This window comes from Patescibacteria group bacterium (genome assembly GCA_018897295.1).
Taxonomy (GTDB): Bacteria; Patescibacteriota; Minisyncoccia; order RBG-13-40-8-A; family RBG-13-40-8-A; genus JAHILA01.
In genome coordinates this window covers 1-57,671 of sequence record JAHILA010000009.1, presented here as the reverse complement: position 1 = coordinate 57,671, position 57,671 = coordinate 1, and the positions used below count along the sequence as shown (strand labels likewise).

The 57,671-nt window shown below is 34.8% G+C and carries 55 protein-coding genes and 9 tRNA genes (1 of these 64 running past the window's edge); 47 read left to right on the top strand and 17 right to left on the bottom strand.

What is annotated here, in order from left to right:
* The 4 genes in view from KKI21_01455 to KKI21_01440 are tightly spaced (at most 43 nt apart) and all read right to left on the bottom strand, a layout consistent with a single transcriptional unit that may run on beyond the window.
* Nucleotides 1-251, bottom strand: partial view of a hypothetical protein gene (locus tag KKI21_01455; GenBank protein MBU4284870.1) — the beginning only. 2,797 nt of this gene lie to the left of the window's left edge; 251 of the gene's 3,048 nt are visible here — the first part of the coding sequence; the start codon lies at nt 249-251; its stop codon lies beyond the left edge, outside the window.
* Nucleotides 248-1,261, bottom strand: a complete 1,014-nt coding sequence (locus KKI21_01450; protein ID MBU4284869.1) for a thrombospondin type 3 repeat-containing protein — start codon at nt 1,259-1,261, stop codon at nt 248-250. The genes KKI21_01455 and KKI21_01450 overlap by 4 nt, the downstream gene beginning before the upstream one ends.
* Before the next feature lie 43 nt (nt 1,262-1,304).
* Nucleotides 1,305-2,099, bottom strand: a complete 795-nt coding sequence (gene rsmA, locus KKI21_01445) for a ribosomal RNA small subunit methyltransferase A (protein ID MBU4284868.1) — start codon at nt 2,097-2,099, stop codon at nt 1,305-1,307.
* 1 nt (nt 2,100) lies between these two features.
* Nucleotides 2,101-4,041: a UvrD-helicase domain-containing protein gene (locus KKI21_01440; GenBank protein MBU4284867.1), complete on the bottom strand. Its 1,941-nt coding sequence runs from the start codon at nt 4,039-4,041 to the stop codon at nt 2,101-2,103.
* Nucleotides 4,042-4,246: 205 nt separating this feature from the next.
* On the opposite strand from KKI21_01440, the gene KKI21_01435 reads away from it, so the two are divergent.
* Nucleotides 4,247-5,260, top strand: a complete 1,014-nt coding sequence (locus tag KKI21_01435) for a LysM peptidoglycan-binding domain-containing protein (protein MBU4284866.1) — start codon at nt 4,247-4,249, stop codon at nt 5,258-5,260.
* Nucleotides 5,261-5,330: 70 nt separating this feature from the next.
* Here KKI21_01435 and KKI21_01430 read toward each other — a convergent pair whose 3' ends face one another.
* On the bottom strand, nt 5,331-5,618 hold the full coding sequence (locus KKI21_01430; GenBank protein ID MBU4284865.1) for a hypothetical protein: 288 nt from the start codon (nt 5,616-5,618) through the stop codon (nt 5,331-5,333).
* A gap of 119 nt (nt 5,619-5,737) precedes the next feature.
* On the opposite strand from KKI21_01430, the gene KKI21_01425 reads away from it, so the two are divergent.
* Nucleotides 5,738-6,010, top strand: a complete 273-nt coding sequence (locus KKI21_01425) for a hypothetical protein (protein MBU4284864.1) — start codon at nt 5,738-5,740, stop codon at nt 6,008-6,010.
* A gap of 87 nt (nt 6,011-6,097) precedes the next feature.
* Here KKI21_01425 and KKI21_01420 read toward each other — a convergent pair whose 3' ends face one another.
* From KKI21_01420 to rpsO, 7 genes are all read right to left on the bottom strand, one after another.
* Complete coding sequence (locus KKI21_01420; protein MBU4284863.1) at nt 6,098-6,388, bottom strand: helix-turn-helix transcriptional regulator; 291 nt, start codon at nt 6,386-6,388, stop codon at nt 6,098-6,100.
* Nucleotides 6,381-6,758 carry a type II toxin-antitoxin system RelE/ParE family toxin gene (locus KKI21_01415; protein MBU4284862.1) on the bottom strand — a complete coding sequence of 126 codons (378 nt, stop codon included), beginning with the start codon at nt 6,756-6,758 and terminating at the stop codon, nt 6,381-6,383. The genes KKI21_01420 and KKI21_01415 overlap by 8 nt, the downstream gene beginning before the upstream one ends.
* A 37-nt stretch (nt 6,759-6,795) precedes the next feature.
* On the bottom strand, nt 6,796-8,331 hold the full coding sequence (locus KKI21_01410; GenBank protein MBU4284861.1) for a YifB family Mg chelatase-like AAA ATPase: 1,536 nt from the start codon (nt 8,329-8,331) through the stop codon (nt 6,796-6,798).
* Nucleotides 8,332-8,591: 260 nt separating this feature from the next.
* Nucleotides 8,592-9,578: a hypothetical protein gene (locus KKI21_01405; GenBank protein MBU4284860.1), complete on the bottom strand. Its 987-nt coding sequence runs from the start codon at nt 9,576-9,578 to the stop codon at nt 8,592-8,594.
* Nucleotide 9,579: 1 nt separating this feature from the next.
* Entirely contained in the window at nt 9,580-11,712 is a 2,133-nt protein-coding gene (locus KKI21_01400) for a polyribonucleotide nucleotidyltransferase (GenBank protein MBU4284859.1), read from the bottom strand.
* 5 nt (nt 11,713-11,717) lie between these two features.
* Nucleotides 11,718-12,230: an NYN domain-containing protein gene (locus KKI21_01395; protein MBU4284858.1), complete on the bottom strand. Its 513-nt coding sequence runs from the start codon at nt 12,228-12,230 to the stop codon at nt 11,718-11,720.
* Between the two features lies 1 nt (nt 12,231).
* Nucleotides 12,232-12,498, bottom strand: a complete 267-nt coding sequence (gene rpsO, locus KKI21_01390) for a 30S ribosomal protein S15 (protein MBU4284857.1) — start codon at nt 12,496-12,498, stop codon at nt 12,232-12,234.
* 95 nt (nt 12,499-12,593) lie between these two features.
* On the opposite strand from rpsO, the gene KKI21_01385 reads away from it, so the two are divergent.
* The gene (locus tag KKI21_01385; GenBank protein MBU4284856.1) at nt 12,594-13,565 is read left to right on the top strand and encodes a hypothetical protein; all 972 of its coding nucleotides are present in this window, start codon (nt 12,594-12,596) and stop codon (nt 13,563-13,565) included.
* On the opposite strand, the gene KKI21_01380 is transcribed toward KKI21_01385, so the two are convergent.
* Nucleotides 13,557-14,489, bottom strand: coding sequence for a site-specific DNA-methyltransferase (locus KKI21_01380; GenBank protein MBU4284855.1), 933 nt, complete (start codon nt 14,487-14,489; stop codon nt 13,557-13,559). The two genes, KKI21_01385 and KKI21_01380, sit on opposite strands and share 9 nt — an antisense overlap.
* A 625-nt stretch (nt 14,490-15,114) precedes the next feature.
* Here KKI21_01380 and KKI21_01375 point away from each other — a divergent pair.
* Nucleotides 15,115-16,269 (top strand): hypothetical protein, encoded by a 1,155-nt coding sequence (locus KKI21_01375; protein ID MBU4284854.1) that lies wholly within the window; start codon nt 15,115-15,117, stop codon nt 16,267-16,269.
* Between the two features lie 66 nt (nt 16,270-16,335).
* On the opposite strand, the gene KKI21_01370 is transcribed toward KKI21_01375, so the two are convergent.
* Nucleotides 16,336-16,560, bottom strand: a complete 225-nt coding sequence (locus KKI21_01370; GenBank protein MBU4284853.1) for a hypothetical protein — start codon at nt 16,558-16,560, stop codon at nt 16,336-16,338.
* A gap of 188 nt (nt 16,561-16,748) precedes the next feature.
* On the opposite strand from KKI21_01370, the gene KKI21_01365 reads away from it, so the two are divergent.
* From KKI21_01365 to clpP, 37 genes are all read left to right on the top strand, one after another.
* Complete coding sequence (locus KKI21_01365) at nt 16,749-17,027, top strand: GIY-YIG nuclease family protein (protein MBU4284852.1); 279 nt, start codon at nt 16,749-16,751, stop codon at nt 17,025-17,027.
* Nucleotides 17,006-17,077, top strand: a tRNA-Arg gene (locus KKI21_01360). The genes KKI21_01365 and KKI21_01360 overlap by 22 nt, the downstream gene beginning before the upstream one ends.
* A 70-nt stretch (nt 17,078-17,147) precedes the next feature.
* Nucleotides 17,148-17,220: transfer RNA gene (locus tag KKI21_01355), tRNA-Lys, on the top strand.
* A gap of 181 nt (nt 17,221-17,401) precedes the next feature.
* Nucleotides 17,402-17,475: transfer RNA gene (locus tag KKI21_01350), tRNA-Lys, on the top strand.
* Between the two features lie 206 nt (nt 17,476-17,681).
* On the top strand, nt 17,682-20,351 hold the full coding sequence (locus KKI21_01345) for an N-6 DNA methylase (protein MBU4284851.1): 2,670 nt from the start codon (nt 17,682-17,684) through the stop codon (nt 20,349-20,351).
* 128 nt (nt 20,352-20,479) lie between these two features.
* On the top strand, nt 20,480-21,385 hold the full coding sequence (locus KKI21_01340; GenBank protein MBU4284850.1) for a hypothetical protein: 906 nt from the start codon (nt 20,480-20,482) through the stop codon (nt 21,383-21,385).
* Nucleotides 21,386-21,421: 36 nt separating this feature from the next.
* Entirely contained in the window at nt 21,422-21,724 is a 303-nt protein-coding gene (locus tag KKI21_01335; protein MBU4284849.1) for a hypothetical protein, read from the top strand.
* Between the two features lie 12 nt (nt 21,725-21,736).
* Nucleotides 21,737-22,783 (top strand): hypothetical protein, encoded by a 1,047-nt coding sequence (locus KKI21_01330; GenBank protein MBU4284848.1) that lies wholly within the window; start codon nt 21,737-21,739, stop codon nt 22,781-22,783.
* A gap of 4 nt (nt 22,784-22,787) precedes the next feature.
* Nucleotides 22,788-23,609, top strand: coding sequence for a thermonuclease family protein (locus tag KKI21_01325; GenBank protein MBU4284847.1), 822 nt, complete (start codon nt 22,788-22,790; stop codon nt 23,607-23,609).
* Nucleotides 23,610-23,640: 31 nt separating this feature from the next.
* Nucleotides 23,641-24,102 (top strand): hypothetical protein, encoded by a 462-nt coding sequence (locus tag KKI21_01320; protein ID MBU4284846.1) that lies wholly within the window; start codon nt 23,641-23,643, stop codon nt 24,100-24,102.
* Between the two features lie 53 nt (nt 24,103-24,155).
* On the top strand, nt 24,156-24,335 hold the full coding sequence (locus tag KKI21_01315) for a hypothetical protein (GenBank protein MBU4284845.1): 180 nt from the start codon (nt 24,156-24,158) through the stop codon (nt 24,333-24,335).
* A 9-nt stretch (nt 24,336-24,344) separates the two neighbouring features.
* A complete protein-coding gene (locus KKI21_01310; protein MBU4284844.1) occupies nt 24,345-25,421 on the top strand; it encodes a hypothetical protein in 1,077 nt (358 codons plus the stop codon).
* 15 nt (nt 25,422-25,436) lie between these two features.
* Nucleotides 25,437-26,174, top strand: coding sequence for an HNH endonuclease (locus KKI21_01305; protein ID MBU4284843.1), 738 nt, complete (start codon nt 25,437-25,439; stop codon nt 26,172-26,174).
* Nucleotides 26,175-26,180: 6 nt separating this feature from the next.
* Complete coding sequence (locus KKI21_01300) at nt 26,181-27,065, top strand: hypothetical protein (protein ID MBU4284842.1); 885 nt, start codon at nt 26,181-26,183, stop codon at nt 27,063-27,065.
* Between the two features lie 213 nt (nt 27,066-27,278).
* Complete coding sequence (locus KKI21_01295; GenBank protein ID MBU4284841.1) at nt 27,279-27,929, top strand: 1-acyl-sn-glycerol-3-phosphate acyltransferase; 651 nt, start codon at nt 27,279-27,281, stop codon at nt 27,927-27,929.
* Nucleotides 27,930-28,002: 73 nt separating this feature from the next.
* On the top strand, nt 28,003-28,653 hold the full coding sequence (locus KKI21_01290) for an NYN domain-containing protein (protein ID MBU4284840.1): 651 nt from the start codon (nt 28,003-28,005) through the stop codon (nt 28,651-28,653).
* Nucleotides 28,654-28,785: 132 nt separating this feature from the next.
* The gene (locus KKI21_01285; GenBank protein MBU4284839.1) at nt 28,786-30,258 is read left to right on the top strand and encodes an HD domain-containing protein; all 1,473 of its coding nucleotides are present in this window, start codon (nt 28,786-28,788) and stop codon (nt 30,256-30,258) included.
* A 4-nt stretch (nt 30,259-30,262) separates the two neighbouring features.
* Nucleotides 30,263-31,945: a hypothetical protein gene (locus KKI21_01280; GenBank protein MBU4284838.1), complete on the top strand. Its 1,683-nt coding sequence runs from the start codon at nt 30,263-30,265 to the stop codon at nt 31,943-31,945.
* 4 nt (nt 31,946-31,949) lie between these two features.
* A tRNA-Pro gene (locus tag KKI21_01275) sits at nt 31,950-32,020 on the top strand.
* An 89-nt stretch (nt 32,021-32,109) separates the two neighbouring features.
* Nucleotides 32,110-33,939 (top strand): glutamine--fructose-6-phosphate transaminase (isomerizing), encoded by a 1,830-nt coding sequence (gene glmS / locus KKI21_01270; GenBank protein ID MBU4284837.1) that lies wholly within the window; start codon nt 32,110-32,112, stop codon nt 33,937-33,939.
* A 48-nt stretch (nt 33,940-33,987) separates the two neighbouring features.
* Nucleotides 33,988-35,670 (top strand): ribonuclease J, encoded by a 1,683-nt coding sequence (locus KKI21_01265; protein ID MBU4284836.1) that lies wholly within the window; start codon nt 33,988-33,990, stop codon nt 35,668-35,670.
* Between the two features lie 58 nt (nt 35,671-35,728).
* Complete coding sequence (locus KKI21_01260) at nt 35,729-36,610, top strand: histidine phosphatase family protein (protein MBU4284835.1); 882 nt, start codon at nt 35,729-35,731, stop codon at nt 36,608-36,610.
* Nucleotides 36,597-37,631, top strand: a complete 1,035-nt coding sequence (locus KKI21_01255) for a hypothetical protein (protein ID MBU4284834.1) — start codon at nt 36,597-36,599, stop codon at nt 37,629-37,631. Before KKI21_01260 ends, KKI21_01255 begins: the two co-directional genes overlap by 14 nt.
* Before the next feature lie 4 nt (nt 37,632-37,635).
* A complete protein-coding gene (locus KKI21_01250; GenBank protein ID MBU4284833.1) occupies nt 37,636-40,323 on the top strand; it encodes a hypothetical protein in 2,688 nt (895 codons plus the stop codon).
* 98 nt (nt 40,324-40,421) lie between these two features.
* Nucleotides 40,422-41,309: a three-Cys-motif partner protein TcmP gene (locus tag KKI21_01245; protein MBU4284832.1), complete on the top strand. Its 888-nt coding sequence runs from the start codon at nt 40,422-40,424 to the stop codon at nt 41,307-41,309.
* A gap of 15 nt (nt 41,310-41,324) precedes the next feature.
* The gene (locus KKI21_01240) at nt 41,325-42,149 is read left to right on the top strand and encodes a radical SAM protein (protein MBU4284831.1); all 825 of its coding nucleotides are present in this window, start codon (nt 41,325-41,327) and stop codon (nt 42,147-42,149) included.
* 112 nt (nt 42,150-42,261) lie between these two features.
* The gene (locus KKI21_01235; protein MBU4284830.1) at nt 42,262-42,516 is read left to right on the top strand and encodes a hypothetical protein; all 255 of its coding nucleotides are present in this window, start codon (nt 42,262-42,264) and stop codon (nt 42,514-42,516) included.
* 122 nt (nt 42,517-42,638) lie between these two features.
* Complete coding sequence (locus KKI21_01230) at nt 42,639-44,261, top strand: efflux RND transporter periplasmic adaptor subunit (GenBank protein ID MBU4284829.1); 1,623 nt, start codon at nt 42,639-42,641, stop codon at nt 44,259-44,261.
* A 5-nt stretch (nt 44,262-44,266) separates the two neighbouring features.
* Nucleotides 44,267-44,977 carry an ABC transporter ATP-binding protein gene (locus KKI21_01225; protein ID MBU4284828.1) on the top strand — a complete coding sequence of 237 codons (711 nt, stop codon included), beginning with the start codon at nt 44,267-44,269 and terminating at the stop codon, nt 44,975-44,977.
* 3 nt (nt 44,978-44,980) lie between these two features.
* Nucleotides 44,981-46,237: an ABC transporter permease gene (locus KKI21_01220; GenBank protein ID MBU4284827.1), complete on the top strand. Its 1,257-nt coding sequence runs from the start codon at nt 44,981-44,983 to the stop codon at nt 46,235-46,237.
* A tRNA-Ala gene (locus KKI21_01215) sits at nt 46,238-46,310 on the top strand.
* A gap of 275 nt (nt 46,311-46,585) precedes the next feature.
* A complete protein-coding gene (locus KKI21_01210) occupies nt 46,586-47,419 on the top strand; it encodes a nucleotidyltransferase family protein (GenBank protein ID MBU4284826.1) in 834 nt (277 codons plus the stop codon).
* A 2-nt stretch (nt 47,420-47,421) separates the two neighbouring features.
* Nucleotides 47,422-47,871, top strand: coding sequence for a YraN family protein (locus KKI21_01205; GenBank protein MBU4284825.1), 450 nt, complete (start codon nt 47,422-47,424; stop codon nt 47,869-47,871).
* 76 nt (nt 47,872-47,947) lie between these two features.
* A complete protein-coding gene (gene nusA, locus KKI21_01200) occupies nt 47,948-49,231 on the top strand; it encodes a transcription termination factor NusA (GenBank protein ID MBU4284824.1) in 1,284 nt (427 codons plus the stop codon).
* Nucleotides 49,218-49,619, top strand: coding sequence for an NUDIX domain-containing protein (locus tag KKI21_01195; protein MBU4284823.1), 402 nt, complete (start codon nt 49,218-49,220; stop codon nt 49,617-49,619). The genes nusA and KKI21_01195 overlap by 14 nt, the downstream gene beginning before the upstream one ends.
* Nucleotides 49,620-49,660: 41 nt before the next feature.
* A complete protein-coding gene (gene tig, locus KKI21_01190; GenBank protein MBU4284822.1) occupies nt 49,661-50,638 on the top strand; it encodes a trigger factor in 978 nt (325 codons plus the stop codon).
* Nucleotides 50,635-51,219, top strand: coding sequence for an ATP-dependent Clp endopeptidase proteolytic subunit ClpP (clpP, locus tag KKI21_01185; GenBank protein ID MBU4284821.1), 585 nt, complete (start codon nt 50,635-50,637; stop codon nt 51,217-51,219). Before tig ends, clpP begins: the two co-directional genes overlap by 4 nt.
* Here the strand turns inward: clpP and gpmI are convergent.
* On the bottom strand, nt 51,200-52,768 hold the full coding sequence (gene gpmI / locus KKI21_01180) for a 2,3-bisphosphoglycerate-independent phosphoglycerate mutase (GenBank protein MBU4284820.1): 1,569 nt from the start codon (nt 52,766-52,768) through the stop codon (nt 51,200-51,202). The two genes, clpP and gpmI, sit on opposite strands and share 20 nt — an antisense overlap.
* A gap of 84 nt (nt 52,769-52,852) precedes the next feature.
* Here gpmI and rny point away from each other — a divergent pair, with 84 nt between their 5' ends.
* Nucleotides 52,853-54,385 (top strand): ribonuclease Y, encoded by a 1,533-nt coding sequence (rny, locus tag KKI21_01175; protein MBU4284819.1) that lies wholly within the window; start codon nt 52,853-52,855, stop codon nt 54,383-54,385.
* A gap of 82 nt (nt 54,386-54,467) precedes the next feature.
* Here rny and KKI21_01170 read toward each other — a convergent pair.
* Nucleotides 54,468-54,538 (bottom strand) — tRNA-Gly (locus tag KKI21_01170).
* 1 nt (nt 54,539) lies between these two features.
* Nucleotides 54,540-54,612, bottom strand: a tRNA-Pro gene (locus KKI21_01165).
* 103 nt (nt 54,613-54,715) lie between these two features.
* On the opposite strand from KKI21_01165, the gene KKI21_01160 reads away from it, so the two are divergent.
* From KKI21_01160 to KKI21_01140, 5 genes are all read left to right on the top strand, one after another.
* The gene (locus KKI21_01160) at nt 54,716-55,786 is read left to right on the top strand and encodes a pilin (GenBank protein ID MBU4284818.1); all 1,071 of its coding nucleotides are present in this window, start codon (nt 54,716-54,718) and stop codon (nt 55,784-55,786) included.
* A gap of 71 nt (nt 55,787-55,857) precedes the next feature.
* Nucleotides 55,858-55,929, top strand: a tRNA-Arg gene (locus KKI21_01155).
* 7 nt (nt 55,930-55,936) lie between these two features.
* Nucleotides 55,937-57,055 carry a putative glycoside hydrolase gene (locus KKI21_01150; protein MBU4284817.1) on the top strand — a complete coding sequence of 373 codons (1,119 nt, stop codon included), beginning with the start codon at nt 55,937-55,939 and terminating at the stop codon, nt 57,053-57,055.
* Between the two features lie 127 nt (nt 57,056-57,182).
* Entirely contained in the window at nt 57,183-57,443 is a 261-nt protein-coding gene (locus KKI21_01145) for a GIY-YIG nuclease family protein (protein MBU4284816.1), read from the top strand.
* 6 nt (nt 57,444-57,449) lie between these two features.
* Nucleotides 57,450-57,524, top strand: a tRNA-His gene (locus KKI21_01140).
* The last annotated feature ends 147 nt before the right edge of the window (nt 57,525-57,671 follow it).

Genomic DNA, 57,671 nt, shown 5'->3' with positions numbered 1-57,671 from the left:
GGCTTATTTTGATCTGTAAATCCCCCTTGGGCCCAGCGCGCTATTTCTTGTTGCAAGCGGACCATCATGCTCCTGGCAACTGTTTTTGGCAATTGATCAAGCACCCAGTCCTTAATCTGATTTACTATATCTATACTTATATCTCCGATTCCGAAAACCGCATTTGCTTTTTTGGGATTAAACAAGAAAGCGCCTATTGTTGAACCGAGAATTGTTGCGATTAACAAGATTGTAAAAATCTGTTTTTTCATAATTCTAAATTTAGATTTTGCGATTCATTTAATTTTAGAAGATTTTGTTCAAAAGATTTCCAAAGACTTGAAACATTTTTTATCTCATTGTTCGCAATAATGGCTTTTATTGGGTCAGATTCAAATCCTCTCAGAGAAACAAAAATGTTTCGCAAAGTTATTGCGATTTTTAAAAAGTTTTTATGTAATTCTTTCCATGACGATGGAACAGGGGTATCAACTAATTTAGATATTTCATCATCATTGATTATTATTAAAATATCCACTTCGGCAAAATCATTATTGGGAAAAGAATCCTGCAACAAGATGAAATTTTCGTTTTGCAAAAGGAAATTATTTGACTTTGCGTAAGATGATAATTTTTCAAAATATGCTTTTATTGCTTCTGGAGTATTGTCATCGGAAATTTTTATATCAATATCTGAGATTTCAATCTGAAATATTTCCGGATTTTTTTCCAGAACCGCGTTCGCCTTATCTGACCAGTCCGCTTCATTGTAGAGCATAGCCCTTCTTAGCATTTCATCTAATGCGCCCTTAGATGCCTCGGCCATATATGTCGTTGGGTCAATGATTTCTGGATGATCTCTGACATATTGGTCTTTTTGCTCAATATACGATTTTGCTATTGCATCAAAATCAGAGAATATCTGATTGGTTATATTATACTTGTTGCCAATGGGCAGAGGATAGAATACCTGTTTATCATTCGGTCCCTTGACCAAAGGATTATGTCCGGAATTTATTTCTTCGCCATCTAAATATCCATCAGCATCTGTATCAGGATTCAAGGGGTCGGTTTTGTATAGATTTTCCTCCCAGTCCTTTAGTCCGTCATTGTCTGTGTCTTTGCTTTCGGACTCAATAATGGTTTCTTTGCCGCCCCATAAATTATATGTGGAAAAAGCGCTTCTTTTAGAGAAAGCGCCTACAAATAAAATTAACCCAACGGCAAAAATGCTTGTTAGTATAATTGTAGCCAATGGTATGTTCTTTATTTTTAATCTCATATTCTTAATTATATCACTTTTATTATAGCACAAAAATAGTCAGTCAAGAATAAAAATCGCGATAAATTTTCATCCAGTCATCAATTGACAAATTTTCCGCCCTGACTTTTGGATTTAATCCGATTTTTTCAAGGTCGATTTCGGGTAAATTATTTTTCAACATTTTTCTTTTTGAAGAAAAACCCGTTTTTACTAATTTAAAAAACTTCTTCATATTTATGTGGGACGTCGCACGTCCCACATAAGACTGCGGTATTATCTTGATAATTGCTGAATCGACTTTTGGCATTGGGAAAAAACTGCTTTTCGGGACATAATCAATGATTTCTGGTTCTGCATAAAATTGTACAGCAATGGATAATATGCTCATGTGCGGCGGTTTTGCTGTTATTCTTTGCGCTACCTCTTTTTGGACCATTAGAATCATCAGAGATGGTTTGTTTTCGACTTCGAGAAATTTTCTAATTAATGGCGAAGTTAAATAGTATGGTATATTTGCCACGATTTTGTAATTGGAATTTGGTATTTCGTCAGAAACTTTTAGAATATCCTTATTCACGATTTCTACATTGTTTATATTCTGCTCTTTTAAAATCTTCTTTAGTATCTCGCAGAGTGTTTTGTCTTTTTCTATAGCAATTACTTTTTTGGTTCTTTTTGCCAATTCAACAGTCAAAATTCCCAGCCCTGGGCCGATTTCCAGCACCGTATCTTTTAAGGACAGGTTTGCTGCGCCAATAATTTTATTTAAAACATTTTCATCAATCAAAAAATTCTGCCCCATATATTTTTTGGAATGAATATTATATTTTTGCAAAATTAGTTTAATATCAATCATTTTAAAAATCTATTAAATCTTTAATTTCTCCATTGTATTCTTCATAATTTATTAAATGCTCCGGGATTTCTGACAAAAATCTTGATGGCATATTTGCCTCTTTGCTTCCCCAACTTGTTCTTCTCTGGGATACAACCAAATGCAGATGAGTTTTGCTTCTGGTAATGCCGACATAGAATAATCTGCGCTCTTCCTCAATATCCAATGGATTCAGTAAGCTTCTGGAATGAGGAAGAATGCCTTCCTCGCAGCCAATGATGAATATAATTGGGAACTCCAGACCCTTGGCAGTATGTAGAGTCATTAGATGTACAACTTCTTTGTTGTTTTGGATTTCATCAGCATCGGACAGGAGCGCTGTTTTTTCCAGAAATTCTTTTAATCCGTCTTGGGCAGGCAATTTATCGTATTCAGCTCCGACATTTATCAATTCCTCAATGTTCTGCCATCTGGCTTCGTCTTCGGAAAGTCCTGCCTGTAGCTCATTATCGCCATAAGTTTTTCTAAGGTAATTTTGGTAATCAATTTCCTTTAAAATAAATTTTAAAAGCTTGGTTAATGGATTTTTAATGGCGATTTCCTTGGCTTTCTGGATAAATTTGTGGAAAATTCCCACTTCTGGTTTTTCCTCGGCAACCCTTTCTATTCCATTTTTAATAATTTTATCAAGCGTGATTTTGCCAATTCCTCTTGTCGGAGTATTGATTATTCTTTTTAAACTCATTGAGTCGTTAACAGCAATATATTTCAAATAACTAACAATGTCTTTAATTTCTTTTCTCTGATAGAATCTAATTGCCCCGATTAATTTGTAGGGAACGTTGTTTTTAATAAATGCTTCTTCAATTGCGCGCGATTGGGCATTAGTTCTGTAAAAAACAGCAAAATCGTGCAATTTATATCCTTGTTTTAAAAATTCTTTTATTTTCTGGACAATAAATTCCGCTTCGTTTTTTTCGTCCCATGTGCCGATGATTGATATTGGCGGGCCAGAAGGGTTTTTTGTCCAGAGATTTTTTGGCTTCTGATAAACATTTTTGGAAATTAATTTCGAAGCAGCATCCAAAATATTCTGTGTTGAGCGGTAATTCTGATCCAGTGTTATAACTTTTGCTTGAGGATAATCTTTTTCGAAATTCAGAATATTCCTAAAATCAGCATTTCTAAAAGAATAAATTGACTGGGCATCATCTCCAACAACACAGACATTTCTGTATTTTGAAGATAAGAGTTTTATTAGCTTGTATTGCGACGGGTCAGTATCCTGGTATTCATCGACCATAATATATTTGTATTTTTCCTGATAAAATTCCAGAATCTCCGGGAAATTTTCAAATAATTTTACAGTAAGCATGATTAAATCATCAAAATCCAAGGCATTATTTTGTTTTAAGTTCAGTTGGTATGCTTGGTAAATCTTGGCAATAGTTTTTTCAAAATATTCCTGCGCATTTTCCCTATAAGTTTCGTAATCAATGGTTTCGTTTTTCAGAGAGGAAATTACATGGAGCGCTCTTTTGGCAGGAAATTGTTCTTGGTTGATTTCCAGATTTTTTATTACCTCTTTCATCAGATTTAATTGGTCGTCTTCGTCATAAATAACGAAGTTTTTCTTATAATCCAATTTGTCTATTTCTTTTCTCAGGATTTTTAGACAAAAAGAATGAAAGGTGCCGATAAACCCCGTTAGACGCGCGGCATCTAACGGGGTAAGGAGTTTGATAGTTCGTTTTTTCATTTCATCTGCTGCTTTATTGGTAAAAGTGACTGCAAGGATGTTTTGCCCTGGGATTCCTTGCTTAATCAGGTAGGATAGGCGGTGGGTGAGCACTTTTGTTTTACCGGAACCAGGGCCAGCCAATATCAAAACTGGGCCGTCGGTGGTTTGGACAGCTTTTTTCTGTTCCAGGTTTAGATTTTCTAAAATATTTTCGTTTTCCATTGTTTATTTTCAGCCCAGGGCTGACCCGCCTTGGGCGGGCTTCCATTTTTGTAGTATAGCACAAGAGAAAATTTTTGTTTTAAAAAGCTTGACAAGGGGTTATAGGCATGCTAATCTTAACAATACCGAAACTCAGTGGAGGTATTTTTGTTTAGCTAATCAGTTTAACTAGAAACTTATTTTAGAGAACAAAACAATTGGGTTATTGGAGGAGAAACTGCTCAAAATTCCTTATTTTAAGGTAGCAGCAGTTATTTTTATTGGATTTGGGTCTTTATTCTTGACTAATGCCATTGCCGGCAGTCTTAATAATGACTCTGCAACAAGCGAAGAAGAGGAAATGATCAGACGAAGTTCCTTTGTTTATGCTTCGAAGGATCTAAACCTGGCAGAAACTATAATTGAGGAATCATATTTTGACGGGTCATATTTTGAGGACTCCAATGTAGTTATTCAGAACAGCGCTTTTGTGGCTAATAATTCTCCGACAGGAGCCCTGTCTACTCTATCTTTAGAAAGAAGCGGGATTATTACCTATGAAGTCCAGCAAGGTGATATTCCTTCTGGCATTGCTTCTATGTTCGGCATAACTACCAATACTCTGCTCTGGGCTAATAACTTAAGCCCTTTAAGCAAGATTAAAGCAGGACAAGAACTAATTATTTTGCCGGTTTCAGGAATCAAACATACAGTTAAAAATGGCGAAACATTGGACAAAATTGTTAAAACATACAAAGGCAATTCAGAAGAGACAATTGCTATGAATGGGTTGCCGGCTAATGGAAATTTGGCCATTGGTCAGGACATTATTATTCCTGATGGCCAGAAGCCGGTTGAATATGCGCCAAAAGCCAAAATCTATGCTTATAGTACAGAAGAGCTTGGTCCTTATGGCAGTACAAGCCATGGATTTCCTTGGGGCCAGTGTACTTGGTATGTTGCTCAAAAAAAGTATGTTCCATGGAATGGGGATGCTAAAACTTGGTTAAAAAAAGCTGTTGGATATGGATTTGAAACTGGCATCGAACCAAGGCCAGGCGCAATAATTTCTATGCGCGGTAATACCTGGATAATGAAACGTTACGGCCATGTAGCTTATGTTGAAGCTGTAAATGAAGATTCAATTACTATTTCAGATATGAATTATTTGGGTTTGGGAATAAAAAGCGTGCGCGCTATTTCCAGAAACGACTGGAGAATCCTGGGATATATATATTAAAATTGACCTAATTTTGATTAATAAATAAAATAGCGGGCAAGTCAGTTGACTTGCCCGTTTTGAGCTGTTTTCAGCTGGCGGCTTTCATGGCCCGGGTTAGGCCTTTCCTGTTTTTGCCGATCAGCTTAAAATTGGTCCAGGAAAACAGATTTTTGGCACCCAGTTTCGGTTTAGCGATGAATTGGCAGTTATTTCTTGATTTGCCTTTGATGGTAATTCCATCAGCGTTAACCTTGGTAATTCTGTACGGTTGGCCCTTCACGAAAAGCTCTTGTCCGTAGGCCATCATGGTTTTTTTGGCGCGGACAAACTGGTTGATTCCAAGCATCTTTTCCTTGAATAGTTGTAAAACGGTCATGTCGTATCCTCCTTTTAAGATATATTTACATTATAGCATATCCGTAAATTCTGTCAAGTTTTAATGAAAAACTTCTTATCTTATTATAAATATGGTATATTTCAAAAAAGGAGGTGCTCATGGAAAAAGAAGAATTTTGCCCTGGAGACAAGTGTAAAATTGTTGAAATCGGGCAAGGAGGGTTTCATTTTGAAACAAGGAAGAATTTTTTAAACAAGAGAGTTGAATTTGCAGGGTATTGCTCTGGCGAGGAAGAAAATGAAGAAGGTTTTATCTCATGCGAACTCGTTTTGTTAGAAGATATTTGTGTAAACGAGGTATCGAGTGAGTACATGACAAGCGGATTCAAATTCTATTTTCCTTGTATCAAGCTCGTAAAGGCCACCGAATAAGGTGGCCTTTATTTTTATATTTCTATTTAAAAATCCGCATGAGGCGGATTTTTTAACAAAATTCCATAGATTTGTTTGTTTTAATTTTTACGAAAAATTGACGGTTAAATCGCTGTTTAGAGCGCGGGCGATGTTGTTGAGGGTTTGTATACTTAAGTTTTGTTTGCCATTTTCTATGCGAGCGATATTACTTTGTTTGGTTTTAAGTTTTTTAGCCAATTGCGCTTGGGAAATATTTTTTTGTTTTCGTAATTTCAAAATCTGATAAGCAACTTCCAATTGCTTCCCATATTCGTTATAGTGTTTTTTGAATTCAGGATTTTTTAATTGTTCGGCAAGATATTTTTGGAAATCTCTTGCCTTTATTTTTCTATTCATAAATTTTTGGATTATTAATTACAACATAATAATTATTTTCAGCAATTCTTATTTCTGATTCAGGGGTTTTTGATGTATGTTTCAAGAATGCGTGGAGGAGTATGATTGTTTTCTTAATAAATGTAAAATAGAAAATTCTATGTCTATTTTTGCCAAAATCAATTCTTAATTCGCGAATTTTACCCTTGATGTGTTTTGAGTACGGTTCATCTAATACGCCTTTATATTGTCTTAAAAATTCGATCCGATTTAAAATTTTAGCTTTTTGTTTTTTGTCCAAATCATCGATATATTCAAAAATATAGCTCTTATTGGTTTTGGGATCGATATAGAATTTTACTCTATATTCACTTGATTCAGTATATATCATATATGATATACTTGTCAATAGTTAATATTGTGGATAACTATATTTCCACTTTTGGCCGGTATTGCAGGGCTTCGGCAATGTGCTGCGAGGTAATACTGGGTGATTCGGCAAGGTCAGCAATAGTACGCGCTAATTTTAAAATGCGGTGGTATCCGCGCGCTGACATATGGAGATTATTTACTGCATTGCGCAATAATCTCTCCCCTTGCTCATCGGTTCTGCAATGCTTTTTAATCAAAGGGATATTCATTTCCGAATTTGTAACAATATTATCATCCTTAAATCTTTCAATCTGGATTTGTCTGGCCTTTTCCACTTTTTTTCTGATTGTCTGGCTTGATCCCTCCATATTTTCATCAGTTAATTTTTCGTATTTTACATGCGGCACTTCAACATATAAATCAATCCTATCCATAATTGGTCCGGACACCCTTCTTTGATATTTATTAATCTGCTGCTGGTTGCAGGTGCATTGTTTTTCAGGGTCTCCATAATATCCACAAGGGCAGGGATTCATTGCGGCAATTAATGTAAATCTTGCCGGGAAAGTATAACTGGCCTTGGCTCTGGCAACATGTATTACGCCGTCTTCTAATGGCTGCCTCAAACTTTCCAAAACGTCCCTGTGCACTTCCGGAAATTCATCAAGAAATAATATTCCGCGATGGGCCAAAGTAATTTCTCCTGGCCTAGCAATGCCTCCGCCTCCAATTAAAGAAGCCTCTGATGCGCTGTGATGAGGAGAGCGAAACGGCCTCTGGTGGATTAAAGGTTTTTTATGGGAAAGTTTTCCAGCTATGCTGTAGATTTTGGTAACTTCCAAGATTTCGCTCCAAGCCATTTTTGGCAGAATTGTAGAAATCGCTTTTGCCAATAATGTTTTTCCTGATCCAGGCGGGCCAGTCATGAGTACATTATGATTTCCGCTTGCAGCAATTTCCAATGCCCTTTTGGCGTTTTCCTGTCCTTTAATATAAGCCATATCAACACTTGGCTGGAATCCGATTTCAAATCCTTCTAAAAATTCCTCGCCAAACGGCTCCAGAGGTTTGATTTCAATTCTATTTTCCAGAAAAGCAATAAGTTCTACTAATGACTCGATGGGAAATATATTTATATCTCTTACTAATCTTGCTTCATTGCTGTTTGATTTCGGAACAAAGACATTGGTAATTCCCTTTTCTTTTGCCATTAAACAAATCGGCAAAACCCCATTAGCTCTTCTGATCTCGCCATTCAAAGCCAATTCACCGACAAATAATTTATCTTTCTCGTCGAATTTTATCTGCCCTGACGATAAAAGAAAGCTTAAAGCAATAGGCAAGTCATAAGCTGAACCCTCCTTCCTTAAATCAGCCGGTGCTAAATTAATAATTACTCTTTTATTTTGTTTGTGCGGAGGTTCTGCTCCGCTATTTTTTATTGCTGCAGCAATTCTCTCCTTGGACTCTTCAACTGATTTGTCCGGCAGTCCGACAATACTAAAAAAGCGGAGACCGGATGATAAATCCGCCTCCACCTCTATGAGTTCAGCTTCAAGGCCAGTTATAGCTGCTGAAAAAACTTTGTTCATACCCCGTAGTAGATTCTCGACTAATTAAAATTATTATGCTGCCCTGCATCAGTCGAGAATTCACTACGGGGCATGTTGTGGATAAGTTTTTAGAATTTAGTCAATATCAAGGTTTTTGCTTGGCATCCTGTTTTTAGAGCCAAAATTAGCTTATTTTAGCCTTGACGATGAACTAGATTTGTTTTCTTTGGATTATGTTCTAAACAAGTTATCCCCATTCGACTCAGCGCTTAAGGCGCTTCGCTCATGGTAAACCGGTTCTACAATTTCAATCTGTCAATAATTCCATACATTGATTCTTTGCTGATGGATAAAATGAACAAATTATTGAAAATAGCGTAATCAATGGTTAATTCCGGATTTGGGAAATTGATATAGCGAATGGAGATTTCTTTATAAATATTATCGTGAAATCCTTTACTGGCTGTCCCGCCTGGAGATTCTTTCAAGAAGAGATTTTTTAGATCATCGGGCATTGTTTTTTCCCAGAATTTTAATTGTTCTTCTAAATTAGCAGTATTTATTGCTTCTATAATTAGTCCAAACCGCCTCTTTCCGTTCTGGCCATATAAAACAAGCGTATATTTGTCTTTCAATTCCGGCAAAACATAAGGATAAATTGCTATTCTTAATTCTTGTATCAGTTCATTTAGAAATAAAATTTCTTTTTCATTTTTTATCGGTACTATTCTTTTGAATGTTCCGTCTGATTGGTCTATATCCGCCTCGATTTTCAAAAGATTGAGCAGGGATGCGTTATTTCCAACTGTAATTATTTTCGTTTCATCAACAGGAAACAAAGATACTGATATTTGTGGTTCTTCTGGTTGTTGAACTGGTGGCAATTGTTGCTGTTCTTCTTCTATTCTTCCTTGCCAGTAAAAGAATACTCCAATGGCAATTATTGCCAGAACGATAATTATGGGTATAAGATAAAACCTCTTCTTTTTTATCTGTTCTGGTTTTATTTCTTGTTTTGTTCCTGTTTTTATTTCTTTGGTAACTATTTTTGGCGGAGCAGGCGCAATAAACTCCTCTGTTTCTGGCAGAGGAGTTTTCTTAATTTCTTTAATTTCTTTGATTGGGGTTGGAGTTGGAGTAGGTGTTGGGACTGGAGCCGGAGTAGGAGTAATCAATAAAGTTTTAGGCGGGGTTTTCGGTACCCCTCCCTCCAATTTATCCAAGTCGCTTTTCATTGTCCTGATTTCGTATTCAGGTAATGAATTGATTGGTTCATTGTTGGCCATTTTATTTTTTAGATACGACTTCGATTAAAGACAAGCCAATTTTTCCATTATCATCTATCTTCTTTACTTTAACATGAACAATATCGCCCTGTCTAACAACATCTTCAACTTTTTCAACTCTTTTCGCGCCGAGTTCTGAGATATGCAGCAAACCATCTTGTCCCTGGAAGAGTTCCACAAAAGCTCCGAATTCAGCTGTTTTTACAACCTTGCCCTGGAATTCTTCGCCGAGTTTTGCTTCGCGAGTCATTGATTTAATCCAGCTGATTGCTTTCTTGGCATTGTCAGCATTTTCGGACGTAACGAAAATAGTTCCATCATCCTCGATTTCAATAGTCGCGCCAGTTTGTTCGGTTATTTCATTTATTGTTTTTCCGCCTGTACCAATTACCATCCCGATTTTTGCTGGATTGATTTTTAGAATATAAACTCTCGGAGCATAAGGAGATAATTCCGGCCTCGGCTCTTTAATGGTTTTTTCTATGACTTCAAGAATTTCCAATCTTGCTTTTTTTGCTTGCTTAAATGCATCTTCTAATATGTCTATGCCAATGCCGTCAATTTTAACATCCATTTGCATGGCATTGATTCCATTTTTAGTTCCGGCGATTTTTAAATCCATATCGCCATAATGGTCTTCGGGGCCTTGGATGTCAGTAAGTATCTTATAATCCAATCCGCCTTTGGCGGATTTCGCTTTGCTCAACATTAAACCCATAGCAATTCCAGCAACTTTTTCTTTAATTGGCACTCCGGCATCCATTAAAGCCAAAATCGAACCGCAAACAGATGCCATTGAAGAAGATCCGTTTGAAGACAGAACTTCGGATACGACCCTGATTGTGTAAGGGAATTCCTCTTTTGACGGAATTGCCGGCTTTAATGCTTTTTCTGCTAAAGCGCCGTGGCCAATATCTCTTCTTCCGGGATTTCCGATTCTCCCGACTTCGCCGACAGAATATGGAGGGAAATTATAGTCATGCATAAATCCCTTTTTCCCTTCTATTTCCATCTGGTCAAAAACCTGTTCTGAACCAGGAGAGCCCAATGTAACAACAGAAAGTACCTGGGTTTCTCCTCTTTGGAATAATCCTGAGCCATGAACTCTTGGGAATATTCCCACTTCAGCGCTTAAGTCCCTTAATTCATCAAGTTTTCTGCTGTCTGGACGTTTATTGTTTTTAAGAATATTGTAATGGGTTATTTCGTCAATTTTTTCATCTATATATTCTATTACTAAAACAAGTTTTTCTTTCGATTCTTCCGGATATTTTTCTTTGATTAATTCTGCCAGGCCGTTGTTAATGTCATTCAATTGTTTAACCCTTACTTGTTTTTCTTTGTGATAAATGGCTATTTCCAGCTTGTCGCCAACAAATTCATCAATTAATTTTTTAAGTTCTCCATCAGCTTCTTTGATTTCCAACTCTCTTTTTACTGGTTTTATTTCTTTGACAATGTCTTTTTGGAAATCAATCAATTTCTTGATGTGTTTTTTTGCCAAATCAATTCCTTCAAGCATTTTTGCTTCTGGCATTTCCGGCGCCTGTCCTTCAATCATATTCATAAGAATGTCTTTATTTTTTTCAATTCCAGAAACAAATATCTCAGAGCCAGATTTTGTCTTGGCGCTGATAGTCGAGGTAATTATCCAATTGTCTTTCTCGTCTTGGCCAACAGAAATTCCTGCCACTGGTCCATTAAATGGTATGTCGGAAACAGATAAAGCCGTTGATGCGCCTATAAGCGCCGGTAGCCCGGGATCATTTTCTCCGTCAAAAGACAAAACAGTCAAAACAATCTGCAAATCGTTCCTTAATTTTTGATTAAAAAGAGGGCGAATAGATCTGTCTATCAAGCGTCCGGTTAAAATTGCTTCATCGCTTGGTCTTCCTTCTCTCTTAATAAAACGACTGCCTTTAATTTTTCCGGCAGCATAAAATCTCTCTTCGTAATCAACTGTGAGGGGGAGATAATTTCTATCGCTCGGCTTATCAGATAGAACCGCAGTCGCTAAGACCGCAGTCTGTCCGTATTTTACTAATGCCGAACCATTGGCTTGTTGGGCTAATTTGCCCAATTCAACAGAGAGTTCTTTTCCTTCAATCTCTGTTTTAAAGATTTTCGTATTCATATAGATTATTTTCTTATTCCTATTAAATATTTCCCCGGACTTTTGCCCAAGTCAGTAAAATCATCAGTTGTTTCCTTTAATTTGCTTGAAGCGCTTTTTTCAAAAGCAATTACTTCTACTTGCTGCCCGTTTGCCTGTAAATATTCTATCAATGGAACAAAATCTCCATCTCCAGTTACCAAGACAACGCAATCCAGTTTTTCGCTTAATTTAATTGCATCGACCGCCATGCCAACATCCCAGTCCGCTTTTTTCATCCCGCCTGGGAATATCTGTAAATCTTTGCTCTTCACCTCTATTCCTGACTTAGTTAGAGCTTCTAAAAACGCTTTCTCCTCGCCGGTTTCAGTGGTTACAACATAAGCGATTGCCCTGATTAATTTTCTTCCTGCAACTGCGGTTTTCAGAATTTCACGGAAGTTCACCCTGGCCTGGTAAATATTTTTTGCCGAGTGATACATATTTTGGACATCCATAAACACCCCTACTCGTTGCTCTTTATTTTTAATAATACTCATATTATTTTTTCAATCCCAATGACTTAATCACTTTTTTGTAGCGCGTTTCATTGTCGTTTTTCAGCCATTCAAGTAATTTTTTCCTTTTCGAAACCATTCCCAAAAGGCCTCGCCTGGAGTGGTTGTCTTTTGGATGTTTTTTAAGATGGGCTGCCAATTTGGCAATTTCCTCGGTTAGGATTCCAATTTGAACATCAGCCGAGCCAGTGTCGGTTTCATGAACTTTATGTTCTCCTATAATTTTCTTTTTCTTGATTTTTCCTAACATGTATTAATTTTACTGGTTAATTTATTTTTTATAAAATCATTATACTACACAATAAATCGTTTGCCAAGAGAGGAGGTGTGATGTATTATAAAAACATGATAGAAAAAATTGATTATCGAAAAATTATTTTAGATCATCCGTGGATATTAGAGAAAAATCACGATTGTATTTTGAGTCCAGACGCAGATGGTTTACTATGCGGTTTATTTATGTCTCATTTTTTAGGTTGGAAGATAAGAGGATTTTATGACGGAAAAGTGATGTTGTTGGATAACAATATTTCCGTTAGAGATTGCATATTTTTGGATATGGAAATTTTCAGAAAAAATATACGAAGCATCGGGCATCACATGGTTCAATTTAATAAAAATAAACGACCATTAAATTGGGATAATTTTAAAAATTGTATACAACCCAATAATTTAAGAAATTATGATGGATATAAAAATTTTAAATTAAAATATCCATTAGCCACAATACATATGCTTATTGGAATAATAGGATCAAAAAAGAAATTTACTATTCCCGAATCAGCAATTTGTCCATTATTATATGTGGATGGCGTATTTAAAAATTTATTTGGATATCCGGAAAATTGTATCGATTGGTTAAAATATTTAAACGCAGAATCAAGGGAAAATGAATTGAATAAAATCTTTTTGAATAAACATTACTCTATACACAATTTAATGATTGCGTTAAAAGATTTTTTTCTTGAGATTAGTGATATAAGTGAAAACAAGAAAAGAAACGACAAAATCAAAATATCCAATTCTAAAGGGGAATTCGTTAATATAATAAAAATGAAAAATTATTACAGTATTAATGATGAAGAAAAACAGAAGTCGGAAAGATTTTTAAAAATGTTGTCTAAATTAACAAAATGGACATATGTATCAAAAAATTGGCAATGGTCTAATTTTAAAACTTATAAATTTACAAAAGAAAATATTGTGCCCAATAATAGAAATTTTGAATTTATGATTAAAAAAAATCCATTGTCTTGGGCGATGACTAGTGGATTGGCGATAGAATATACTATTGACAATAGAAAATTATTAAAATAATTTTCTATTAATTGATCCCTCTTCTTTGATTCTTTTTTTGGTTAAATCACAATATTCTTTAGAGATATCAATTCCAATATAATTTTTATTCAATTGGATGGCTGCCAATACAGATGTGCCACTTCCCACAAATGGATCCAATACCACGCCATTTAATGGACAAAAACATTGTATAAGATCATAGGGAATTTTATCTGGAAACGTCGCAGGATGTTGGTGTTTTAATTTAGTGCCATCGCCACATGTAGTATAATCCCATAATGTTCCCCTGCATTTCATTGGATTAATAAAGACCTTTTTTGATTTTAATGTTTTGCCATTAGTTAGTCGTGTAGCACATCCGGTCATGGTTTTGCCTCCGTGTTTGGATGGAATTTTAAGTGGTTCTTTATTAAAATATGCCGGGCGTTCTCCTTTAAGAAAAATAGGGATGTATTCATGATCAACTCGAAATCTTTTTGTCCACCACGCGCCTTCGGCGCCGTGTTTTTTATATATAACAGTCTCGAAAAGCTTAAATCCGATATTATCAACCCAGTCAACAATGGTCTTGAATGACGTGAGCGATTTACCAAAGTTTTTTGTCTGATCTTGTATAACCATTGCTACGATTCCGCCATCTTTAAGAACGCGAAATAATTCTTTACCCGTGTCGTGTAAATTAAAACTAAATCCATTATATGTTCGAACATTATCGTAAGGGGGGGATGTAATTACCATATCAATTGAATTATCTGGTATTTTTTTTAAGACATTAACACAATCACCGCAAATAATTTCATTTAATGGCAATGTGTCGTATTGTTGAATTTTTGAAATTGGCAATGTTTCAGTGGCTGTTAAATCTTGTTCGTTTTTTATTACATCAACAACTACTCCTTGAATATTAAAATTTTGATTTTTATTAATAATAATCGGACTCATATTTTTATTAGCTGGCTGTAGTCGAATATAGTTTTTTTCTTTATAGAATTTTTTTAACGTTGCTTCGTTGTTATCAATGAGTCCCACTATCTTTTGTCCATTTTCGGCTACATTTTGTTGTTTAACCAAGATAATGTCGTTGTCATTTATATTTTCGTCAATCATACTGTTTCCGGTTACGCGTAATGCGTAAAATTTTCCGGAATGAGGAATTTTGTTTTGTGGAATGGCGATTGTTTCTTTATCCTCAATTGCTTCTATCGGTTGTCCTGCTGCAATTAATCCCAATATTGGAATATTAATCATTCTTTCATGTTTTTCAATTTGAATTGTTCGTGGGTGGTTTTCAAATTTATTCAAATACCCTTTTAATTTTAATGCTTCAACGTGTTGATGAATGCCCGATGCAGAAGATAATTTAAAATGTCTCGCTATTTCTTTAAGAGAAGGAGAGTAGTTATTTTTCTTTATGCATTTTTTAATATATTCCAATATTTGCTGTTGTTTTTTTGTAAGCATATCTTAATATAATTATATACCGAAAGAAAACTGAAAGTCAATGTTGGTTTCTGTGGATAACTTTTAAAATTGGAAATATTTTTAAATCTGGTGTAGTATAAAAAGTATGAGGAAAATATTGTTTTCAGCTACTTTGGTTTTAATAGGAGTATTGCTTGTACTTCCTGTTCTTGCGAAAGCGCAGACCAACACACCAAAACTGGAAGTAAATTTTTTCTATTCAGAAACCTGTCTTCATTGCAAAGCAGAAAATACATTTTTGGATAAAATTGAACCCGAATACCCTGATGTGAAATTTAATCGTCATCTAATTTCGCAAGCAAATTGCCGTAAAGAATTAATTGATCTTTGCAATAAATATAATTTGGAGCAATATATTGGTTTGGTTCCATTAACTTTTGTTGGCGATGAATTTTTTCCTGGATTTGATAATGAGAATGGGATTGGAAAACAAATTGAGGACTCGATAAAAAAACAATTATCCTCCTTTGTCCCATCAAATGGGACTTTGACGGACAAGAGAAAGATAAGCTTACCGATTATTGGCAAAGTGGATTTGAGCAAATATTCTTTATTGATGCAGGCGACAATTCTGGGTTTTTTTGACGGATTTAATATTTGTTCTCTGGGCGCGTTGGTCTTGATTCTGGGATTGGTTATAATTTTGCGTTCCAGAAAGAAGATTTTGTTTTTTGGCGGAACTTTTATTTTGACTACAACTATTGTTTATGGGATTTTAATCGGTTTATGGTATCAATTGTTTTATTTTCTTGGCCCTTATTTGAAAATAATGAATATTTTTGTCGGCGTCTTGGGGATTATGGGCGGGATTTATTTCTTAAAACAATTTTTAAAATACAGGAAATACGGGCCAGCTTGTGATATGAACAACAATGGCTTGGTAAATAAATTTTCTTCAAAAATACAAAAAAGTTTCAAGGAGTCTCGGGGATTATGGGCAATTTTAATAAGTATTTTTATTTTTGCAATTGTGATTACAATTGTTGAGTTTCCTTGTTCGGCTATTATTCCTGTTCTTTTTGCCGGGCTGTTGGCGAAAGCGCAAGTTTCAGTTGGGGCATATATTTTTTACATAGCGCTATATTTATTGTTTTACATGATTGATGAGATTATTGTTTTCTTGATTGCTGTTTTTACAATGAACATTAAAATTGCTTCAAGTAAAGCAATGACATGGTTAAATCTAATTGAAGCAATCGTTTTATTCGGGCTGGGATTTTATTATCTGATTGGATTTTGATTTTTTAAAGTTTTTTATGAAATAATAAACACCCCTCTCGTTTTTGTTTTATAGGCGAGAGGGGGTTTAACATAATTCGATACTGATGATTTCTCCGTTTTCCATTTTGGCTATCCAAAATTTTCCTTCACGAGTAATAATTTTTACAGGGAAAGAAATATTTTGTATTAGCGGGGGGTTCGTAGATAAAATAGGAATTGCGGATCCATCACTAATAACTGCATCGGTGTTTAAAGTACAAATATCCGGATCAAACATTTCTTCTAGTCGCTTGTTATTCGTTTTTTTCATCTTAGCCTCCTTAAATCTAATTTTATCATATATCTGAGATTTTGTCAAGTTTGACCAATGGATATTTTTAAGCTATTCTATAATTGAATTCTTCGCCCCTATGGTGAAACCCCGACGCCCCGACATAATGTCGGGGGTACGGGGCTCCGACCTCCGACATAAAAATCGGAGCGTCGGAGCAGATATTTATGAAAGCATACGTTTATATACTTAAAGATGAAAATAATAAATTCTATATTGGTAGCACGAGTAATTTAATAAGAAGAATAAAACAACATGATCATGGCTACACTCAAACTACTAATCGGATGGAAAATCCTGTATTAGTTTTTTCGCAAGAATACGCAAATTTAAAAACTGCCAGATGGATAGAACAAAGGTTGAAAAAATTAAAAAGAAAAGATTATGTAGAAAAGATAATTTCGGACGGATACATAAAAATGTCGCCCTCGTGGTATAACGGATAACACGACGCGCTTCGGACGCGTAGTTGCGGGTTCGAATCCTGCCGAGGGCACCGAGTCAAACTCGGTTAACTGAAAAGCGCGCGTGTAGCTCAATGGTAGACCTGCCCGCTTCGCCTTGACGCGCCCATAGCTCAGTTGGTAGAGCAGCTCCCTCTTAAGGAGATTGTCCCAGGTTCGAGTCCTGGTGGGCGCATATAATCGGCGAAGCAAGGCGGGCGGGGCAGCTCCCTCTTAAGGAGACGGTTGGGGGTTCGAGTCCTCCCACGCGCATAAGTTGACTAAATGCTTTTTAAAATCTATTATTTTAAATACGCCCCCATAGCCCCGACGCACGAAGTGGTCGGGGTCCCGACAGAATCGTCGGGACTTAATATGCCCCCATAGCTTAATGGTAAAGCAGTTGCCTTTTAAGCAATTGACCAAGGTTCGATTCCTTGTGGGGGTACCACTTAGGGCGACCGAAAGGCGTCCAAAAAAGCACGAAATCTTTCGATTTCATGCTTTTTATTTTCCCTAATTTTCCAGAAACAATTCTTTGTTTTTCAGCTATTATATTCATATATTTTTAAGCAATTTTATAAAATTGCTAGTTTACTTAAAGGTCAAAATGTGGTAAGATGAAGGAGAATTATTTATAGTGAGCGAAGTCGAAATATGATTAAACGAGAAGCAAAAGAAAAAATTAAGCAACTTATCGCAAAATATGAAGCGGAAAAAATCACCGAGAAAGTTTTGCGATACACCGAAGAAGAAACCAAAAGAGGATTTATTGAGCCATTGTTTGAAACTTTGGGCTGGGATTTTTCGAATAGAGAAGAAATAACATTAGAGGAACATATCTCTGGTAATCGTGTTGATTACGGTTTCTATTTAAATGGTAGAATAAAATTTTATTTGGAAGCCAAGAAAATATCTGCCGATCTGAATCGTGAGGATTATGCGGAACAAGCAATTCGCTATTCTTGGAATAAGGGCGTTACTTGGGCGATACTTACTGATTTTGAGAGTTTAATCGTCTTTAATGCCTTATCTCCAGAAAAATCTTTGGCGGGTAAAAAATATCTATCTTTTACTTATAAAGAATATCTTAATCGCTTTGATGAATTGTGGCGATTATCAAAAGAAGCATTTAATGATGATATTTTAGATAAAGAAGCTGAAAGGGTTGGTAAAAAATTACAAAAAATATCAGTTACTGAGACATTATCTAAGGATTTAAATGAGTGTCGAGAAATTTTAACTACAGCATTTTTGCAGTGGAACGATAAAAGAATTGATTCACATCTTATAGATGAGGGTGTGCAAAAATTACTTAATCGTTTAATTTTTATTCGTTGCGCCGAAGATAGAAAAATTGAACCGCCAACCTTAGTGCCGTTAATTCATGAATGGAAATCCAGTGATAAAGCGGGAAGGATTACTCCTTATCAAGCAATGATTAAAAAATTTAGAGAGCTAGACATAATATATAATTCAAATCTTTTCGATGAACATCCCTTTGAAAAATGGGAAGAATTTGGAGGAGCAACAGAAAAAGTGATTGATATTTTATATGGTAAGAAAAATTATTATGATTATGATTTTTCTATTATTCCAGCTGATGTTTTAGGTAATGTTTATGAAAATTATCTTGGTCACCAATTAAAAAAGTCTAAAAAAGAAGAACATTTAGATAAAAATTTTAAAAAACGTAAAGAGCAAGGAATATATTATACTCCAAAATTTATTGTGGATTATATTGTTGAAAATGCTCTTGGTCCAATATTAAATAAATGCAGGAGCATAAGCGATTTGCAGAAGATAAAAATTTTAGATCCTGCTTGTGGTTCGGGTTCGTTTTTAGTGGCAGCGATGAATCTTGTGATTAAAAAATATGTTGAATTTGGAGTTAAGCCAAATGGATTATTAAAAATTCAAATTTTAACGAATAATATTTATGGAGTAGATTTAGATCAGCAGGCCGTTGAATTAGCACGATTAAATTTACTTTTAAATACCTTTGATAGTCAAACAAAATTACCAAATCTTAGTGGAAATATCGAAAATGGTAATTCGCTAATTTCGGGCACAGACGAGGAGTTGAAAAAATATTTTGGCAAAAATTTTCGCGATAAAAATCCGTTTAATTGGCAGGAGAAATTTCCTGAGGTTTTTAAGCAAGGAGGGTTTGATGTAATTATTGGGAATCCGCCATATGTTACCAGTAAATATGGAAAAATTTCTGAAAATGTAAAGAAATTTTATATTGAAAATTTTGAATCCGCTTATGACAAATTAGATTTATATGTTTTATTTATTGAAAAAGCATTAAAAATATCAAAAGAATATGGATTAATTGCTTTTATCACGCCCTGGAATTTTTTGGCCAATTTCTATTCTTTGAAAATCAGAAAATTTTTGTTAGACAATACTAAAATAAAATTATTTAATAAATTACCTCCAAATGTATTCGGTGGTGTTATTGTTGATAGCGTTATTTTTGTTTTTGAAAAGAATAAAAACAATAAAGGGAATTTAATATTATTTGACGATTTATTCAACGAGAATAATCAAAAACATTTAAGTCAGGATATTTATTTGCAAAATGAAAAATATGTTTTTAATTTTCCAGGCAATATTATTGCTGAACAAATTTTGAATAAAATGAGAATTGATTCTATTGAATTAGGAAAGATTGCCTTAAACTATATTGGGATTATGACTGGTGGCCAAAAAGAAATGATTGCAAATAACCCAATTTTTAAAAACAGTAAACCCGTTTTAAGCGGTAAGGATATTGATAGTTGGATATATTTTGATCGTGGTAATTTCGTTAATTTTGATAAATCAAAAATTCATAGTAATGACAAAGAAAGCATTTATTTGTCTAAAAAGAAAATTCTTTTAAGAAAAACTGGTAGCAATCTTGTTGCGTGTATTGATAAAAATCAATTTTTTACCATTCAATCATTATATAATATCATTGTTAAAGATAAAAAATATTTAGAAGAGTATTTACTATCCTTATTAAATTCAAAACTTTTTACTTATATTTATAATAAATTTTTTATAACAAATCCTGAGGTATTTCCCTATATAAAAAGAAGGAATTTAGATAAGTTACCAATTAAAATATTATCTCATATTCAACAGAAACCTTTTATTGAACTGGCCGATAAAATGATTTTACTGAATAAAGAACTCCGAAAAACAACTAAAAATTCTGATAAATGGGAAAAAATTAAATCAGAAATCGAAAAAACCGATAAAATTATTGATGAGAAGGTTTATAAACTTTACGGTTTAACCCCGGAAGAGATTAAAATTATTGAGAATTCAAAATGATTATTTATGCCATTTGGAATTCAAAAACAGTTCGTCGCTGAAGCGAAAAAGGAAGAAGAAATCATCACCGTCAATCGCTGCCCAATTGAGCTGATAGAAACGAAAATCGGAGAAGTTTTAGAAAATATATGAGTGACAAAACAGATTTTGAAAAACTAGAAAATTTTATAAATGGCGTTGGTGCAGCAAGGATGTTGTTGCAAAGATCACATAAACAGGAGTTTTTGATTGAAGCCTTGGTTTTATACGCTACGCTCATAGATGGGTTTTGTCGCATAGCGCTTGTACTTAAACAACAAATTAAGAATCGATCTTCTGATTTTGATGTAAAGTATATACATCAAGATGATGATAGAGATTACTACTCCGAAAGGGATATTTATAAATATGCATTTGAGAAAGCAATTTTAGAAAAAGATATTTTTGACGATATTAACGCACTTTACGATTTTAGAAACAAAGTCATCCACAGATTTCTTATAAGCGAAATTGAATATGCTCATCTGGGATTGGTTTTAGATAGATATGAGCTTGTATTCCAAAGATTATGGAATATAGTATATGGATTGGAATCGGAACAGATACAAAAAGGTGTTGGGATGACTATAGCCAGAAAAGTGACAGAGGAAGATAAAAAAGCAGTTCACAAAGACATTTTGAGAAAGGTTGATACCAAAGATCCTGAAAAATTAAAGCAAATTTTAGGATCAAAGTTGATTCAAGACACTAAAATATTTTCTGAGCGGGCCGAGAGAGAAAGAATATCCGATGAAGTTAGTGACGAGATAGAAATACGTGAAGAAAAAACAAGGATTCCCCCAGGATTTACATCTGTAAAGGAAATTACAAAATGGGCAGAAAGAAAAGGACTTTTTCGGAAATGTATTTGCGGCCATGAGAAAGTGAGTCATGTCAATACGAATAAAATGAAAAAAGCAGGGAGTAATTTAGATGATTATGTTAAAAAATGTAAGGTCAAGAGATGTAAATGTAAAAACTATCGTGAGCAAAATCACGAAAAGTTTGTAAAATAGCATATGGGAACAACAATAGAAGATGTACAATATGAAATGCACCTACAAGAAGAGTGGGAAAGAGAAAGAAAAGAAGCATTTGAAGCACTAGAAAAGATTGCGAATTCAGAAAACATTTCTGAATTACAAGAAAATTTAAATAGATTGAGAGATGTCTATAATTCCGAGATAGCAATTGATGATGACAATGTGAAAAAATTGGTATCAGAATTAGATTTTTCAATGCCAAAAATGAAAGAATATCTTGATAAACGAGACAAAAAGTCATTTTATATAAATATCCTGATAAACATTATGGTAGCTGCAATTGGATTAATCGCGGGTCATCTTATCTTCTAAAAGACCTTATCTATGGATATCTCACCCTTAACATATAAGTGCGAGAAAAGTATTCAGGTTTATAAAGAATCTGTAAGTTTTATTGAAAAAAAAGATTTAAAAGAGAAAATTTCTAAATTGTTTTGGGCATATTATGATATTGAGTCAGTGATTCCAGAAACAATAGACAGCTTTTGGTCGGGTCACATTTTTCCATGGAAAGACTCATGGGAAGAATTACAGATTTCCTTTAATCTTTGTCTGTTTGGGCTTTATAAGCAAGCGATGGTTTCCTTGAGAGTTAGCTTAGAATTGGGACTGTTGTCTGTTTATTGGAACTTGAACGACGATGGGCATATAATCATTAAAGAATGGCTACGGTCAGACAAGGATACTCCTCGCAACAGAGAAATTTGGGGCAAATTAGAGCAATATAAAAATATTCAAGCATTTCAAAAAAAACATGATTTGAAAAGCAGAATTTTAAAATTAGGATTTTTACATAACTTTGCCCATTCGAAAGGACATAGCTATTCCAATGAGATCGGATTATTTAAATCAAATTGTCAGACGTTCGAAGTTGGGGGATTTAATATGTGGTTTTCCACATTTGAAGAAATCGTTAAAGTATTATCTGTGTTGCATTTGATTAAATATCCGCTTGGGGTTATTAAATTTGATTATTTTAGAAAATTTGGCATCGATACCCCGTCGTTTGGAGGATTGGATCGGTTTCAAATCGAGAGGTTCAAAGATATTATAGGCAAGAAAGTATTTGCTGTGCTGGAGTCAATAGCAAAAAATGATCAGCATGTTAAAAAAATTATGAAGGACATTAAAAGGTTGCCGGACATGACAAAAGAAAAGATTGAAAAACAGGTTATTGATCTTGATAAAGAAATGATCAAGGGTCCTGGTTTTAAGAAGTGGTTTGAAAATGAAAAAAATCTTTTAAAAAAAATGCGGGGAAATGAAAAAAAGAGAATACAAAATCGAATCAAATATTTAAAAGATTGGGCGAAGAAGAATAGATACATGGAACCCGCATGGCAAAGACGCAAAATTTTAATTAAAAAATGAATTTATGAAGTTTATTGGTAAAAAGAAAACAATATTAATTATAGTAGGTGCTATTTTGATATTGTTTATTGGAATTGCAATTGGTTCTGGATCAAAAAATAATCAATCTAATTTATCTCAAATTGAATCTCAAAATCAACCTCAAGCTGAATCCCAAACTTCTTCTATAACAGATATACCTGTTCAGGATAAGAGTAATACTGGTCTATTTAAGATTACGCGGGTTATTGATGGCGATACTATTGAAATCGAGGGCGGAGAAAGAATTCGATATATTGGAATTGATACGCCAGAAACAGTTGATCCCCGAAAACCAGTTCAATGCTTTGGAGTAGAGGCTTCCAACAAGAACAAAGAATTAGTTGAAGGTAAAGAAATTCGTTTAGAAAAAGACATCACAGATAGGGATAAATATGATCGGCTTTTAAGATATGTTTGGGTTGGCGATGCTTTTATAAATCTCGAATTGGTAAAACAAGGTTTTGCTTATTCGTATTCTTATCCGCCAGATATAAAATATCAAGATCAATTCGTAAAAGCCCAACAGGAAGCCCGAGAAGCTAAACGAGGATTATGGAACGCATGTCCAACGACTACTGAACAAGAAGAATCTGTATTACCACCAGCAGAACAAAAAGAAGAACCAGCCAGTAGTTCCTGTCTAATTAAAGGGAATATAAGCTCATCCGGAGAAAAGATATATCATTTGCCTGGATGTAGTTCTTATAATGTAACCAAAATAGATGAAGCTCGAGGTGAAAAATGGTTTTGTTCAGAACAAGAAGCCCTAAATGCCGGTTGGCGAAAAGCCCTAAATTGTCCGTAGATTTTGGTTAGATAAAAATTAATAGAAAAATATGAGTAAGAAAAAAATACCTTATATTGTAGGCGGAGTAATTCTTTTAATTATCGTTATTATTGTTATTGTTAGTACGGATGGCCAAAAGAAAGAAGCAGAAATAGCACAACCGGAACAAATATCTTCCGAAACCTCTGAACAGATTGAAACAATAGATACATTTGTTGAAAAACATAAAAATATACCTTTACCAACAGGAGCAATTCTTAAAGAATATTCTCCTTACCAACCAGAGACTTCTACCACGGCCCAGCAAGACGAAAGTTTTAGCTACGAAGTTAATTTACCACAAGAAGAAGTAATAAGATTCTACAAAGAAAATTTATCGAGATTCGGTTGGGAGACTAATTACACCGAGAAGAATATAATGTTTTTTAAAAATAAGGAAAAATTATTATTTGTTGGCGTAGACGAGAAATTCCAAAATGAATCAACACTTACTATTATGGTGGGGAAATAAGTCTATAAAAACTAAAAAATAATGGTAAAAATTAATAAAAAATAAAAAACATTATGGAAAAAACCGACTGTAAGTATTATAAAAAAGAAGTGATTAAAAGTAGGGCATCAAATGAAAGTATAGCTGGACTTACCGATGCGGTTAAAACTTCACGATGCACCCATCCAATGATCGGTAATCAACTTGGTGAGTTGCTCTGTGAAAAATGTCCGTACTACGAAAGAGAACAATAAATGTCTGAAATGAAAACGGCATATAAATACCTGAAGTCCACATCCTATTATAGCGATCTTTATGATCGCTTAACTATTGAAGAATGCAGGCGTTTAGAAAAACGAGGAATATCAGGAGATAAAATCTCGATAGAGACCGATAAATCTAAAAAGGATAAAATTAAAAAAGAATTTACAGTAAGAGTCGTTGTTCCAACTATGCTGTATTTTGTTAAGGGAGAGCGTTATTCTAAAAAATCGCAAACAATAAGAGAATGGATGGAGCGAGATAAAGCAAAAGATAAGAAATTAGAAAACGCAGTCACGCCAATAGATATTTTCTGCAAAAAATGTGGCTCGGAAATGACGGCAACATTAAAGGATTTTCACGGCTATGAACTTAAGGGAGAAGAACGAATCCTATTTTTCTTTGAATGTCCGAATGAATGTAAACCAAGGCGGGCAGTATTCGAAGATGGAGAAGAATGGAAGCCCAAACCGCATATTTGCGAAAAATGCTCAAGTGAAGTTAAGACAAACGATACTCGGAAAGAAGATAGAATTATCACTACCTACGCCTGTAAAAAATGCGGTCATAAAGGTAGAGAAATACTTGACCTTAATTCTCCAAAGGAAAAAATAGATAAGAATTTCGAAAGAGATCGTAGAAGATTTTGTTTATCAGGAGAAAAAGGCCAAGAATATATTGGATCCGAGATGAAATTAAAGCATCTTATGGAAACAATAGAAGGGATAAAAGAAAAAGAAAAAATAACTAAAGTTATTGCTAAAATCAAAAAGCTTTCAGTTGCTGGACTTAAGAAGCTTTTAACTCCAAAATCAGAAAAGGAAGGTTATAGTAAATGGGAGTTCTCTAAACCAGAAATTAACCGAGATGTAGTTGTTAGATTTACTGTTCAAGATGACAAAGAAGACCGTCAAGAATATGATAGTCGGTCTCAACTTAAAAAACTTTTAAAGCAAACCCTCGAAAATACTAACTGGCGATTAATGAACGAGGGAATAAATTATCGATTAGGAATTTTAACTGGGAGATTGAAGGGCCATGAGAACGATGAGGATTTGATGAAATTAATAAAAAGTTAGTTTAAAAAGATTTAAATGTCTAAAAAATTTACCAATCAATATTGTGTTCATTGTTTAAAATATTTTGAAGAACTTACGGAAGACCATATTTTTCCTAAATCATGGTATCCAGATTCAACGCCTCAAGACATGGAGAAATGGGTTGCCCCTGCCTGCCTTAGATGCAATAAAGAGTTGGGCAAAATCGAAGAAGAGACATATAAAAAAATGGCTATATGCACAGATAGCAATAATATTGCTTCATTGGGTGTCTTAAAAAAAGCTATTCGTTTATATGATCTTTCGTCTGCGACGAATGAGAAAGACAGAAAACGTAAAGAAGCCAATATTAAGAAAATTATTCCCGATTTAATATATACTAATAAAATGCCCAGTGGTCTTCTAAAAAATTTTGGTCCCGATAATACTTTTGATAGATCTTTATTGGTTAATATTAGAATACCGGAGTTATTAGATCCAATTACCGAGAAAATGATTAGAGGATTGGAATTCAAATTAATGGGTCAACTCATTAATACCGATAGAAATATTGAAATCATTCATCTTCCGGATTCAATAGAAGCCGTTGAGTTGGAATTATCGGAATTGAATAATATACTGGAAAAAAATGGAGTTAGGACTAATCGAGGCCCAGGATTTATTGTCCGGTATGCTAAGGATATTTATGGTTCAATGTTATATCACATTACCATATGGGGAAAATGGGGAATATGGGCTGCCGTTTTTGGCAAAGGACTAAATGTTAATTCCTAAAAAGTTATGGTTAAAAAATTACATTTTGCGTCTTGGGAAGACATGGAGCGTCAAGCTCGTGATATTATAGATTTTTTGGCGCAAACTAAGATCGCAGGCATTATAGGAAAGAAGAAAGATTTCGAACATGGAAGTTTAGATAATAAATATAGAATTTGGATAGAACTGAAAATTGTGGAATATTTATTCCATGGCAAGCATTCTGTAGAAATTCTTAAAGACAAGAATCCCGATATTAAAGTTGATACTGATAAATATATTGAGATAAAGAGTTTTGATAAGGAGAATTTCAAAGAACAAGAGATCATAGTCAATTTAGCAGATTATTTGGATAAAAATTTTTCTCAGTGGAGAAAGTTGAACTTTCAAATATTTATAAAATACAGTGTTGGTTCTCAGAGCAAAGTAAATGAACAAAGAGATATTATGGTAAAATTATTAGACGATAATTCAATTCAAAATCAATTATATCAAGATGTAGTAAATTGTTTAAAGCAGAAACTCGAACATGATACGCAATCAGAATTTTATTCTTATAAATTTGATATCGTATATTTTAATAGTAGTATAAAAGATTCTAGAAAAGTTTTTATGGATAATTCTTATTCTGGAGATGACGAGAATTGGTTGCTAAATAGGATAAAAAATCTAGCCGAGGGAGCGAAGGAAAAATTTTCTGTTGGCGATTTCAATATTCTTTTTATCTATTACCCTTTTATTAAAAGAGATTTTATAGATGAGACCAATTGGCAGATTCTCCAATCGGATATTTGGAAGGATATTGATATAAGAAAAATCTATAAGGCTATTGCTGTATCGGATTTTGATAAACTTTTCCGAGCAACACAGAATATTCATGACGAAAATATTGTTAAAACTCTTTTTAAATGAGACACTCAAAACAACCTCAAGTAGTGTCTCATTCGTCTTATTTTAGCTTTAAAGCTGAAGAAATGAGACACTCGCAAAATATCATACTTTATGCTAAGATAGTAATATAAGACCCCTACCGAGACGGGTCAAGTAAAACTTCGGAAAAGACCCAAATTTACCTTCAAAAATTTGGTTCCAGACCGAAGTTGGGTATTGGGAAGGAGGTGAAAAATGTTCTTTTATAAAGTTATTCATTGGATAATCTATTTTCTTTTCAAAAATCAGGCTGCCGAAGTAAAGGGACTAGAAAACTTGCCGAGAAACGACGGATTTATCATTGCTGCCAATCATGGGACAGCCTATGATCCGTTAATTATTATCACTGTTTTAAGAAATTTTCTGCGGCGCTATTTCAATCCCCGAATGAAAAAAATGTATTTCTTGGGAAGCACAAGAATAAAGCACAGAATTCTTCGCTATTCCATTGCTACTGTTCTTGTTAATGTACTGGATGAAAGAATCGGTTATCTGCCGGCCAATTGCGCGGGTCTAACCAGGGCAGTTGAATTATTGGGACAAGGACATATTGTCGTTATTTTTCCCGAGGGTCGTCAGAATGCCGAAAAACAACTCTTAAGAGGACGTCGAGGAGTTTCAATTATGGCACTGCTTTCTGCGAAAGAAATCATTCCAACCGGCTGTTTCGGTATTCCGGCTTTTAGCTTCAGGGAGTTTCATAAGCTTCGGAGCGAAGAGAAAAGAGTCGTTTTTGATCCTGGTTTTTTTCTTACCTCTTTGGACAAATCCGTAGATGCAACTACCAACACTATTATGTGGGCTATTTCCAAAGTTTCAAACAAAGATTATCCATTTTCACGCTGAATGCCTCTCGCAGCTGCGAAAGGCATTCTTTTTATTGCTAAAAGTCGGTCTTTAAGCTATAGTTTAAATAAGAATGGACTTACAAGAGTTTAAGTTAGAAAACTTAAAAATAGATAAAAATAAATTTGGCAAGATTTATAGTTTTGTTGATTTTGGGAACGTAAATTATTGGTATGAGAGAGACGAGAGAGATGGTGATGACAATATTTTACCGCAAGATAAAAAATTAGTAGTTGATATAGAAAAATTAGCAAGTTTTATAAATTTATTTTCAGAACATAAAAGATTTTATTTCGGTTTGGATCCAAAAAACCCAAAATCTATTAAAATTATTAGTAAGGCGAGACAATATTTTAATAAAACAGTTACTAAACCAATTCAAAGAATTAAACATTATTTAGACTCTTTAGAAGAAAAAAATACAACAAGATATATAAGTCAAGATAATAAAGGTAGATATATTTATATTCCAAAGTGTAATTTTGACACTGAAATTTGTATTGATGCAATAAGATTTCTGAATGATTATGATACGTTTTGTTTATTTTCTAGTGATGCAGATTTTGCTTATTTGTTAAATTTTTTAAGAAGAAAAGGGAAAAAGGTGATTTTATTTAGTGCTGGATATATCACGCATTATCTCAAAGAAAGAGCAGATTTAAATATTAATGCTCAAAGAGTAAAAAAGAGCATTACTTTTATAAAAACAAAACCTCGCCTTTGAAAGGCGAAGTTTAAATCTCGGACTCGCATCCGCGAGCAGGGCAATCTTGCGACTGCATTATCAGTATATCATCAAAAAGATTAATGTCAAGGTTGTTCTGTGGATAACTTGAAAAATATTTTAAAGTAGTTTATAAAAAATATTGTGATAATTCCAAAAGAAGTTAATTTAATATTGGAAAAATTGGAGAAAACCCGCCCCTCTGGGTCGAGGCAGGGCTTCGAAGTGTATATTGTTGGCGGGTGTGTCAGGGATTTATTATTGGGTCAAAAGCCAAAAGATTGGGACATTACTACCAATGCTAAACCAGAACAAATCAGGAAATTATTTCCCAAGAATTTTTATGAAAATAAATTCGGCACAGTGAGCGTGATTACCAATGCCAAAGATGAAACTTTAAAAGTTGTTGAAATCACGCCATTCAGACTGGAAGGTAAATACTCTGATAAGCGCCATCCGGATGAAATAACTTTTGCCAAAACATTAGAAGAAGATTTGGGCAGGAGAGATTTTACAATTAATGCGCTTGCATTAAACAAAGATAAAAAGATTGTTGATTATTTTGACGGACAAAAGGATTTGAAGAATAAAATTATTCGCACCGTGGGCAAAGCAGATGAAAGATTTAGCGAGGATGCATTAAGAATGTTAAGAGCAGTGCGCTTCGCTTGCACCCTGGGTTTCTCTGTTGAAGAAAAAACTTTTAAAGCAATTCAGAAAAATGCCGATTGGATTCAGATGATTTCCAACGAAAGAATTAGGGATGAATTAATTAAGATTTTTGAAACCGAAAAAGCAGCCCACGGAATTGATTTATTAAGACAGGCAAATTTATTGAAATATATTCTACTGGAACTAGAAAAAGGCGTGGGCGTAAGCCAGAACAAACATCATATTTATGATATTTATGAGCATTCAATGCGCTCTTTGGACGAGGCCTCGAAAAAGAAATTCAATTTAGAAGTAAAAGTCGCTGCATTATTTCATGATATCGGCAAACCAGTGGCAAAAGCAGGCGAAGGCCCTGATTCTACTTTTTACAATCACGATTATATTGGCGCTAAATTCACTTTTAAGATTTTACAAAGATTAAAATTTCCGAATAAATTTATTGATAAAGTGGTTTTGCTGGTTAAAAATCATATGTTTGTTTCAGACCCGGAACGGCTGACCGACGCTGGCGCGAGGAGATTAATTAAAAGAGTCGGCACAGAAAATATTAGTGATTTAATTAATTTAAGGGTGGCGGATCGTCTTGGAATGGGCAGGCCAAAAGAAAAACCGTATCGCTTAAGAACAATTGAATATATGATTGAAAAAGTTTCCAAAGATCCGATTTCCGTCAAGATGTTGAAAATCAATGGCAATGATATAATGAAATTATTATCAATCCAGCCCAGTCCCAAGGTTGGCGCGATTTTGGATGTTTTATTGGCAGAGGTAATCGAAGACCCGAAAAAGAATAATAAAAAATACTTGGAAAACAGGGTTAAAGAATTAAACGAACAAAATCTCGAAGTTTTGCGTAAATTGGCCAGAGGGAAGATTGAAGAAAAAAAAGAAGAAGAGGATTTAAAAATCAGAGAAAAACATTGGATAAAATAAAATTATGATAGAAAAAGAACCGAAAATAGAAGCAAAACAAGAAAAATTAATTGAGTCGAAACCAAAACTCAAAAATATTTATAATACACTCGGATTGCTTGAGGGTTATATTGATTTTAAGAAAAACATACCCGAAAAAATCGGGAAGTGGGAAAATTCTTTAGAGCTTTTTAATAATGTCCAGAAACTTGTATCAGAACATATAAACGATAAAGTAATTTCTTTCAAAAATGAGACACTCTCTATGGAGAAACTTCCGAACGAAAAAATAATTGATGCAATTGTAAATAATTGGCCAGAGAGCATGCCGGAGATAAGGGGTCAGAGAAGAGAAGTTTTAATAGCTATTGCTGCACATGTTGTTAAGCATATAGAAACAAAAATTTACCAAGAGATAATATCTAGTGCTGAAGAAGAAGAACTTAAAAAACTGGGATTAAATTCAGAGTTAAGAGAGGTAGTTTTAAAAACAATAGATGCCTCTATGAGAACCGATAATCTTTTTATTCGTTTTTTAGCGTTTTCTGGATTATCTCAGAAACCACCAAAAGAAACATCTACAAACCGTCTTTATTTACCGGACGATAAACAACTACACACCATTAATGAATTATTTCCCAAAGATACTCAGTATATTTCTAGAAAATTTGAAGAAATTTTACAAATGCCGATAAATTGGGAAAAAATACAGGGAGGAAATATTTTTAAAGATTATATAAAAGCTTTAATTAATTTTTATAATGAACGAGATGTTAATAAAATAGATAAACGCCACGAAGAGGTTGTTGAACTTTACGGTAAATCTATTCTATCCGACTTTCCCATTTTAATAGTTCCATCTTCATATGAATCGGGATATTTAAAGCCGCCTTACCATGATCCGGAATTGAGAATTTGTTTAAAAATCCAAGACCAAGAAAATATTCAAAGAGAAAAAGATATTTCATATAGTCAAAAAATCATGGCAGAATGTCTTGAAGAAGAGGGATATCATACCGTAGGGAAAAAAGTTAAATTCGTTAATTCTATTGGTGATTATGGTGTTAATTTATTCATGAAAGGAATTGCGCAAGAGGACGAGTCTACGGCTGTTATTTATCTTGGCGAACATGCAAAATTTTTCAACAAAATGGCTAAAGATAAAAATTTTAAAGTTGAAAACTCTGGAGAACCATATAATTTAGAAAAATCATTTTTTCTCACCGGATTTCACGAATTCGGCCATTTTCATAAACCAGACGATCCAGGTGTTATAAGAATGGGCGCAGAAAATAATATGGTTATTGATGAACTAGCAGCAGAGCAAGTTTACAGGTGGTTGCTTCCGCGAATAATTGAAAAAGGCGGCATTGGTGGAACGAAAGAGGAATGGGCAGTAGCGACAATAGAAACTTCTTTAGAATATCTATTTGATAGTTCTGAAAAAGATCCTTATTATTCCGCAGGAATTTATACTCTGAATGAAATGTTTGAAAAGGGAATAATTGAGTTTAATTTTAAAACCGGTAGCGTTAAAATTAAAGACCTTGAAGCTTTTTACAGGGTTAACGAAGAATTAGCAAAAAAAGTGTTAGGATTATATGATGATGAATCGATGAATGAACAAAAAGCAAAAAAATGGATAAAGCAAAATTGTAAACCTAATGAAATCCTCCAAAAAATATCGGATTTTTTAAATAAAAAATAAAATCCGGGCTGTAGTGTAATAGTAGCACGAGTCCTTCGGGAGGATTTAGCCCGAGTGCAAATCTCGGCAGTCCGAAAAGCTCAGGCGTTGGCAGGCGGGGAGTCAGTAGTCCCAGTTCGAATCTGGGTGCCCCGTGGGTGCCCCGATTGATAAATTTTTACTATATGTGTGGGATTATTGGTTATTTAGGCAAAAAAGAAGCCACTTCTTTAATTTTAGATGGCTTAAAACGTTTGGAATACCGAGGTTATGATTCGGCCGGCTTAAGCGTAGGCAGTGAAAATAATAAAATTATCACCCTAAAAACAATGGGTAAGATTGACAATTTGATCAATTTGACCGAAAAGAAAAAACCAAAAGGTTGTTGGGGTATCGGTCATACTAGGTGGGCAACTCATGGTAGCGTGACCAAAGAAAACGCTCATCCCCACTGGGATTGTCAAAAAAATATTTTTTTGGTTCATAACGGGATTATTGAAAATTACCGAGAATTGAAAGAAAAATTAATTAAAGAGGGTCATAAATTTTTATCCGAAACCGATACCGAAGTTTTAGCCCATTTAATTGAAAAATTTTTTCGGGGCAATTTGGAAGAAGCGGTTATCAGGGCTTTAAAACTTATTAAGGGCACCTACGGTTTAGCCGTTATTTCCAGAGATGATCCGGAAAAAATCGTAGCGGCTAGGATGTCTTCACCGATTTTAATCGGGGTCAGCGATGGCGAAAGTATCGTGGCATCTGATGCTTCGGCAATTTTGGCTCATACCAAAAAAGTTGTTTATTTAAACGATGGGGAAATTGCCATAATTACTCCGAAAGGAATGAATTTTACCAATTTAGCTCGGGAAAATTTGTTGAAAAAAACCGAAGTTTTAGAGTGGGATTTAGAAAAAGCCCAAAAAGCTGGCTATCCTCATTTTATGTTAAAAGAAATTTTTGAGCAGCCCGAAGCCTTAAGAAATTCAATGGCCGGTCGCTTAATTGAAAAAGAAGGTTTAGCTAAATTAGGCGGTTTAGAAAATATTCAAGATAGACTAAGGGAAATTGAACGATTAATTATTGTGGCTTGTGGCACAGCTTATTTCGCCGGGTTGGTGAGTGAATATATGTTAGAAGAGTATGCGGGAATACCGGTGGAAGTAGAATTTTCTTCTGAATTCCGTTATCGCAAACCGATTTTAAACAAAAAAACGGCCTTGCTCTGTATTTCTCAATCTGGCGAGACAGCTGACACCTTGGCTGCTTTAAAGGAAGTTAAAAGAAAAGGAATCTTAACTTTGGGAATTGTTAATGTGGTCGGCTCAACCATTAGCCGGGAAACTGACGCTGGTATTTATAATCATATTGGTTTGGAAACGGCAGTTGCTTCAACCAAAGCTTTTACTTCTCAGCTTTATATCTTGGCTCTATTAACCTTGTTTTTAGGCAGACAAAGACAAATGTCTTTGGTTATGGGACAACGAATTACGGAAGAAATGAAGTATCTGCCGGATTTGGTGGAAAAAATTTTGAAACAAGCGCCACTCGTCAAAAAATTGGCTAAAAAATATTATCGGTCTAAAAATTTTCTCTTTCTCGGTCGGAAATATAATTATCCGATTGCCCTAGAAGGAGCTTTGAAACTTAAAGAAATTTCTTACATTCATGCCGAGGGTTACGGAGCTGGTGAGATGAAACACGGACCCTTGGCTTTAATTGATAAAAATTTTCCTACTTTTGGTCTTGCTTTTTCAGACAGCGTTTATGAAAAAATGATTTCCAACTTAGAGGAAATTAAAGCCCGGGGCGGTCCGATTTTAGTATTAGCAACCGAAGGCAATGAAAAAATTAAAAAATTAACCAAAGATGTAATTTATATTCCCAAAACCTTAGAAATGTTAACGCCGATTTTGTCCGTTGTGCCTTTACAGCTTTTCGCTTATTATTGTAGTGTTTTGAAGGGGTTAGACGTAGATAAACCGAGAAATTTAGCTAAATCAGTGACTGTAGAATAATACAGCCCGATTCATTAAGAAATTAATTTTTAAACTTATTAAAATAAAATGGAAAAACAAAAAAACAAATTAAGAATTATCCCGCTTGGCGGGATGGAAGAAGTTGGCAGAAATATGACTGTTTTTGAATATGGCGATGATATTGTTATTTTGGATATGGGCATTCAATTTCCGGAAGAAAACATGCCAGGTATCGATTTTATAATTCCTAATGTCAACTATTTAAAAGGTAGAGAAAAAAATATCCGCGGAGTAATTTTCAGCCACGGACATCTTGACCACATTGGCGCAGCTCCCCTGCTTTTGAAGAAGCTTGGCTTCCCGCCGATTATTGGCAGGGACTTGACCATTGCCATGATTGAAAGAAGGATGGAGGAGTATTCCAAGGAATCAATAAAACATCTGAAAACAATAAAAATTAAATCAGTTAATGACCGGCTTAATTTAGGCAGATTTAAAATTAGTTTCTTTAATGTGGAGCACTCAATTATGGATGCAGTTGGCGTTGTGATTAATACACCGGACGGAACAGTGATTCATCCGGGTGATTGGACAATGGAGAAAAAATCAGACAATCAGCAGGCAATTACCTATAACCATTTGTCTTTATTGCCAAAACCAAGAATTTTGATGCTTGAAAGCTTAGGATCGCTTGATACCAATCGTGAATTGGTTTCAGAAAAGGATATGAACGCCAATTTGGAAAAACTCATCAAGGAGGCGACGGGCAAAGTAATTATCGGCACTTTTTCTTCCCAGATAAAAAGAATCGGCCATATTATTGAATATGTCAGAGGAATCGGTAAAAAGGTTATTCTTGACGGCTATAGCATGAAAATGAATATTGAGATAGCCCAAAAATTGGGATATATAAAAACTGGTGAAGGAGTATTGATTCCTGTGAATGACATCCGCAAATATCCAGAAAACAAGATTATAGTTATTTGTACCGGGGCGCAGGGTGAAGGTAATGCAGTTTTATCGCGTATAATCACCAACGAACATAGATTTATCCGTGTTAAGAAAAATGATACAATAATTTTTTCATCATCAGTAATTCCTGGAAACGAAAGAACAATTCAACGATTAAAAGACGGGCTTTATCGCAAGTGCGATAATGTTGTACATAATAATATAATGGATGTTCATATTAGCGGACATTCCAATGCTGAAAGTATTAAAGAAATAATAAAACAAATCAAACCGGATTTCTTTTTGCCGGTTTATGCCAATCATTATTTCCTGAAAGAAGCAGCAAAACTGGCAATGCAAGTCGGGATTCCTAAGGAAAAAATATTCGTTCTGGATAATGGTTCAATAATTGAATTCCAAAACAAAAGAGCTAAAATTTTAAACAAAAAAGCCGACACTAATTATGTTTTTGTGGATGGATTGGGCATTGGCGACATTGGCCACATTGTTTTGCGTGACCGCCAGACAATGGCTGAAGATGGGATGTTTGTGATTATAGCCACAATTGACAGGCAAACCGGCAAAGTTAAAAATAGCCCCGACATAATTTCCCGAGGATTTATTTATATGAAGGAATCAAAAGAATTATTGGCTGAGGCGCGTAAGAAAGTTAAAGAAATCGTTGAGCATACAACTGTTGCTGGAGTGCCGATTAATTGGGTGTATGTCAAAGATAATTTACGGGATAAAATAGGCCAGTTTTTATACAGCAAAACCCGCAGAAGACCAATGGTTTTGCCAGTGATAATTGAGGTGTAGAATAAAAATTTTTAATAATTAAGGATAATTAACTAATCAATATAAATCTAATAAAAATATGAATAACTTTAATTTTGAAAAAGAAAAATCACCGGAAAGATTTACTTCCCGGATTGTTTTAAAATTTTTTCGCCATGCCGAACAAGAACCAGGAAATAAGGAGAAAAGTGATTTCGAGCGTAGACTAACAGCAACTGGCAGAGAGCAAGCAATTAAAAAAAGCAAAATACAAGACATAGAACAAGCCGTGGCTTTTGGCAGCCCCAGGAAAAGAGCCCAAGAAACTGCTGGTTTTGTAATGGCTGGAAAGCAAGAAGAAATTACAGGAAAAGAATCATTAGAGGGATTAAAGGAAAAACTGGATAAGAAGATAAAGGTTGGCTCTAAAATAGCCGTGGACGAAAGATTAGATTTTCCTGTAGGAGATTGGGATTCTAAATATGTCCAAGAAGTTTTTTCAGCTTTTAAAAAAAGCGAGGGGTTAAAATTTATTGTTGAGCAAAGCGATAAACTGGCTGAAAAGTTGAATGATAATGAAAACCTTACTTATTCTAAGGCCGCAGCAAAAATATCTGGAATTATTTTAAAATATTTAAACATTGCGCCTAAATGGGATGTATTAGTGCAAGATAAAGAGAAAAAATATTCGGATACCTTAGAACGATTTTTAGCTTCGCATTTGGGTGTTACCGAATCATTTCTAGCAAAAATCATTGATAAAACTAAAGACAGAGAAGAAAGAGATGAATTTATTAAAGCTTTAGATAATCAAGGATTTGATTTTACTGAGGGATTTGATATCAAAATATTAAACAGAAAGCCAGGAATCCCAGAGATTTGGATTGACTATAAAAAAGAAAAAGACGGAGACATAATTTTTGAGTTTAGTAAAAATATAAATAAAGAGCTATTGGAAGAAGTTATTAATGAAGGTAGGTAAAATGGATATTAAAGATATAGACAAGAGAATAAATCAATTTTTAACTCATAAGAGTACTTCTTTAATATTTTTAAGGCCATATAGTTTTCCTTATTTGTTTGCAATCTATCATGCTTATACCCGTTTATTAAAAAGGGAAAGTGGCTGCCTGATTTATAAGAATGTTTTGATTTATAAGAATTCCAGAAATTTATATGAGTTTTTTGTCAATTTTAAACGATTCACCGGCTGTCTTGTTAAGAAGATAAATTCAAATACTGGTAATAAAATCCTGCATCAAAGAATAATAGATTACTATGAGAAGGTCAGAGAGTTTAAATCTGTTTCCAATGGAAATGCCTCAAATAAAACTTCTGATTCAAAGGTTTTTTATTTAGCGTCAGAAATATTAGCATTTGAAGCTTTAACATTCATAATTCCTTATTTAGCCAAAGATTTAAAAATTCCTATAAAAGATAAGTTGTTGGTAAAAAAATGCGAGCAGGCAAGGATTAAAACTGAAAAACTATTCACTCCTGGCGGTGAAATGGACAATTACTTGCTAAAAAATAGATTTTTACCAGCTTATTTAAAAAGGTACAAACCAAAACTTAAGGAGTTTATTCTATTTGAAGATATTGTAGTTACTAATAAAAAAACAATCAGCGAATTTAAACAAATAAAAAGATTTAGATTTGAAAAAAAAGATACAACTGAAATAAAAGGTATTACAGCATATAAAGGAAAAGTTAGGGGTAAGGCAAGAATAATATTATCAATTAGAGAATTTAGTAAAATGAAAAAAGATGATATTTTGATTGCCCATGGGACAACTCCGGACTATCTGCCAGTTATTAAGAAGGCTTCGGCCATTATTTCAGATGAAGGAGGATTTCTTTGTCATGCTGCGATAGTTAGTCGAGAGATGAAGATTCCATGTATTATGGGCACTAAAATTGCTACCAAAGTTTTTAAAGATGGTGATTTAGTGGAAGTAGATGCGAATAAAGGAATAGTTAAAATAATCAAGAAAGCAAAATAAAATAATGTTTATTAAAACCTTTAAACAAATAAATAAAAATGATGCGTCTATTGCCGGCGGCAAAGGAGCATCTCTTGGAGAAATGACCCAGGCAGGAATTCCGATTCCTCCTGGATTTATTATTTTATCTGATGCATTTGAGCAATTTTTAAAAGAGACGGATTTAAACGTGGAGATAGATTCAATCTTAGATAATGTAAATCACAAAGAAATTCATACAATTGACGACGCTTCGGAAAAAATAAAAGTGCTGATTCTAAATGCAGAAATGCCAAAAATTATTTCTAACGAAATAAAAAAATCATTTAAACAATTAAAAGCAAAATATGTAGCAGTTCGTTCCAGCGCCACTGCCGAAGATAGTTCTTCAGCAGCTTGGGCAGGACAGTTGGAATCGTATCTAAATACAACCGAGAAAAATCTTTTGGAAAATGTTAAAAAGTGTTGGGCTTCATTATTTACTCCGCGCGCTATATTCTACAGATACGAAAAAAATCTGCACAAGCAAAAAATCTCGGTAGCTGTGGTAGTTCAAAAGATGGTAGATAGCGAAATATCCGGCGTTGCTTTCTCTGTTCATCCGGTTACGCAGGATGAAAATCAATTGATTATTGAAGCCAGCTTTGGCTTAGGAGAAGCAATTGTTTCCGGTCAGGTTACGCCAGACAGCTATGTGGTCGAGAAGAAACCGAGAAGAATTATTGATATTAATGTGAATATTCAGGACAGAGGTCTATATAGAGCCAAAATTAATGGTAGCGAATGGAAATCAATCCCGAAAAAAATAGGAGAAAAGCAGGTTTTATCTGATAAACAAATCCTTAAACTATCCGAGTTAATTTTAAAAATAGAAAATCATTATGGTTTTCCGGTTGATATTGAATGGGCATTTGCCAACAATAAATTTTATATTGTTCAAAGCAGACCGATTACAACCTTGGGCGATAAAATTACAAAAATAGAGTTATTTTTAGAAAAAGGTCATGCTAGAGAAATGAGCTTATTCAAGGTTGGAGTTTGGTTAAAAAGTATAACGCCTGATGTTAAAGATTTTATTGGAAATATTGGATTATCTCATACATTAATCCGTTTTAAAAAAGGAGAAAATTTGGTAAAGGTTTATTATTATAAAACAGATCTTGAAAAATTATTTGAAGTCATTGGCAAAAAAGCAAAATCGATAAGGTTTGTTAAGGAAATTACAAAGAAATTTTTAGAAATGTTTGATGAATTCTTGCCTTATTTAGAGAGAAAGAAAACCATTACCTCAAAAGAAGAGCTGAATTGGTTCTATAATAGATATAAAGATTATTATACTCTTTTGGGTATAGTTTTTATTGTGCCGAATTTAACTTATCTTCCTAAGGAAAATTTAAAAATTTCAATGGATGTTAGAGAAAAGACAGAGAGGTATGATGATATATTTGACGATGTTTTAAAAAAAGGACTAAAAACAATTTATAAGGGAAGATATAGGGAGAATGAAATTCCGTATATATTGCCAGAAGAAGTTTTTGAAAATAGGGAAATAATCAAAAAAGAGCTTAGGGAAAGATCGAATGGATATGTATATTATCAAAACAAGTTTTATGTCGGGGAGGAAATAGATAAATTAATTAAAGAAGAGAATATTAAATTTGATGACGAACAGATAAAAGTTTTCACAAAAGAACACTCCAGGGAGTATTCTTTCTTTAGATTAGCTAGTTGGTATAATTCTATGGGTGAAGGAATGAAAAAGATAGTCAGGGATGGAATAACAGAAGCCTGCGCGGTTTATAAAGGAGGAGATTTAGTCAGTATATACTATGAACCCAACGAATTAAAAAGAGTTTTTGGAAGCATATTTAAAAAATGCCAGAAAAAAGAGTATATGATAGGACAAATTAAAAATTTCTTGGATTTATTTAGTCAATTAAAACAATATTATGCTGGCAAAAAGAAAATAAAAAATTTAAAGGAGTTAAGAAAAGTACAAGAACTTTATGCTTTTGTATGGTCTTATACGGCTATTATATTTATAATTCCAACTCTTTCTGTAGATGAAGAATTAAAAAAAATTGCCCTAGATGCCAGAGAAAAGACACAAGGGCATAATGAAACTCCTGAAATTATTTTTGAAGAGGCTTTAAGAAGATTTTTTCCTAAATTAAAAGGAAAAACAAGATTTATTTTACCAGAGGAAGTATGGTCTGGGGAAATTAAAGATCCTAATTTTATTGAAAAGATAAATGAAAGAGAAAAGGGATTTATTTATTATAAAGAAAAAGTATATACTGGAAACCCACAGGAGAATTTAGATAAGTTAGGAATAAAATTAGAAGATAATAAATCTGCGGTTTCCGGAGAAACCCAATATAAAGGGAATGAAATTAAAGGGCAGATAGCTTATAAGGGCAAAGTAAAAGGCGTTGTGAAAAAAGTATCAAAAGTTTTTGATATTGATAAAGTCAAAAAAGGAGATATACTTGTTGCTGCTATGACCATGCCAAAGTATCTTCCAGCAATGAAAAAGGCCATAGCCTTTATTACAGACGAAGGTGGGATTACTTGTCATGCGGCAATTGTGGCCAGAGAGATGAAAAAGCCCTGTATTATTGGCACAAAAATCGCCACCGATATTTTAAAAGACGGCGATTTGATTGAGGTCGATGCGAATGAGGGAGTGGTCAGGATTTTAAAAAATAATTAAAGAAACAAGAGAGTAAGTTTACATAATTAATCGTATATACTAAATACTAACTACCAGATACTAATATTGGTTGGCGGGGCGGGGAGAGGAAAAAATTTATGAAAATTATAAGAAAAAAAGATCAATTTGATGAAGTTGGCAGATGGTCAGAAGACAAACTTTCTTTATTAAAGAAATATTTAGAGGCTTACACTAAAATAATGAAGAATCAAAGGTGGTGTAAAGGTTATTATTATATTGATGCTTTCGCCGGAACTGGTAAGCCGAAAGCTAGAGATGAAAAACGATTTATAGATGGTTCTCCATGTTGCGCCTTGAGCATTAAAAACCCTTTTACTGCATATTTTTTTATAGAGAAAGAAAAATGGAGAATAAAAAAACTAGAATCTATTAAAAGACGATTTAAAGATTTAGAGATAATAATAAAAAATGATGATTGCAATGAGGTTCTCACTAAATTGATACCGCAGTTTCCATATAGTAGTTTTAAAAGAGTTTTAGTGTTTTTAGATCCCTTTGGAATGAATATAAGTTGGGAAATAATAGAGCAGGCAGCTAAAATAAAAACAATTGAGATATTTTTAAATATGCCCATTATGGCAATAAATAGAGCTTGTTTGTTAAATAATCCAAGTAAGCTTACTCAAAAACACATAGAAAGAATGAACCGCTTTTGGGGGAATAATGACTGGCAGAATATAATGTATATTGATGCGTCTACTCTTTTTGGGCCCATAAAGATAAAAGATTACATTGATGGCAAGAAGCTAAGCGAATACTTCATTAAAAGATTGAAATCTGTGTTTGAATATGTTTCTCTGCCATTAATTATGAGAAATTCGAAGAATACACCACTTTATTGTTTAATTTATGCGGGGCATAATGATAAAGCCAAAAAGATTGTAGAAGACATTTTTAAACATTTTGAGAAGCTTAAAGCTTTAAAATTATTAGAACATAATTTAATTTTAAAAGTCCCAAAATAATGGTATAATATAAATATGAAAAGCATAACCCGTAAAACCTTATTATATAGAAGTGGGGTTGAATATGCTGATTTTTGTATTAACCACGTGGAAGGATGTGCTCATGGTTGTAATTTTCCCTGTTATGCCATGATGATGAAAAAGAGAACTGGGGCAATAAAAGATTATAAGGATTGGATAAAACCCAAGATTGTATCTAATGCCTTACAGTTATTAGAGAAAGAAATTCCCAAATATAAAAATAAAATTAAATATGTCCATTTATGTTTTTCGACCGATCCTTTTATGTATAAATATCCAGAGGTGGCAGATTTAACTCTGAAAATAATTGAGAGATTAAATAAAGACAATATTCGTTGCACTGTTCTAACAAAAGGGATTTATCCAAAAGAATTAATGGATATCGAAAAATATGGGCAAAATAATGAATATGGAATAACTCTTATTTCTTTAAGCAAAAACTTCAAGAAAAGATTTGAACCATATTCTGCGCCATATAAAGAAAGAATCAAGGCATTAGAATATTTACACAAAAAAGGATTAAAAACTTGGGCGAGTATGGAGCCATACCCAACGCCTAATTTACAGGAACAGAATATATGGGAAGTTTTAAATTCTGTATCTTTTGTAGATAAAATTGTATTTGGAAAATTAAACTACAATGTAAAATCGAATTATGGAAATAATAAGGATTTTTATCAAAGACAATCAGATAGAGTTATTAATTTTTGTCAGAGAAAAGGAATTGAATATCATATAAAAAACGGAACCGAGGAAAAATATAACAAAAAAACAGAAAAAATTTTCAAGGTCGCACCTTTGCCAATTTATCAGTATTAGGACCTCTATATTAATTTTTATTATCCTCTCAAAATTCTCCTCTTGCGGAGATTTTTTGTTTTTCTTGACTTTTTAGTTGAAGTATGCTATATTGAAGATTCAAGGAGGAAAAATGACGAAATTAAAAAATCTGTTTGGCGAGGGCTTGGAGATGTATTTTGAAGAGGATGGCAGATTCATCCCTGTTCAAATGAAAATTACCAAAGACCGGAAACCGATTATCGTTGTTTCTGTCGTTGAAAGGCTAGGGAAAGAATTGGCCGGAAAATCTCTTCAGGCAATCAAGGAGCTTTCCAAAAATCTACATGGCGACAGCACACACAGCGTCATCAAAGAATCGAGGAGGGTTATCTTATATTTAAGATAACAAGGAGCGGGATTTAAATAGGAGCGGCGGCAAGCGCCCCGCTCTTTTTTTTATTCCTTTTTATATGGTTTAAAAAACTTGCTTGGAGGATTTTAATTGTTTATAATACCTATATTGCGAAAATGTTGAAAGATTCATTGCAGAAAATTAAAACATTAAAAAGAAAAACCAAGATAATTCTTGGTATTGTTTTGATTGTTATTGTTCTTATCTTAATTCCTGTTTTAAAATCCGAAAAGCCGACATACGAGACAGGATTCGTTGCAAGAGGAGACGTGATTCAAGAAGTTTCCGCCAATGGCATGGTTCAATCAATTGATGAAATTGATTTAAGGTTTAAAACCAATGGTACAGTAGAAAGAATTCTGGTTAAGGTTGGCGACAAGGTCAAAAAGGGGGTATATTTAGTAAGTTTAGATTCCGGTACTGTTTACAGCCAGTATTTGCAGGCGCAGGCAAGCTACAGTCAGGTAAAAGCAAAATTAGATCAGCTTTTGGCAGGCGCAAGCAGCGAGGAAATAAAAGTCAGCGAGCAAGTTTTAGAAAATGCCAGAATAGCTCTTGAAGATGCTCGAGACAAGGCAGAAAATGATTTAAATCAAGATTATGGTTCAGCTTTGGTATATTTAATTGATTCTTCCAGTAAATATAACAAGGCATTAGCAGACCTGAAAGATATAGAAAGATTGTATTTCTATTATAGCGATTCTTTATCCGTTATTTTTAGGGATAAAAATGACAAAGCAGAAGAAGCATATTTGGGAACTTCCAAAATAAAAGGCGCGAAAGATTATGTTGATGATTCTGAAATAAATCCGACATATAGCAATATTGATGCGGCTTTGGACAATATGTGGCTCGCACTCCAGAAAATCACAGATGCTTTGGATTATACCAAAACCGCAATGAGTGATCCATCTACAAGGGAAAAGGTTTCTACTACGGATAGAACTACAATTGATACGAATATTGTCAATCTTAATGCTGCCGTCAGCAATATTAATACTGCCAAGGCAGACATTGCTAATCAGAAAGTTACGAATCAAATAAACATCAATACAGTTGAAAGTGCTTACAATAAAGCCAAAGTTGATTTAGAAAAACTGCAAGCCTCGCCACGCGTGGTTGATATCGCGGTTTATCAGGCAGATGTTGATAAATATAAGGCAAACTTGGCTGAATACAGCAAAAAATTAAGCGATGCTTCTATTATTGCACCCTTTGACGGGATAATTGCAAAAATAGATGTAAGAATCGGAGAAGTAATTACTGTTGGCGAGAAAGTAATTGTATCTTTAACTAACCCAGAAGGATTGCAAATAGAAATTGATATCCCGGAAACAGATATCAGCAAAGTAAGCATGGATGATCCAGTTTTAATAATCTTGGATGCGCTTCCAGAAGAATCGTTCCTTGGCCAGATTATTGAGATTGATTCAAGTAAAACCATAATTGACAGCGTTGTTTATTATAAAGTAAAAATTTTATTTGAAGGAGATGAACAAAAAATAAAATCAGGAATGTCAGGGGAAGCGACAATTCAGGCAGAGAAAAGAGATAATGTCTTGAATGTTCCGCAAAGAGCAGTTGTTTCTAAAAATAGTAAAAAATTTGTCAGAGTTTTAGACGGCGAGGAAATAGTAGAAACAGAAGTTACTACTGGATTGCGCGGCAATAAAGGGGAAATTGAAATTTTAAGCGGTTTAAGCGAAGGAGAGAAAATTATTACATTCATGAAAAATTGAAATAAATGATTGTAGCAGAAAATCTTAGAAAAGAATATTCGGATGATGAAGTAAAAACAGTGGCCCTGGAGAGGGTTTCTTTTAATATTGAAAAGGGAGAATTCTTGGCAATTATGGGGCCGTCCGGTTCCGGCAAATCGACATTAATGCATATTATGGGATTCCTGGACAGGCCAAGTTCTGGTGTTTATAAATTTGAAAATCAAAGAATTGAAGATTTAGATGATGACCAATTGGCTTTTGTCAGAAACAATAAATTGGGATTTATTTTTCAGTTTTTCAATCTGCTTCCCAGGACAACAGTTTTTGAAAATGTCAGATTGCCTCTTGCCTACACAAAAATTTCTGAGGAAGAAAAAAAGCAGAGAGTTATGAAAGCGATTGAATCAGTTGGGCTTTCCCATAGAATGAAGCATTTATCGAATCAACTGTCCGGAGGCGAACAGCAGAGAGTGGCAATTGCACGGGCAATTGTAAATGATCCTTCAGTAATTTTTGCTGATGAGCCAACAGGAAATCTGGACAGTAAGTCAGGTCAGCAAATAATGGAAATTTTACAGGATTTAAATGAAGTAGGACATACGATTATTTTAGTCACGCATGAACAATATACAGCGGAAATGGCAAGAAGAATAATAAAATTAAAAGATGGGCAGATAGTTAGCGATGAACGAGTAGCGGACAGAAAAATCGCTAAAAATGGACTGCTGAAATAAATTATGAGACTCAGAGATTCTCTTAAAATTTCTTTTATTACATTAAGGACGAATAAAATGCGCTCTGCTTTAACTATGCTTGGCATTATTATTGGCGTTGGTTCGGTAATTTTAATGATGTCAATTGGCAGAAGCGCCCAAAATTTAATTATAGGTCAAATTCAGTCCTTGGGTTCTAATAGTATCTATATTGAACCAGGTTCATTTGATCCCAAAGGAGGTTTTGGCATGGAAATGGCATTGGAGGAGATGACAATAAAAACCCTAAAACTTAAAGACATGGAAGCAATAGAAAAAGACCCTTTAGTAGATATGGCTTATCCAATGGTTTATGGAACTGCCAGGGCTGTTTATCAGAATAATGATGAAAAAATAACTTTCATAGGAACAACTCCAGAAGCATATATTATGGATGATTGGCATGCAGTTATTGGAAGGGATATTAATGAAGAAGAAGTTAAAAGTATGGCAAGAGTGGCAACATTGGGCTATAAAATAGCAGGAGATTTATTCGGAGAAGAAGATCCGATTGGCAAAACGATTAGGATTAAAAAAACCAGTTTCAAAGTAATTGGCGTAATGGAAGAACGCGGGATGGAAATGTTCCAGAATTATGACGAATATGTTTATATTCCCGTAACAACTGCCCAGAAACTTTTATTGGGAATAGATCATTTAAACGCTATTACTGTCCGGGCTATAAATGAAGATACTGTGGATAGATTAATGGAGAATATTCGTTTTATTCTCAGAGATACTCATAATATTTATAATCCAGAAGGGGACTTATCCAGGGATGATTTTAAAGTAATGAGCCAAGTTGAAGCAAGCAATATGATGGCCCAGATTACCGGAATTCTTACTGCATTTCTTTCTTCTATTGCTGCGATTGCTTTAATTGTCGGCGGAATCGGCATCATGAATATAATGCTGGTTTCAGTTACAGAAAGGACAAAAGAAATTGGCTTAAGAAAAGCAGTTGGCGCAAGAAATAAGGATATTTTGAATCAGTTTTTATTGGAATCAATTACCCTAACCTTAATCGGCGGGATCATAGGATTTCTTGGCGGTACATCGATTTCTTTTATCGTAGCAATTGTCTTGAGCAGTGTTTTGAATATAAGCTGGGGTTTTGCTGTTCCTGTTAGCGCGGTTGTCCTGGCATTCGGGGTTGCTGCAATTGTCGGTTTGGTTTTCGGTATTTATCCTGCTAAGAAAGCTGCCAAACTTAATCCAATTGAAGCACTAAGACACGAATAAGGGCCATTAGCTCAGTTGGTAGAGCGCGTCATTCGCATTGACGAGGTCAGCGGTTCGAATCCGCTATGGTCCAAAATTGAGACGCGAGTTCCCCGCCCGCAGCGCCAAGTGCAGCTTTGGCGGGCAGGGATTCTCGCCAAGTCCACTAAGTCGACAAATAGGGTTGACTTTTTATTTTGCAGAGTTAAAATTAACTCTGGGCATGAACCCCGTACTGAATTTTCGACTGGTCCCGATTTATCGGGACCGCAATCGGGGCATGATAAATCAATAATAGATTATTATAATTACAAATATTAATTGATTTTCGACAAAACTAACATAAATATGTCGAAAATCTAGTACGGGGTGAAAGTCATTATTTTGGCAGGAGGTAAAACCGACCTGCCTGGAAAATTGAAAAATATACCCAAATCCCTGATTAAAATAAAAGGGAAACCATTATTGGAATATCAATTGGATTTATTGAAAAAATATAAATTTGATGATATCTGTTTGAGTCTCCACTATAAAGCAGAAGAGATTTTAAAATATCTGAAAATCAAAGATCCAAAAGCAAATATTTCTAAAAAAATAGGAAAAGTGGCGGGAATTGAATATGTTGTCGAAACAAAACCATTGGGAACAGGAGGAGCAATAATGTCAGCTTCCAAAGATTTGAAAAAGGATTTTTTAATAATGAACGGCGATACTTTAAGTAATTTCGACCTGAATAACTTTATTAAATTTTATAAAACCAATGTTTCAGAACCGAAATTCTTTTCTTCTTCATCATTTGTGAGAAGTATTACCTCGGGAATCTCTCCTTTAAGAAAAAGGGTTTCATATGAAGAAATTTTGGGCGCAATGGCAGTTTATTATGATCAAAATGTCAAAGGCATGGGTTTGGTTAAGACCAAGAATAATCGCGTAGTGGAATTCCAAGAAGATCCGGAATATCAATATTCTGGATATGTTAATGCTGGTTTTTATGTTTTGTCTCCGCAGCTTTTACAGACAAAATGTATACGCGCCAAGAAAGAAGGCGAGGCATTTGCCATTGAAGAATGTATTTTTCCGCTGCTGGCAGAGAAAAAACAATTATTGGCATTTGTCCACCGCGGTTTATGGACTGATATTGGTAGCGAGGAAGGATTGGCAAAAGCAGAAAATATAGTTGAGAAATTAAACGAGAAAGAATAAAAATGTGCGAGAGAAAAGATTTAGGCGATTTGGGAGAAAAAATTGCCAGAGAATATTTAAAAAGAAAAGGATATAAAATTTTAGATAAGAATTTCAGATACAGCAAACTGGGAGAATTGGATATTATTGCAGAGAAACCCGCCCGCCACGCAAGCCAGCCCCGCCTGCAACGCGAGCTTGCGAGCGGGCAGGTTGCTGGCGTTGCGGGCAGGAACGACATTGTTTTTATTGAGGTAAAAACGCGCAATAAAACTGGGCCTGGCGGATTTTGGCCAGAAGACAATATTACTTACGCTAAGCAGAAAAAATTAATCAAATTATCACAAATTTATTTAAGCAAACATAGATTGTTTGATAGTTCGTGGCAAATTGATATTCTGGCAGTAGAAGTTTATCGCAACGGCTCATATGATATTCGCCATACAGAAAATGCAGTTGGTGATATGTATTGACAACGGATTTTTAATATAATAATATTATTTCTTAATCATTTACGGTCCGACTTTGGTCGGGCCTTTCATTAAATCTATGGATCAAAAACAATTTATTTCAGCAATGAGCCAGATTGCCGAGGAAAAAGGCATTTCTCAGGAACAGATCGTCGAGACCCTTGAAATGGCGATTGCTGCTGCATACAAAAAGGATTATGGCAAAAAAGGCCAGAATATCAAAGTTAAATTTGATATAAAAACTGGGGAAATAAAAGTTTTCCAGGTTTTTTTAGTTGTGGATGAGAGCATGCTAAAGAAAGACAAAGAAGGCAAAATTGAAGAAGAAGCTCCGACGCTCGCCGAAGGCGAGGTCGGAGTCCCGACTCCACTAGGGGAAGACGTCGGGAAAGATGAAGATGGCAATAAAAAAATTAGATTTAATCCATATAAACATATAATGTTGGAGGATGCCCAGAAAATTAAGAAAAACGCAAAAATTGAAGACGAAATTCAGACAAAACTCGAAACACATACTGACTTTGGAAGAATCGCTGCGCAAACAGCCAAACAGGTTATTATCCAGCGATTAAGAGAAGCAGAAAGAGAAGTCATTTTTGAGGAATACAAAGACAAAGAAGGAGAAATCGTGAGCGCAATTGTCCAAAGAATCGAAGGCAGAAATATATTTTTGGACATCGGTAAAGCGGTAGGAGTTTTATTTCCCGAAGAACAGATTCCAGGAGAAAGGTTTTTTATGGGTCAGCGTTTGAGGTCATATATTTTAAAGGTTGAAAAATCGCCGAAAGGCGCAGATATTATTCTTTCCCGCGCCTATCCTAAATTAGTGAGTAGATTATTCTCAATTGAAGTCCCGGAAATTTCAACCGGCGCAGTGCAGATAAAATCCATTGCCAGAGAACCAGGTTCAAGAACCAAAATTGCGGTTTGGACAGAAGAAGAAGGAATTGACCCGATTGGAAGCTGTGTTGGGCAGAAAGGAAGTAGAATTCAGACAGTTATTAATGAATTGGGCGGAGAAAAAATAGATGTTATTGAATGGAACGAAAATATAGAAAAATATATTGCTAATTCTCTTTCCCCCGCAAAAATCATTGACGTCAAAATAGATGAAAGTAGAAGGACAGCCCTGGTAATTGTTCCAGAAGACCAAATTTCTTTAGCTATTGGTCAAAGAGGACAGAATGTTAGATTGGCAGCCAAATTGACTGGCTGGAAAATTGATGTGAAGAGTGAAAAAATGATGGAAGATGCGGACAAAAAAGAAGAGGACGAGAAACCGAAAAAAGAAAAAAAATCTAAAACCAAGAAACCCTCTCTCGCTAAAGCTAAGGATGGCAAGGACGACAATGAAAAAAGTTAGAGCAATTATTTATGATATTAAAAATGGCAAGCCGTATTTTTTAATTTTGCATCGTATTTTAAGATGGAATGGCTGGGAAGTTCTTAAAGAAACCATAGAACCAGGAGAAAATCTAAAACAAGTATTAATCAGAGGCATAAAAGAAGAAACCGGATTAAAAGATTTTAAAATCATCCGTGATTTAAATAAAACAGAGAAATGGCAAAAAGACAGAATCGATTACGAAATTACTGCAACCTTTTTAGTAAAAGCTAATATGAATGAAAAAATTTCCTTGAACCAGGCAATTATTGAACATGATAATTATGAGTGGGTCGAAAAAGAAACAGCAGTTGCAAACTTAACCTGGCCTAATACTAAAAAGTTAATTAAGGATTTAGAGATTTAATCCGCCTTCGTCCCGTGTTGCGGGACTACGGCGAGACAGGTATGACAAATGGAATCAGAATTGAATTAGGAAATTACAAAGGATTGGAAGCGAAGAAGCAAGAATTGAAAGTTGAAGAGAAAGAAATTATTAATGCCTTAGATTATCTGCAAAAATCAAGGGCAAAAATCATTACCATAAATAAACCCGCGCAAGAAGGCAATCGGGTGGAAATTGATTTTGAAACAAGGATAGGTGGAGTACAGATAGAGAATGGTGTAAGCAAAAATCATCCATTAATTATAGGCGAAGGCCGATTCTTACCCGGCTTTGAAAAAGAGTTGGAAGGAATGAAAGCTGGCGAAGAAAAAGAATTTTTATTGAAAGTTCCAGAAGATTGGGGCAATAAAAATATTGCAGGCAAAAATCTAAATTTTAAGATAAAAATGAACCTTGTGCAGGAAAGACAATTGCCGGAAATCAATGATGAATTCGTAAAATCATTTGGGAAATTCGATTCTTTGGAAGCGCTGAAAAAGAATATTGAACAGGGATTGATGCAGGAGAAAGAAATCGTGGAGAAACAAAGAATCAGAATTGAATTGATAGAAAAAGTTGTCGAAAATTCAAAAATCGAAGCGCCCGAAGAACTGATTGAAAAAGAACTGGAGAATATGGTTAATGAGTTTAAAATGAATATTGACCAATTTGGAATGGATTTTGAGGCTTATTTAACGCAGATCAAGGCAACAGCTGATGAGTTAAAAAAGGGATGGAGAGAACAGGCAGGAAAGAGAGTGAAAATCGGATTATGTATTAAAGCGATTGCTGACAAAGAAAAAATCCTCCCCTCTACACAGGAAATCGAGGAAAGGATGGATCAGGAATTAACGCGTTATAATGTTAAGGTCCCGCCGTCGGGCGGGATCCCGCCAGAGGGCGGGAATATTGATTTAGTGGTTTTTAAAGAGTATACTGAGAATATATTAATAAATGAAAAAGTCTTTGAGCTCTTGGAGCGCGAAGCGAAAATTATATGAATTTAATACCAACAGTTATTGAAAAATCGCAATATGGAGAAAGGGCTTATGATATTTACTCCCGCTTGTTAAAAGACAGGATAATTTTTTTAGGCGGTCCGATTGATGATATTGTAGCAAATTCAGTGATTGCGCAATTATTGTTTTTAGAAAATCAGGATCCTAAAAAGGATATTTTAATTTACATTAATAGTCCAGGAGGAGGCGTGACTTCAACTATGGCGATTTATGACACAATGCAATTTGTAAAATCAGACATTTCAACGGTTTGCATAGGCATGGCTGCTTCTGGCGCAGCAGTAATTCTGGCAGCAGGCGCAAAAGGAAAGAGGATGGCTTTGCCTAATTCCGAAGTAATGATCCATCAAGTTATGGGCGAGGCAGGCGGCCAGGCGAGCGATATTGAAATTTCCGCAAAACATATTTTGAAAATCAAGCAGAAATTAAATAAAATTTTGGCCAAGCATACTGGCCAAAAAACAGATAAAGTGGAAAAAGACAGCGACCGCGACTATTATATGTCTGCTGAAGAAGCGAAAGATTACGGATTAATTGATGAAATTATTGATAAGAGGAAGTAAGAATTTCCAGTAAGTTTGTGCCGGTCATTTCGGAGGGTTGGGGAATGTGCATTAAAGCGAGGATCGTTGGAGCAATATCCTGTAGCATTCCGCACGGAGTCTCAAATGAGAATTTGGGGCTCTTTTTGTTTGTCTTGAACTCCGTCCCAATCAAATAAAACGGCACTGGATTTAAAGTATGTTCGGTTTTCACTTCGCCGGTGCGCAGATTTACCATTTGTTCGATATTGCCATGGTCAGCAGTGATAATTAAGATGCAGTCCCCTTTCTCAGCCAAATCTATGACTGGTTTTAATGCGCCATCAACATATTCAGCAGCCTTAATAGCTGCATCAAGATTGCCTGTATGGCCCATCATATCGGCATTAGCATAATTAGCCACAATTAAATCGTAATTTCCTTTTAGACCCTCTAATATTGCTTTAGTGATTTCATCTGCCTGCATTTCCGGGTTTTCTTCATAATGAGAAACAATTTTAGAAGGAATCAGTTTTCTGGTTTCGTTCGGATATGGTTCTTCCTTGCCACAGTTAAAGAAATAGGTAACATGAGCGTATTTTTCTGTTTCAGCAATTTTAAAAACTTTTTTGTTGTTTGCATTGAGAACTTCTACAAGATGATTCTGGATTTTTGTCGGCGGATAAGCCACCTCAGTATTAAAATATTTGTCATATTCAATCATTGTGCAGAGAAGCAGGTTATTTATCTGTGTTCTTTTGAATTTATCAAAATCTTCCTTAGCAAATGCTCCTGTCAGCTGTCTGGCGCTGTCTTCCCTGAAATCCCAGAAAATAATTGCATCATTGTCCGAAATTGTTCCGATCGGCTTTTGATTTTCGTCAACAATAACAATCGGTTTTATATAGGTATCAATAATATCCTGGTCATAATATTCTCGTAGTGTCTTGATTAAATCTTGGGTTTTTTCGCCAATGCCTTGAGTGATAAGGTTGTAAGCAATCTCAGTTCTGTCCCAGTTATTGTTTCTATCCATACTATAATATCTGCCGATAATTGAGGCGATTTTCCAATTAGGATTTTTTAATTTTTCCATTAGTGTCGATATAATTTTTGTTCCTTCTTTTATTGGCGCATCTTTGCCGTCTGTAAAAAGATGTAGACGCAGATTCGCAACGTCATTTTGTTTGGCTAGTTCTAGCAATCCATAAATATGTTCTAAGTATGAATGGACATTGCCACTCGAAATTAATCCCACTAAATGCAGGACGGAATTATTCTTTTTGACATGGTTGATTGTATTTAAAAATGCCTGATTCTTAAAGAATTTTCCATTTTTAATTTCTATTAGGATTCTGGGAAGATATTGGTAAACAATTCTCCCGCTGCCGATAATAAGATGACCAACCTCCGAATTACCAGCCTCTTTCCACGGCAGGCCGGCAGCTATGGCAGATGACTGTAATGAACAATAAGGATAATTCTCCTCCATCTTTTTGAGATTGGGGATTTTTGCCATAGAAATGGCATTTGTCAGACTGGGAGCGTTAATCCCCCATCCATCAAGAATAGTGAGAATTATTGGTTTCATTGATATAATTTTAGCACAAATAGCAATTTTGACAAAATATATTTATTTTGATAAGCTTTAAAAGTAATTAAGTAACTTAAATTTATGGTAATAGGACTGATTCCACTTATAGTTGCAACGGTTGCTTTAATTTTCGGGTCGATCTTAGGTTATTTGGCTCGCCAATCTATTGCTAAAAGACGAGCCAATACTGCTGAATCGAGAATAGAAAAACTAGTCAATGAAGCAAAAGCGCAGGCTCAGGAAATAATCTTAAAAGCTAAAGATAGGGTTGTTAATGCGTTGGATGAAATAAAAAAAGAGGAAACCAAGAGGCAGGAAGAATACAGAAGAATTCAAACAAGATTGGATAAAAGAGAAGAGATGTTTGATGCCAAGGACAGAAAACTAGAGAACGAAGAAAAGGAGTTTCAGGAAAAAGTCGAAAAAGTCAGAAGTATTAAAGTCGAACTAGAAACATTAAAACAACAAGAGATAGAAATATTAGAAAAAATATCAAAACTTTCTGAAGCAGAAGCGAAACAACAGATTCTAAAATCAGTTGAAGAGCAGAACAAAGAAGAGATTTTCGCCAAAATCCAGAAACTTGAAAAATCGGGCAAGGAAGAATTGGAAAAGAAAGCCAACAATATAATGGTTACTGCCTTGCAGAGATATGCTTCTTCGCAGGCAGCAGAAGTAACGACTACAATCGTCACTTTGCCTAATAACGAAATCAAAGGAAGAATTATCGGTAGAGAAGGAAGAAACATTAAAACACTGGAAAGGTTGACTGGTGTTGAAGTGATTATTGATGATACGCCGGAGACCCTGATTATTTCCGGATTTGATCCCACTCGCAGGCAGATTGCCAAAATCGCTTTAGAGAAATTGATGGTCGACGGAAGAATCCAGCCAGCAAGAATTGAAGAGATGGTTGATAAGGCAAAAACAGAAATAGAATCCAAAATTAAAGAAGCAGGAGAAGCAGCTGTTTATGATGTCGGCATTGTCGGGCTTGACCCGCGTTTGGTAAATCTTTTAGGCAAGCTGACTTTCAGAACCAGTTTCGGGCAGAATGTTTTATTACATTCAATTGAAGCTGCTCACTTGTCTGGGATGCTGGCTTCTGAATTAGGCGCAGACCCGATTATCTGTAAAAAAGGAGCTTTACTTCATGATATCGGCAAAGCGATTGACCACGAAGTCCAGGGTTCCCATGTAGATATTGGCATAAGAATATTGGAAAAATTCAATATTGACAAGAAGATAATTGATGCAATGAAGTCGCATCATGGAGATTATCCGTTTGAAAGTATTGAGGCATCAATTGTCCAGGCAGCAGAAGCGATTTCAGCTGCCAGGCCAGGAGCAAGAAAAGAGAATCTTGAAAATTATCTAAAGAGATTGGAAGAATTGGAAAAAATTGCCACTGGATTTGAAGGCGTTGAAAAAGTTTATGCTATTCAGGCAGGCAGAGAAATCAGAATATTCGTTAATCCGGGCAAAATTGATGATTTAAAGGCCTATAAATTAGCCAAAGATATTGCTTCTGAAATTGAAAAAGAATTAAAGTACCCAGGAGAAATTAAAGTAACCGTGATTAGAGAAATGCGTGTTATTGAATACGCTCGTTAGTTGGTTGACCTTATTGCTTAGGAAAATTAAGCATAGGGTTTGAAAAAAATACTCCCGACTTGTCGGGGGTATTTTTTATAAAAGCGGGTAAGGGGAGTCGAACCCCTCTCAACAGGTTGGAAACCTGTGGTAATACCGATATACGATACCCGCATCGGGCTGGTGGGATTCGAACCCACGACCTCTCGCTCCCAAAGCGAGCGCACTAGCCACTGTGCTACAGCCCGGTAAGTCAGACTTGCCACGTTGATATTTTTTTAGTATATCTTTTTTGCTTTTTTTAGTCAAATCGTGTATGATGACTATATATTTATTATTAGCTGAAAATCTATGAAAAAATATCTATTTTTAGGTTTAATAATCGCCTTTCTAATAGCGCCAGTAGTTGTTCTGGCAGGAGATTTGAGCGGACCGCTTGTGCCCTGCGGAACCAGAACAACAGAGCCTTGCACTTTTTGCCATCTTTTTGTATTGGCGCAGACCATCATTGATTTTATTACAACTGGAATTTTTATTTTAGCAGTGGTTTTTATAATTATCGGCGGATTGACGATTTTGCTTGCCGGAGCAGTACCAAGCAATCTTGAATTAGGCAAGAAAATAATTACCAATGCAATTATCGGCGTGGTTATTGCTTTGTTGGCATGGACGGTAATTAATATGATTTTCAATACATTGGTTAGCACTGATAAAACCAAATTCCCTGCGCCGTGGAATGATATTGAATGTGAAGGAGGGGGGATAACTCCTCCCACGGGGAAAAATCTTTATTGTCATATTATTCAAAACGAAGGAGATACAGCTAAAATGGTTGAGTATTATTTTTCTGAGATTTTTTGCCAAACAGGATGTGATAGTGAACATTGTGCGGGGAAGCCTCCCCTAAAAAATTGTTTTAAATGGTGTTGTCTTGATAAAGATAAGAGTGGACAGGATTTTGCTTGTGAAGGAACAGAGAAAAAACCGTGCCAACAAGCATTTTCTGTTAGTTCTTCTTCGGGTTGTTCTGATATTTCTACCTGTGTGGATATTTCAAATTATACACCAACGCACGGTTGTGAAAGCAATAACGGAAAGTGTTTAGTTTCACAGACAGCTGCTCAAAAAGTACAAACTTTCATATCTAAATTTAACTCATTGTCTGGAGGGAAGTGCACCTTAAGGATTTCATCTGCTATACAGGGGTCTACCGGACCAAGTGTTTCTTCTTGCCATAAGTTGGGTAATAATAATTCTGGAACATGCGTTGATTTTAATTTATTGCCGGATCACGCAAATTGTTATGAGGTATTTTATCAAGCGGCCAAAGATTCTTCTGCTGTAGTTTCTTTTTTAGATGAATATGTTGATACCTGTAAACCGTCAAACGCCACAGGAGGGAATATTCATGTTAATTTTTAATTAAGCCCCCATAGCTCAATGGATACCCGCCTGTAACGCCTTCGCATAGCGATGGCGGGCAGGGAGCATTTGCCCTCGTAGTTCAATGGATAGAACAGGGCCCTTCTAAGGCCTAGATAGGGGTTCAATTCCTCTCGGGGGCATCAGATTATGCAAAAAGATAAAATCTTTCTTTTTTTAATTCTGGTAGTGATTATTGTTGTGATTTTTGGTTTTGATTTATCCAGTAGCATATTTGAAAAATGGGGCCTTTCCAATGACACGGCGATCAAAAATTTTCCAGTTCTTGCAAAAGGGATTTACGTGACCTTTCGTACAGCAGGCAATTATCGGATTGATGAGATTCTGGAATTAGCAAAAAAGACGGAATTAAATGCGCTGGTAATTGATGTAAAAGATTGCACTGGTCGTGTGCCTTTTGATACTGATAACGAAATAATAGATAAAATCGGTTCAGAAAAGATTTATATAAAGAACATTAAGGAGTTGATTAAAAAAATCCACGATCAAGGAATTTATGTTATTGCTAGAATTGCGGTTTTTGAAGATAATTATTTAGCAAGAGAAAGAACTGATTTGGCCTTAAAGGGGCCAGGAGGCGGTTTATGGGAGAATAATAATGGTTTGACTTGGGTAGATCCGGCATCGCAGGAAGTTTGGGATTATAATCTGGAAATTGCCAAAGAAGCGATAAAAGTCGGTTTTGATGAAATTAATTTTGACTACATTCGTTTTCCGTCTGATGGCAATACTACAAATATTGTTTATCCGTTTTGGGATTACAGAACCCAGAAAGAAGAAATTATCAGGCAATTTTTTGAATATATCAGTCAGAAATTAAAACCAACAGGCATTCCGATTTCAGCTGATTTATTCGGATTAACCCTTATTAGCACCAATGATTTAAATATCGGACAATGGCTGGAAAATGCTGCTCCTTATTTTGATTATATCTGCCCAATGGTTTATCCTTCTCATTATCCTCCGGGGTTCTTGGGTTTTGAAAATCCAGCCGAGCATCCTTATGAAATAATTTATGATGCAGTAAAAATCGGAAATGAAAGATTGGCTAGTATTTCTTCAGCAGCGAAAATAAGGCCATGGCTTCAGGATTTTGATATTGGCGCTAATTATAATGCCCGAATGATAGAATTACAGAAGAAAGCTGTTTATGATGCTGGCGGTTTTGGCTGGATCTTATGGAATCCAAAGAATATTTATACAGAGGATGGACTTGATTTGGACGAAACCGAGGACTTGCAAAAATAATCAATTATAGGTTAGGATAGAAATAATGGTGCCCATAGCTTAATGGTTACCCGCCGCAAGCTACGCAAGCAGGCGGGCCCGTCAAAATGCGCGGAGCGCTTTTGTCGGGAAGCATCATATTGTATTTATGTTTTGGTACACATATGTTTTATATAGTAAAAATTTAGATAAATTTTATATTGGTTGTACGAATAACCTAAAAAGAAGATTAGCTGAACACAGAAGGAATAAAACGCATACAACAAAAAGAATGAAGGACTGGACATTTGTATATAGTGAGGTTTGTTTGTCTAAAAAAGACTCCCAAGACAGAGAAAAACAACTAAAAACAGGTTTTGGCAGAGGTTATTTAAGAAAAAGAATGGAAGATTATATCTCGAGTTTATAATATATGGTGCCCATAGCTTAATGGTTAAAGTTCTGGTTTGTGGAACCAGCTATACGGGTTCAATTCCCGTTGGGCACCCCAAAATATTTGACAAACTATTGATTTGAGTGTATACTAATAATAGATTAAAATCTGTTCTTTAAAGGAGCGTGGAATGAAAGAATTATTTTTTTATTTAATTTTTCCTTGGATTCTTGTCGGCCTTTTTGGTTTTATCACGAATGTACT

Bases quoted from the DNA above. Each gene is read 5' to 3' on its own strand.
- KKI21_01450 (MBU4284869.1), bottom strand. From the start codon at position 1,261: ATGAGATTAAAAATAAAGAACATACCATTGGCTACAATTATACTAACA.
- rsmA (MBU4284868.1), bottom strand. From the start codon at position 2,099: ATGATTGATATTAAACTAATTTTGCAAAAATATAATATTCATTCCAAA.
- KKI21_01440 (MBU4284867.1), bottom strand. From the start codon at position 4,041: ATGGAAAACGAAAATATTTTAGAAAATCTAAACCTGGAACAGAAAAAA.
- KKI21_01430 (MBU4284865.1), bottom strand. From the start codon at position 5,618: ATGACCGTTTTACAACTATTCAAGGAAAAGATGCTTGGAATCAACCAG.
- KKI21_01425 (MBU4284864.1), top strand. From the start codon at position 5,738: ATGGAAAAAGAAGAATTTTGCCCTGGAGACAAGTGTAAAATTGTTGAA.
- KKI21_01420 (MBU4284863.1), bottom strand. From the start codon at position 6,388: ATGAATAGAAAAATAAAGGCAAGAGATTTCCAAAAATATCTTGCCGAA.
- KKI21_01415 (MBU4284862.1), bottom strand. From the start codon at position 6,758: ATGATATATACTGAATCAAGTGAATATAGAGTAAAATTCTATATCGAT.
- KKI21_01410 (MBU4284861.1), bottom strand. From the start codon at position 8,331: ATGAACAAAGTTTTTTCAGCAGCTATAACTGGCCTTGAAGCTGAACTC.
- KKI21_01405 (MBU4284860.1), bottom strand. From the start codon at position 9,578: ATGGCCAACAATGAACCAATCAATTCATTACCTGAATACGAAATCAGG.
- KKI21_01400 (MBU4284859.1), bottom strand. From the start codon at position 11,712: ATGAATACGAAAATCTTTAAAACAGAGATTGAAGGAAAAGAACTCTCT.
- KKI21_01395 (MBU4284858.1), bottom strand. From the start codon at position 12,230: ATGAGTATTATTAAAAATAAAGAGCAACGAGTAGGGGTGTTTATGGAT.
- rpsO (MBU4284857.1), bottom strand. From the start codon at position 12,498: ATGTTAGGAAAAATCAAGAAAAAGAAAATTATAGGAGAACATAAAGTT.
- KKI21_01385 (MBU4284856.1), top strand. From the start codon at position 12,594: ATGATAGAAAAAATTGATTATCGAAAAATTATTTTAGATCATCCGTGG.
- KKI21_01380 (MBU4284855.1), bottom strand. From the start codon at position 14,489: ATGAGTCCGATTATTATTAATAAAAATCAAAATTTTAATATTCAAGGA.
- KKI21_01375 (MBU4284854.1), top strand. From the start codon at position 15,115: ATGAGGAAAATATTGTTTTCAGCTACTTTGGTTTTAATAGGAGTATTG.
- KKI21_01370 (MBU4284853.1), bottom strand. From the start codon at position 16,560: ATGAAAAAAACGAATAACAAGCGACTAGAAGAAATGTTTGATCCGGAT.
- KKI21_01365 (MBU4284852.1), top strand. From the start codon at position 16,749: ATGAAAGCATACGTTTATATACTTAAAGATGAAAATAATAAATTCTAT.
- KKI21_01345 (MBU4284851.1), top strand. From the start codon at position 17,682: ATGATTAAACGAGAAGCAAAAGAAAAAATTAAGCAACTTATCGCAAAA.
- KKI21_01340 (MBU4284850.1), top strand. From the start codon at position 20,480: ATGAGTGACAAAACAGATTTTGAAAAACTAGAAAATTTTATAAATGGC.
- KKI21_01335 (MBU4284849.1), top strand. From the start codon at position 21,422: ATGCACCTACAAGAAGAGTGGGAAAGAGAAAGAAAAGAAGCATTTGAA.
- KKI21_01330 (MBU4284848.1), top strand. From the start codon at position 21,737: ATGGATATCTCACCCTTAACATATAAGTGCGAGAAAAGTATTCAGGTT.
- KKI21_01325 (MBU4284847.1), top strand. From the start codon at position 22,788: ATGAAGTTTATTGGTAAAAAGAAAACAATATTAATTATAGTAGGTGCT.
- KKI21_01320 (MBU4284846.1), top strand. From the start codon at position 23,641: ATGAGTAAGAAAAAAATACCTTATATTGTAGGCGGAGTAATTCTTTTA.
- KKI21_01315 (MBU4284845.1), top strand. From the start codon at position 24,156: ATGGAAAAAACCGACTGTAAGTATTATAAAAAAGAAGTGATTAAAAGT.
- KKI21_01310 (MBU4284844.1), top strand. From the start codon at position 24,345: ATGAAAACGGCATATAAATACCTGAAGTCCACATCCTATTATAGCGAT.
- KKI21_01305 (MBU4284843.1), top strand. From the start codon at position 25,437: ATGTCTAAAAAATTTACCAATCAATATTGTGTTCATTGTTTAAAATAT.
- KKI21_01300 (MBU4284842.1), top strand. From the start codon at position 26,181: ATGGTTAAAAAATTACATTTTGCGTCTTGGGAAGACATGGAGCGTCAA.
- KKI21_01295 (MBU4284841.1), top strand. From the start codon at position 27,279: ATGTTCTTTTATAAAGTTATTCATTGGATAATCTATTTTCTTTTCAAA.
- KKI21_01290 (MBU4284840.1), top strand. From the start codon at position 28,003: ATGGACTTACAAGAGTTTAAGTTAGAAAACTTAAAAATAGATAAAAAT.
- KKI21_01280 (MBU4284838.1), top strand. From the start codon at position 30,263: ATGATAGAAAAAGAACCGAAAATAGAAGCAAAACAAGAAAAATTAATT.
- glmS (MBU4284837.1), top strand. From the start codon at position 32,110: ATGTGTGGGATTATTGGTTATTTAGGCAAAAAAGAAGCCACTTCTTTA.
- KKI21_01265 (MBU4284836.1), top strand. From the start codon at position 33,988: ATGGAAAAACAAAAAAACAAATTAAGAATTATCCCGCTTGGCGGGATG.
- KKI21_01260 (MBU4284835.1), top strand. From the start codon at position 35,729: ATGAATAACTTTAATTTTGAAAAAGAAAAATCACCGGAAAGATTTACT.
- KKI21_01255 (MBU4284834.1), top strand. From the start codon at position 36,597: ATGAAGGTAGGTAAAATGGATATTAAAGATATAGACAAGAGAATAAAT.
- KKI21_01250 (MBU4284833.1), top strand. From the start codon at position 37,636: ATGTTTATTAAAACCTTTAAACAAATAAATAAAAATGATGCGTCTATT.
- KKI21_01245 (MBU4284832.1), top strand. From the start codon at position 40,422: ATGAAAATTATAAGAAAAAAAGATCAATTTGATGAAGTTGGCAGATGG.
- KKI21_01240 (MBU4284831.1), top strand. From the start codon at position 41,325: ATGAAAAGCATAACCCGTAAAACCTTATTATATAGAAGTGGGGTTGAA.
- KKI21_01235 (MBU4284830.1), top strand. From the start codon at position 42,262: ATGACGAAATTAAAAAATCTGTTTGGCGAGGGCTTGGAGATGTATTTT.
- KKI21_01230 (MBU4284829.1), top strand. From the start codon at position 42,639: ATGTTGAAAGATTCATTGCAGAAAATTAAAACATTAAAAAGAAAAACC.
- KKI21_01225 (MBU4284828.1), top strand. From the start codon at position 44,267: ATGATTGTAGCAGAAAATCTTAGAAAAGAATATTCGGATGATGAAGTA.
- KKI21_01220 (MBU4284827.1), top strand. From the start codon at position 44,981: ATGAGACTCAGAGATTCTCTTAAAATTTCTTTTATTACATTAAGGACG.
- KKI21_01205 (MBU4284825.1), top strand. From the start codon at position 47,422: ATGTGCGAGAGAAAAGATTTAGGCGATTTGGGAGAAAAAATTGCCAGA.
- nusA (MBU4284824.1), top strand. From the start codon at position 47,948: ATGGATCAAAAACAATTTATTTCAGCAATGAGCCAGATTGCCGAGGAA.
- KKI21_01195 (MBU4284823.1), top strand. From the start codon at position 49,218: ATGAAAAAAGTTAGAGCAATTATTTATGATATTAAAAATGGCAAGCCG.
- tig (MBU4284822.1), top strand. From the start codon at position 49,661: ATGACAAATGGAATCAGAATTGAATTAGGAAATTACAAAGGATTGGAA.
- clpP (MBU4284821.1), top strand. From the start codon at position 50,635: ATGAATTTAATACCAACAGTTATTGAAAAATCGCAATATGGAGAAAGG.
- gpmI (MBU4284820.1), bottom strand. From the start codon at position 52,768: ATGAAACCAATAATTCTCACTATTCTTGATGGATGGGGGATTAACGCT.
- rny (MBU4284819.1), top strand. From the start codon at position 52,853: ATGGTAATAGGACTGATTCCACTTATAGTTGCAACGGTTGCTTTAATT.
- KKI21_01160 (MBU4284818.1), top strand. From the start codon at position 54,716: ATGAAAAAATATCTATTTTTAGGTTTAATAATCGCCTTTCTAATAGCG.
- KKI21_01150 (MBU4284817.1), top strand. From the start codon at position 55,937: ATGCAAAAAGATAAAATCTTTCTTTTTTTAATTCTGGTAGTGATTATT.
- KKI21_01145 (MBU4284816.1), top strand. From the start codon at position 57,183: ATGTTTTGGTACACATATGTTTTATATAGTAAAAATTTAGATAAATTT.